General features: G+C 66.7%; 49 protein-coding genes, 1 pseudogene and 1 riboswitch (2 of these 51 cut by a window edge). Of the genes and pseudogenes, 20 read left to right on the forward strand and 30 right to left on the reverse strand.

Translation table 11 applies throughout. The annotated features are described in order from the left end of the window. The 3 genes in view from GN331_RS01285 to GN331_RS01295 are tightly spaced (each overlapping or abutting the next) and all read left to right on the forward strand, a layout consistent with a single transcriptional unit that may run on beyond the window. Positions 1-3,990, forward strand: partial view of a HAMP domain-containing protein gene (locus GN331_RS01285; RefSeq protein WP_156641177.1) — the 3' portion only. 1,422 nt of this gene lie to the left of the window's left edge; 3,990 of the gene's 5,412 nt are visible here — the last part of the coding sequence; its start codon lies off the left edge, out of view; the stop codon is at positions 3,988-3,990. After that, entirely contained in the window at positions 3,975-5,693 is a 1,719-nt protein-coding gene (locus tag GN331_RS01290) for a response regulator (protein WP_156639589.1), read from the forward strand. The genes GN331_RS01285 and GN331_RS01290 overlap by 16 nt, the downstream gene beginning before the upstream one ends. Next, complete coding sequence (locus tag GN331_RS01295; RefSeq protein WP_156639591.1) at positions 5,693-6,355, forward strand: sensor histidine kinase; 663 nt, start codon at positions 5,693-5,695, stop codon at positions 6,353-6,355. Before GN331_RS01290 ends, GN331_RS01295 begins: the two co-directional genes overlap by 1 nt. On the opposite strand, the gene ligD is transcribed toward GN331_RS01295, so the two are convergent. Further along, on the reverse strand, positions 6,352-7,221 hold the full coding sequence (ligD, locus tag GN331_RS01300; RefSeq protein WP_331713322.1) for a non-homologous end-joining DNA ligase: 870 nt from the start codon (positions 7,219-7,221) through the stop codon (positions 6,352-6,354). The two genes, GN331_RS01295 and ligD, sit on opposite strands and share 4 nt — an antisense overlap. A gap of 3 nt (positions 7,222-7,224) precedes the next feature. Next, positions 7,225-8,121 carry a non-homologous end joining protein Ku gene (ku, locus tag GN331_RS01305; protein ID WP_156639593.1) on the reverse strand — a complete coding sequence of 299 codons (897 nt, stop codon included), beginning with the start codon at positions 8,119-8,121 and terminating at the stop codon, positions 7,225-7,227. A gap of 215 nt (positions 8,122-8,336) precedes the next feature. Between ku and GN331_RS01310 the strand changes: the two genes are divergently transcribed. The 3 genes from GN331_RS01310 (at position 8,337) to GN331_RS01320 (ending at position 10,109) form a co-directional block, all read left to right on the forward strand. Further along, positions 8,337-8,720 (forward strand): phasin family protein, encoded by a 384-nt coding sequence (locus GN331_RS01310; protein WP_156639595.1) that lies wholly within the window; start codon positions 8,337-8,339, stop codon positions 8,718-8,720. A gap of 133 nt (positions 8,721-8,853) precedes the next feature. Further along, positions 8,854-9,195 carry a PadR family transcriptional regulator gene (locus tag GN331_RS01315; RefSeq protein WP_331713323.1) on the forward strand — a complete coding sequence of 114 codons (342 nt, stop codon included), beginning with the start codon at positions 8,854-8,856 and terminating at the stop codon, positions 9,193-9,195. Beyond that, positions 9,192-10,109 (forward strand): hypothetical protein, encoded by a 918-nt coding sequence (locus tag GN331_RS01320; RefSeq protein WP_156639599.1) that lies wholly within the window; start codon positions 9,192-9,194, stop codon positions 10,107-10,109. Before GN331_RS01315 ends, GN331_RS01320 begins: the two co-directional genes overlap by 4 nt. A gap of 42 nt (positions 10,110-10,151) precedes the next feature. Here GN331_RS01320 and GN331_RS01325 read toward each other — a convergent pair whose 3' ends face one another. The 4 genes from GN331_RS01325 to GN331_RS01340 all read right to left on the reverse strand — a co-directional run bounded on the left by GN331_RS01325 (position 10,152) and on the right by GN331_RS01340 (position 16,050). Beyond that, positions 10,152-13,295, reverse strand: a complete 3,144-nt coding sequence (locus GN331_RS01325; protein ID WP_156639601.1) for a multidrug efflux RND transporter permease subunit — start codon at positions 13,293-13,295, stop codon at positions 10,152-10,154. A 6-nt stretch (positions 13,296-13,301) separates the two neighbouring features. Beyond that, positions 13,302-14,480, reverse strand: a complete 1,179-nt coding sequence (locus tag GN331_RS01330) for an efflux RND transporter periplasmic adaptor subunit (protein WP_156639603.1) — start codon at positions 14,478-14,480, stop codon at positions 13,302-13,304. A 134-nt stretch (positions 14,481-14,614) separates the two neighbouring features. After that, positions 14,615-15,307: a dethiobiotin synthase gene (gene bioD, locus GN331_RS01335; protein ID WP_331713324.1), complete on the reverse strand. Its 693-nt coding sequence runs from the start codon at positions 15,305-15,307 to the stop codon at positions 14,615-14,617. Then, entirely contained in the window at positions 15,304-16,050 is a 747-nt protein-coding gene (locus GN331_RS01340) for a TMEM175 family protein (protein WP_197426959.1), read from the reverse strand. Before GN331_RS01340 ends, bioD begins: the two co-directional genes overlap by 4 nt. A 76-nt stretch (positions 16,051-16,126) precedes the next feature. Here GN331_RS01340 and GN331_RS01345 point away from each other — a divergent pair, with 76 nt between their 5' ends. From GN331_RS01345 to btuB, 3 genes are all read left to right on the forward strand, one after another. After that, complete coding sequence (locus GN331_RS01345; RefSeq protein ID WP_156639607.1) at positions 16,127-16,609, forward strand: GAF domain-containing protein; 483 nt, start codon at positions 16,127-16,129, stop codon at positions 16,607-16,609. Continuing rightward, positions 16,606-16,983, forward strand: coding sequence for a TfoX/Sxy family protein (locus GN331_RS01350; RefSeq protein ID WP_156639608.1), 378 nt, complete (start codon positions 16,606-16,608; stop codon positions 16,981-16,983). The genes GN331_RS01345 and GN331_RS01350 overlap by 4 nt, the downstream gene beginning before the upstream one ends. A 34-nt stretch (positions 16,984-17,017) precedes the next feature. Further along, positions 17,018-17,251: riboswitch (cobalamin riboswitch) on the forward strand. Between the two features lie 124 nt (positions 17,252-17,375). Further along, positions 17,376-19,262: a TonB-dependent vitamin B12 receptor gene (gene btuB, locus GN331_RS01355; protein WP_156639610.1), complete on the forward strand. Its 1,887-nt coding sequence runs from the start codon at positions 17,376-17,378 to the stop codon at positions 19,260-19,262. On the opposite strand, the gene GN331_RS01360 is transcribed toward btuB, so the two are convergent. The 10 genes and pseudogenes from GN331_RS01360 to GN331_RS01400 form a co-directional block, all read right to left on the reverse strand. Continuing rightward, complete coding sequence (locus tag GN331_RS01360) at positions 19,263-20,564, reverse strand: acetate kinase (protein WP_156639612.1); 1,302 nt, start codon at positions 20,562-20,564, stop codon at positions 19,263-19,265. A gap of 18 nt (positions 20,565-20,582) precedes the next feature. Beyond that, a complete protein-coding gene (locus tag GN331_RS01365) occupies positions 20,583-21,089 on the reverse strand; it encodes a hypothetical protein (RefSeq protein ID WP_156639614.1) in 507 nt (168 codons plus the stop codon). Then, positions 21,082-21,777: a C39 family peptidase gene (locus GN331_RS01370; RefSeq protein WP_156639616.1), complete on the reverse strand. Its 696-nt coding sequence runs from the start codon at positions 21,775-21,777 to the stop codon at positions 21,082-21,084. Before GN331_RS01370 ends, GN331_RS01365 begins: the two co-directional genes overlap by 8 nt. Then, positions 21,774-22,163: a hypothetical protein gene (locus tag GN331_RS01375; RefSeq protein WP_156639618.1), complete on the reverse strand. Its 390-nt coding sequence runs from the start codon at positions 22,161-22,163 to the stop codon at positions 21,774-21,776. The genes GN331_RS01370 and GN331_RS01375 overlap by 4 nt, the downstream gene beginning before the upstream one ends. 62 nt (positions 22,164-22,225) lie before the next feature. Beyond that, positions 22,226-23,314: a hypothetical protein gene (locus tag GN331_RS01380; RefSeq protein ID WP_156639620.1), complete on the reverse strand. Its 1,089-nt coding sequence runs from the start codon at positions 23,312-23,314 to the stop codon at positions 22,226-22,228. Positions 23,315-23,845: 531 nt separating this feature from the next. Beyond that, on the reverse strand, positions 23,846-25,576 hold the full coding sequence (locus GN331_RS01385) for a S8 family serine peptidase (RefSeq protein WP_156639622.1): 1,731 nt from the start codon (positions 25,574-25,576) through the stop codon (positions 23,846-23,848). Between the two features lie 12 nt (positions 25,577-25,588). Next, a complete protein-coding gene (locus GN331_RS16865) occupies positions 25,589-26,980 on the reverse strand; it encodes a YadA-like family protein (protein ID WP_425489268.1) in 1,392 nt (463 codons plus the stop codon). 27 nt (positions 26,981-27,007) lie between these two features. Continuing rightward, a pseudogene (locus tag GN331_RS17010) lies at positions 27,008-27,373 on the reverse strand (hypothetical protein); the annotation flags it as partial. A 152-nt stretch (positions 27,374-27,525) separates the two neighbouring features. After that, a complete protein-coding gene (locus tag GN331_RS01395; RefSeq protein WP_197426961.1) occupies positions 27,526-29,340 on the reverse strand; it encodes a S8 family peptidase in 1,815 nt (604 codons plus the stop codon). A gap of 23 nt (positions 29,341-29,363) precedes the next feature. Then, entirely contained in the window at positions 29,364-31,547 is a 2,184-nt protein-coding gene (locus GN331_RS01400; RefSeq protein WP_156639628.1) for a YadA family autotransporter adhesin, read from the reverse strand. Positions 31,548-31,661: 114 nt separating this feature from the next. Between GN331_RS01400 and GN331_RS16930 the strand changes: the two genes are divergently transcribed. Beyond that, positions 31,662-33,014: a sensor histidine kinase gene (locus GN331_RS16930; protein WP_156639630.1), complete on the forward strand. Its 1,353-nt coding sequence runs from the start codon at positions 31,662-31,664 to the stop codon at positions 33,012-33,014. On the opposite strand, the gene GN331_RS01410 is transcribed toward GN331_RS16930, so the two are convergent. Both GN331_RS01410 and glmS read right to left on the reverse strand, forming a co-directional pair. Beyond that, positions 33,011-33,733, reverse strand: coding sequence for a response regulator transcription factor (locus GN331_RS01410; protein WP_156639631.1), 723 nt, complete (start codon positions 33,731-33,733; stop codon positions 33,011-33,013). The two genes, GN331_RS16930 and GN331_RS01410, sit on opposite strands and share 4 nt — an antisense overlap. Before the next feature lie 5 nt (positions 33,734-33,738). Next, positions 33,739-35,577 (reverse strand): glutamine--fructose-6-phosphate transaminase (isomerizing), encoded by a 1,839-nt coding sequence (gene glmS, locus GN331_RS01415; protein WP_156639633.1) that lies wholly within the window; start codon positions 35,575-35,577, stop codon positions 33,739-33,741. Between the two features lie 223 nt (positions 35,578-35,800). Here glmS and GN331_RS01420 point away from each other — a divergent pair, with 223 nt between their 5' ends. The 9 genes from GN331_RS01420 to GN331_RS01460 all read left to right on the forward strand — a co-directional run bounded on the left by GN331_RS01420 (position 35,801) and on the right by GN331_RS01460 (position 45,836). Next, positions 35,801-37,108: an efflux RND transporter periplasmic adaptor subunit gene (locus GN331_RS01420; RefSeq protein ID WP_156639635.1), complete on the forward strand. Its 1,308-nt coding sequence runs from the start codon at positions 35,801-35,803 to the stop codon at positions 37,106-37,108. A 61-nt stretch (positions 37,109-37,169) separates the two neighbouring features. After that, positions 37,170-37,889 carry an ABC transporter ATP-binding protein gene (locus GN331_RS01425; protein WP_156639636.1) on the forward strand — a complete coding sequence of 240 codons (720 nt, stop codon included), beginning with the start codon at positions 37,170-37,172 and terminating at the stop codon, positions 37,887-37,889. 12 nt (positions 37,890-37,901) lie between these two features. Then, complete coding sequence (locus GN331_RS01430; protein ID WP_156639638.1) at positions 37,902-39,218, forward strand: ABC transporter permease; 1,317 nt, start codon at positions 37,902-37,904, stop codon at positions 39,216-39,218. Between the two features lie 8 nt (positions 39,219-39,226). Beyond that, the gene (locus GN331_RS01435) at positions 39,227-40,456 is read left to right on the forward strand and encodes an ABC transporter permease (protein ID WP_156639640.1); all 1,230 of its coding nucleotides are present in this window, start codon (positions 39,227-39,229) and stop codon (positions 40,454-40,456) included. A gap of 89 nt (positions 40,457-40,545) precedes the next feature. Beyond that, the gene (locus tag GN331_RS01440; RefSeq protein ID WP_156639642.1) at positions 40,546-41,889 is read left to right on the forward strand and encodes a sigma-54-dependent transcriptional regulator; all 1,344 of its coding nucleotides are present in this window, start codon (positions 40,546-40,548) and stop codon (positions 41,887-41,889) included. An 8-nt stretch (positions 41,890-41,897) separates the two neighbouring features. After that, positions 41,898-43,208, forward strand: coding sequence for a sensor histidine kinase (locus GN331_RS01445; RefSeq protein ID WP_331713325.1), 1,311 nt, complete (start codon positions 41,898-41,900; stop codon positions 43,206-43,208). A 136-nt stretch (positions 43,209-43,344) separates the two neighbouring features. Further along, on the forward strand, positions 43,345-44,130 hold the full coding sequence (locus GN331_RS01450; RefSeq protein WP_156639644.1) for a hypothetical protein: 786 nt from the start codon (positions 43,345-43,347) through the stop codon (positions 44,128-44,130). After that, positions 44,111-44,770: a hypothetical protein gene (locus tag GN331_RS01455; protein ID WP_156639646.1), complete on the forward strand. Its 660-nt coding sequence runs from the start codon at positions 44,111-44,113 to the stop codon at positions 44,768-44,770. The genes GN331_RS01450 and GN331_RS01455 overlap by 20 nt, the downstream gene beginning before the upstream one ends. Before the next feature lie 10 nt (positions 44,771-44,780). Beyond that, positions 44,781-45,836 carry a hypothetical protein gene (locus tag GN331_RS01460; RefSeq protein WP_156639650.1) on the forward strand — a complete coding sequence of 352 codons (1,056 nt, stop codon included), beginning with the start codon at positions 44,781-44,783 and terminating at the stop codon, positions 45,834-45,836. A gap of 19 nt (positions 45,837-45,855) precedes the next feature. On the opposite strand, the gene glmU is transcribed toward GN331_RS01460, so the two are convergent. Continuing rightward, complete coding sequence (glmU, locus tag GN331_RS01465) at positions 45,856-47,226, reverse strand: bifunctional UDP-N-acetylglucosamine diphosphorylase/glucosamine-1-phosphate N-acetyltransferase GlmU (protein ID WP_156639653.1); 1,371 nt, start codon at positions 47,224-47,226, stop codon at positions 45,856-45,858. 117 nt (positions 47,227-47,343) lie between these two features. Here glmU and GN331_RS01470 point away from each other — a divergent pair, with 117 nt between their 5' ends. Further along, positions 47,344-47,727 (forward strand): GtrA family protein, encoded by a 384-nt coding sequence (locus tag GN331_RS01470; RefSeq protein ID WP_156639656.1) that lies wholly within the window; start codon positions 47,344-47,346, stop codon positions 47,725-47,727. A gap of 61 nt (positions 47,728-47,788) precedes the next feature. Here GN331_RS01470 and GN331_RS01475 read toward each other — a convergent pair whose 3' ends face one another. The 11 genes from GN331_RS01475 to lepB all read right to left on the reverse strand — a co-directional run. Continuing rightward, entirely contained in the window at positions 47,789-48,214 is a 426-nt protein-coding gene (locus GN331_RS01475; RefSeq protein ID WP_156639659.1) for a F0F1 ATP synthase subunit epsilon, read from the reverse strand. A gap of 12 nt (positions 48,215-48,226) precedes the next feature. After that, positions 48,227-49,630: a F0F1 ATP synthase subunit beta gene (atpD, locus tag GN331_RS01480; RefSeq protein ID WP_156639662.1), complete on the reverse strand. Its 1,404-nt coding sequence runs from the start codon at positions 49,628-49,630 to the stop codon at positions 48,227-48,229. Positions 49,631-49,681: 51 nt separating this feature from the next. Next, a complete protein-coding gene (atpG, locus tag GN331_RS01485; protein WP_156639665.1) occupies positions 49,682-50,545 on the reverse strand; it encodes a F0F1 ATP synthase subunit gamma in 864 nt (287 codons plus the stop codon). Positions 50,546-50,558: 13 nt separating this feature from the next. Further along, positions 50,559-52,109, reverse strand: a complete 1,551-nt coding sequence (atpA, locus tag GN331_RS01490; RefSeq protein WP_156639668.1) for a F0F1 ATP synthase subunit alpha — start codon at positions 52,107-52,109, stop codon at positions 50,559-50,561. Between the two features lie 47 nt (positions 52,110-52,156). Beyond that, entirely contained in the window at positions 52,157-52,693 is a 537-nt protein-coding gene (locus GN331_RS01495) for a F0F1 ATP synthase subunit delta (RefSeq protein ID WP_156639671.1), read from the reverse strand. 10 nt (positions 52,694-52,703) lie between these two features. Then, a complete protein-coding gene (locus GN331_RS01500; RefSeq protein WP_156639674.1) occupies positions 52,704-53,174 on the reverse strand; it encodes a F0F1 ATP synthase subunit B in 471 nt (156 codons plus the stop codon). Positions 53,175-53,267: 93 nt separating this feature from the next. Then, entirely contained in the window at positions 53,268-53,543 is a 276-nt protein-coding gene (atpE, locus tag GN331_RS01505) for a F0F1 ATP synthase subunit C (protein ID WP_156639676.1), read from the reverse strand. A 92-nt stretch (positions 53,544-53,635) separates the two neighbouring features. Next, a complete protein-coding gene (gene atpB, locus GN331_RS01510; RefSeq protein ID WP_331713326.1) occupies positions 53,636-54,463 on the reverse strand; it encodes a F0F1 ATP synthase subunit A in 828 nt (275 codons plus the stop codon). A gap of 26 nt (positions 54,464-54,489) precedes the next feature. Beyond that, positions 54,490-54,858, reverse strand: coding sequence for an ATP synthase subunit I (locus tag GN331_RS01515; protein ID WP_156639683.1), 369 nt, complete (start codon positions 54,856-54,858; stop codon positions 54,490-54,492). Between the two features lie 370 nt (positions 54,859-55,228). Then, complete coding sequence (gene lpdA / locus GN331_RS01520) at positions 55,229-57,052, reverse strand: dihydrolipoyl dehydrogenase (RefSeq protein ID WP_156639686.1); 1,824 nt, start codon at positions 57,050-57,052, stop codon at positions 55,229-55,231. A 10-nt stretch (positions 57,053-57,062) separates the two neighbouring features. Then, positions 57,063-57,671, reverse strand: the 3' portion of a protein-coding gene (lepB, locus tag GN331_RS16935; RefSeq protein WP_156639689.1) for a signal peptidase I. It continues 252 nt past the right edge of the window; only the last 609 of its 861 coding nucleotides appear in the window; the start codon falls outside the window, past its right edge; its stop codon occupies positions 57,063-57,065.

A 57,671-nucleotide genomic window follows, 5' to 3' on the forward strand; every position in this document is an offset into this window, starting at 1 on the left:
ACCTCGCAGGTGCGCAACATCGCCGAAGTGACCACGGCGGTCGCGAAGGGCGACCTCTCGCGCAAGATCACCGTGGACGTGCGCGGCGAAATCCTCGAGCTGAAGAACACCATCAACGTCATGGTGGACCAGCTCAACGGCTTCGCGGCGGAAGTCACGCGCGTGGCGCGCGAAGTGGGTACCGAAGGCAAGCTCGGTGGCCAGGCGCAGGTGCCGGGTGTCGCGGGCACGTGGAAAGACTTGACCGACAACGTCAACTCGATGGCGTCCAACCTCACCGCGCAGGTGCGCAACATCGCCGAAGTGACGACCGCGGTGGCGAAGGGCGACCTCTCGCGCAAGATCGCGGTCGACGTGCGCGGCGAAATCCTCCAGCTGAAGGAAACCATCAACACGATGGTCGACCAGCTCAACGGCTTCGCGGCAGAAGTGACGCGCGTGGCGCGCGAAGTGGGTACCGAAGGCAAGCTCGGTGGCCAGGCGCAGGTGCCGGGTGTCGCGGGTACGTGGAAGGATTTGACCGACAACGTGAACTCGATGGCGTCGAACCTCACCACGCAGGTTCGAAACATCGCCGAGGTCGCGACCGCGGTGGCGAAGGGCGACCTCTCGCGCAAGATCGCGGTGGATGCGCAGGGCGAAATCCTGCAGCTGAAATCCACGATCAACGTCATGGTGGACCAGCTCAACGGCTTCGCCGCGGAAGTCACGCGCGTGGCGCGCGAAGTGGGTACCGAAGGCAAACTCGGCGGCCAGGCGCAGGTGCCGGGCGTCGCCGGTACGTGGAAGGACCTCACCGACAACGTCAACTCGATGGGCGCCAACCTCACCACGCAGGTGCGCGGCATCGCGAAGGTGGTGACCGCGGTGGCCAACGGCGACCTGCACCAGAAGCTGACGGTGGAAGCGAAGGGCGAAATCGCCGAACTCGCCGACACCATCAACTCGATGACCGAGACGCTGGAAATCTTCGCCGACCAGGTGACGACGGTGGCGCGCGAAGTGGGCGTCGAAGGGCGCCTCGGCGGCCAGGCCAACGTGCCGGGCACCGCGGGCATCTGGAAGGATCTGACCGCGAACGTGAACCAGCTCGCGGCCAACCTCACCACGCAGGTGCGCGCGATCGCCGAGGTGGCCACCTCGGTGACGCAGGGCGATCTCACGCGTTCGATCCAGGTGGACGTGCGCGGCGAACTCGCCGACCTGAAGGACAACATCAACGCGATGATCGGCACGTTGCGCGCAACGACCGAATCCAACCGCGAGCAGGACTGGCTGAAGACCAACCTCGCCAAGTTCTCGGGAATGATGCAGGGCCAGCGCGACATGATCACGCTCGGCCACATGCTGTTGTCGGAACTCGCGCCGCTGGTCTACGCACAGCAGGGCGTGTTGTACATCGTGGAAATCGACGAACGCCGCGGCCGCAATCGCCTGCGCCAACTCGCCGGTTACGCCGACTCCAGTTACAACGATGAAGAACCGCGTTACGTCGAGTTCGGCCAGGGCCTGATCGGGCAATGCGCCGCGCAGGCCGAGATGATCGTGATCAACGACGTGCCGGCCGGCACGGTGCAGATCGAATCGGGCCTCATCAGCGCCGTTCCGCGCAGCGTCGTCGTGCTGCCGGTGTTGTTCGAAGACCAGATCAAGGCGGTCATCGAACTGGCTTCGCTGACCGAGTTCACGCCCTCGCAGCGCGCGTTCCTCGAACAACTGTCGGGCTCGATCGGCATCGTGCTCAACACCATCGAAGCGACGATGCGCACCGAGCGCCTGCTTTCGCAGTCGCAGCAGCTCGCCGGCGAATTGCAGTCGCAGCAGAAGGAACTGCAGCAGACCAACGAGGACATCGCGCTCAAGGCCACGTTGCTGGCCGAGCAGAAGACCGAGGTGGAACGCAAGAACCAGGAAATCGAACAGGCCCGCCGCGCGCTGGAAGAAAAGGCCGCCGAGCTCGCGCTCACCTCGCGCTACAAGTCCGAGTTCCTCGCGAACATGTCGCACGAGTTGCGCACGCCGCTCAACTCGATCCTGATCCTCGGCCAACAGTTGGCCGAGAACCCGGAAGAGAACCTCAGCGACCGCCAGGTCGAATTCGCCAAGACCATCCACGCCGCGGGTTCGGACTTGTTGCACCTGATCTCCGACATCCTCGACCTGTCGAAGATCGAATCGGGCACGGTCACCGTCGACAGCGAAGAGATCGCGTTCTCGCACCTGCGCGAAAACCTGGAACGCGGCTTCCGCCACGAAGCCGAACGCCGCCGCCTGGATTTCTCCGTCGACTTCCCCGGCGAAATCGGCCGCGTGTTCCATTCCGACCCCAAGCGCCTGCAGCAGATCCTCAAGAACCTGCTGTCCAACGCGTTGAAGTTCACCGATCGCGGCAGCGTGCGCCTCTCCGCGCGCGTGGCCACGCACGGCTGGACCGAAGGGCATCCGGTGCTCGACGGCGCGCCGACGGTCATCGCGTTCGATGTGACCGACACCGGCATCGGCATCTCTTCGGAGAAGCAGCGCATCGTGTTCGAAGCCTTCCAGCAAGCCGACGCGGGCACCTCGCGCAAGTACGGCGGCACGGGCCTGGGCCTTGCGATCTCGCGCGAAATCGCGGGCCTGCTCGGCGGCGAACTGCGCCTGCAATCGGCGCTCGGCAAGGGTTCGACGTTCACGCTGTACCTGCCGCTGGACTACGTCGGCACCGGTGAATCGGTGTCGAACATGCTCAACCAGAAGCACGCGCACGCGGTGGCGGAGAATCCCTTCTCCGAACTGGTCGACGTGCCCGACGATCGCGAACGCCTGGATCCGGACAAACCCATCCTCATGGTGGTGGAAGACGATCCGAACTACGCGGCGATCCTGCGCGATCTCGCGCGCTCGCGCGGATTCCAGGTGCTCACCGCCAACCGCGGCGCCGAAGCGTTGCGGCTGGTGCGCGAATACGCGGTCAACGCGATCACGCTCGACATCTTCCTGCCCGACATGCTCGGCTGGACGGTGCTCGCGCGCCTGAAGCAGGACTCGTCCACGCGCCACATCCCGGTGCAGATCGTCACCATCGAGGAAGAGCGGCACCACTCGATCGAGCGCGGCGCGTTCTCCTACCTCGCCAAGCCGTCGAATCCCGAGTCGATCGAACAGGCGCTCGAACGCATCCGTGAATACACGTTGCCGCGCACCAAGCGACTGCTGATCGTCGAGGACGACGATCGCGAACGGATGAGCATCGAGGAACTGCTGCGGCACGACGACATCTCGATCGATACCGCGCAGACCGGCGCGCAGGCGCTGCAATCGCTGGTGGAGAACGATTACGATTGCGTCGTGCTCGACTTGCGCCTGCCCGACATGAGCGGCCTGGATCTGCTCGACCGCGTGCAGGAACAGCCCAAGCTGCACGAGTTGCCGATCGTCGTGTTCACCGGCAAGGAACTCACCGCCGCCGAAGACGCGTACCTGCGCAAGGCCGCACGCAGCGTGGTGATCAAGGGCGTCGAATCGCCCGAACGCCTGCTCGATGAAACCGCGCTGTTCCTGCATCGCGTGATCGCCGACCTGCCGCCGCAGAAGCAGCGCATGGTGCAGCGCCTGCACGAGACCGACGATGCGCTGAAGTCCAAGCGCGTGCTGGTGGTCGACGACGACGTGCGCAACATCTTCGCGCTGTCCAGCGTGCTCGAACGCCACGGCATGAGCGTCATCACCGCGGGCACGGGCCACGAAGCGATCGAAAAGGTCGCCGAAGATCCCGACATCGACCTGGTGCTGATGGACATCATGATGCCCGGCATGGACGGCTACGACACGATGCGCGCCATTCGCGGCATGCCCGACGCACGCGCGCTGCCCATCGTCGCGCTCACCGCGAAGGCGATGAAGGGCGACCGTGAGAAGTGCCTGGAAGCGGGCGCGTCGGATTACCTCGCCAAACCCGTCGTCACCGATCAGCTGCTCGGAGTACTGCGTCAATGGCTGCACCGCTGACGCCCCAGCCGCTCGGGCCGGGCCATACGCCCGTCAACATCCTGCTGGTCGACGACCAGCCGGGACGCTTGCTGACGTATCGCGCAATCCTCGAACCGCTCGGCGAGCGGCTCGTGGATGCGAGTTCGGGGCCCGAGGCGCTGCAGAAGCTGATGCAGGACGAGTTCGCGGTGATCCTGCTCGACGTCAACATGCCCGGCATGGATGGCTTCGAGACCGCGAGCCTGATCCACCAGCATCCGCGCTTCGAGCGCACGCCGATCATCTTCGTCACCGCCGTCAACGTCTCCGACCTGGACCGCATGCGCGGTTACAAGCTCGGCGCCGTGGACTACGTGATGGTGCCGGTGATCCCGGAGATCCTGCGTTCCAAGGTCGTCGTGCTGGCGGAGTTGTTCCGCAAGCGCCGCGAACTGCAACTGGCCAACGAACGCCTGGCCGCCGCGAACGAAGCGCTGCGCAACGAGAAAGCGCGCGAGCTCGAATTGCTCAACGAATCGCTGCGCCTGGCGAACGTCGAACTCGCGCAGCGCAACGTCGACTTGCAATCGCAGATCGGCGAACGCACGCGCGCCGAAACGCAGTTGCGCGAACTCGACCGCCGGAAGGATGAATTCCTCGCCACGCTCGCGCACGAGTTGCGCAATCCGCTCGCGCCGCTGCGCAACGCAGTCAGCATCCGCAAGCTCACCGGCAGCGACGATCCCTTCCAGGACATGATGGAGCGCCAGCTCGGCCTGCTGGTGCGCTTGATCGACGATCTGCTCGACGTCGCGCGCATCAGCCGCGGCAAGCTCGTGCTCAAGCCAGAGCCCACGACGCTGCAACAGATCCTGCACGCCGCGATCGAAACGGCCTCGCCCGTGCTCGAAGCCGGCGCGCATCCGCTGCAACTGGCGGTGCCGGAAATGCCTTTGCCGATGCTCGCCGATGGCGAGCGCCTGTCGCAGGTGTTTTCGAACCTGCTCAGCAACGCGGCGAAATATTCCGATGCCGGGCGCACGATCGAGGTCGTCGCGCAACGCGACGGCCAGCTCGTTACCGTCAGCGTGCACGATCGCGGCATCGGCTTGACGCAGCAGCAGATCGAGGAAGTGTTCGAACTGTTCGCGCAGGTCGATACGTCGGTCGAGCGCGCACGCGGCGGCCTGGGCATCGGCCTGACGCTGGTGAAGCAGCTGGTCGAGATGCACGGCGGCACGATTCGCTGCGAAAGCCCGGGCCTCGGGCATGGCAGCGTGTTCGTTGTCACCCTCCCCTTGCGCGAAGTCGGGTTCCAGCCCGCGCACGCACCGCCGCCGGCGGCGTTGTCGCGCAGCACCAAATCGCGCTCGCGCCGCATCCTCGTGCTCGACGACAACCGCGACGCCGCCGACACGCTGGCGATGATGCTGGAGATCCTCGGCCACGAAGTGACGCGCCTCTACGATCCGCACGCGGCGGTGGCCGAAGTCGAACGCTTCGATCCCGACCTGGTGTTCCTCGACATCGGCATGCCGAGCCTCAGCGGTTACGAACTCGCGCGGCAACTGCGCGCGCAACCGGATGGCGGACGCCGCGTGCTCGTGGCCGTCACCGGTTGGGGCCAACCCGACGATCGGCGCCGCACCGCCGAGGCCGGCTTCGACCACCATCTGGTCAAGCCGCCGGACCTGGATATCGTGCGCAGCATCTGCGACGAAACCCAACCCAGGACGGTGTGATGGCCAACGACGGCTCCAGCGGCAACAGTCCGTGGTTCAACCGGCTCGCGCACGATCTGCGCAGTCCGCTGTCGTCGCTGCAGACCGCGGCCTATCTGTTGCGGACCGACCCCGGCGGCGAGACGGCGAAGGAGTTGTCGGACATCGTCGTGCGCCAATCGCAGCGCATGGCGCGGATGATCGACGAGCTCGATGATTGGTCTCGCGCGCAACAGGGTCGTCTGGTGGATCGCAGCGAACGCCTGGAACTCGGCGGGATTCTCGACATGGCCGTCGGATCGATCCATGGCGTCAGCGTGGATCCGCATTACGGCACCGGCGCGGCGGATGCCCTGATCCTGGGTGACTCGTCCCGCCTCGCGCAGATGTTCCGCACGTTGCTGGAACAAACCTTGGCGCGCGATGCGCAGGGCGCGCGCGTGGATGTCGCGTTGCACGGCGACAACGTCGAGATCGTCTTCGCGGACAACGGACCGGCGGTGGACGAAGCGGTACGTTCGAAGTTGCTGGAATGTCCGCAAATCCCGCCGCTCGACGAAGGCCTGGGCCTGCGGCTGCTGATCGCCAAGGCGATCATCGATGCGCATGCGGGCATGCTCAGCATCGAAGGGCCGAACGTCGGTGCGATGCAACGCATTCGTGTCGCCCTGCCGGTGGCCTAAAGCTTCGGCAATTTCTGGTCTTTCGCGATCGAAAGGTCCCAGATCGGCGCATCCACCCGCTTCACCGCATCCTTCAACTTGAAGCGATCCGGCGCGCGCACACTCGCGAACTCATCCCACGTCACCGGCATCGCCACGGGCGCACCGGGTCGCGCCCGCAGCGAGAAGCTCGACACCGCCGTCGCGCCGCGCCCGTTGCGCAGCCAGTCGATGAACACCCGCCCTTCGCGCTTGGCCTTGCTCATCGTCGCGACGTACCGCTGCGGCGCGCGTGCTTCCATCGCATGCGCGAAGCGATCGCAGAAGTCGCGCGACTGATCCCACGTGTAGCGCTTTGCGATCGGCACGACGAGGTGCACGCCCTTGCCGCCGCTCAGGCGCGGGAAGGACGTGAGTCCGAGCGCTTGAAGTTCATCGCGCAACTCGCGCGCCGCCGCCTTGATCTTCGGCCAGCCGATGCCGGGATCCGGGTCGAGGTCGAAGATCAGACGGTCGGGTTTTTCGAGCGTCTTGACCTTCGAACCCCACGGGTGGAATTCGATGACGTTCATCTGCGCGAGCGACAACACGCCCGCGAGATCGTCGAGCCACGCGTATTCGGCCAGCTTGCCGTCGTTCTCGGCGATCTCGACGCGATGCACGGCCTTGCCGAACGCAGGCCCGAGGTGTTTCTGGAAGAAGCGCTCGCCCTGGATGCCGTCGGGGCAACGCACGACGGACATCAGGCGCTCGCCGGAATCCTCCAGCAAGCGCTCGGCGACGGCGGCGTAGTAGTCGAACACCTGCTTCTTGGTGATGCCGACATCGGGATATACGACGCGGTCCGGCGAGGACAGCGTCGGCAACGCCGGCTTCGCCGCGGCCACGCGTCAGGCGCTCTTCTTGCTCTTGCTCGTGGCCTTCGCCGGCGCCTTCTTGGTGGCGGGTTTCTTCGAGGCCTTGCGCGCGGTCGCCTTGGCCGGCGCCTCGCCCTTCTTCTCCAGGCTCTTCTTGAGCAGGGACATGAAGTCGACGACGTTGGTCGTCGCCTCCGGCGCGGCCGCCTCTTCCTCGACGGTCGTCGTCGCGCCCTTCTGCTTCAGGCGCTTCTTGATCGCCGCGGTCAGGCGTTCCTTGAACTCGTCCTTGTAGTCTTCCGGATTGAAATCGCTCGCCATCGATTCGAGCAGCGTCGTCGCCATTTCCATTTCCTTCGGCGTGACTTTCCACTTCGCGGCGTCGCCTTCGGGGATGTTGTATTCCTCGAGCGAGACGACCTCTTCCGGGAAGCGCAGCAGCATCAGCAGCAAGGCGTCTTCCTGCGGAAGCACCATCGACAGGTACTCCTTGGTGCGGATCACCACGCGCCCGATGCCGACCTTGCCGGTTTTCTTCAGCACTTCGCGCAGCAGCACGTAACCCTTCTCGGCTTTCTTGCCGGGCACGAGGACGTAGGGTTTCTCGATGTAGGCCGGCGTGATCTGTTCGCGGTCGACGAAGGCTTCGATGTCGATCACCTCGCGGTTTTCGCTCGCGGCGTTCGCGAGGTCCTCGGGTTCGAGCACCACGTAGTTGCCCTTGGAGTATTCGAACGCCTTGACGATTTCCTTCCAGGGCACCTCCTCGCCCGTCTCGGCATTCACGCGCTCGTACTTCACCGGCGCCTTGTTGCGCGCATCCATCATCCGGAAGTGCAGCTCGGTGCGTTTTTCGCCCGTCATCAGCTGGATCGGGATGTTGAGGAGGCCGAACGAGAGGGTGCCGTTCCAGATCGGGCGGGCTGCCATGACCGCGAACTCCAGCGGGAGGGCCCTGCAGCGTCGCGCTGCTCAGGTGGGCGCCGCGTGAACGGGGCGTGGACGTAACACGCTGATTTCACGCAGATTACGGTTTACCGAACGAGGCGACGAGCGGTTGTTGCACTGCACCATGGAGGCGACTATGCTGCACCGCACCATCCAGCACTTCCGCCGGGTGGACCCACCGTGGAGTTCCCCCTGCCATGTACCAGCAGATCAACGAACAGTTCGCCGCCGCCTCGCGCCAGTTCGCGGACACCGCGGCCCAGATCAACCGCCTCGCCCTCGACAACGCCACCCAGGTCTTCGGCCTGCAGATGGCCGCCCTCGAAGCCGGCGCCAACGCGACGTTCGCGTTCTTCGGCGAAGTCGCCGAAGCCCGCAACCCGGAGCAGTTCAAGGCCGTTTTCCCGAAGGGCCTGCAGGTTGCCCGTGAGAACGTCGAGCGTTCGATCGCCACCGGCCAGGACGTCATCGGCCGCACCGTGAAGACCCAGGAAGCCATCGGCCAGATCGCCAAGTCGCAGTTCGAAGCGCAGGCGAAGCAGGCGACGGACCAGGTCGCGCAGGCCACCAAGGCCAAGTAAGACTCGGTCTTCTCTCCGCGAAAGCGGGGATTTGAGACCAACGAAAGCCTCCCCCGAAACGGGGAGGCTTTTTTCTGTTGACATACTGTGTGCCGCAATGTACCGTGCGCCGCAAGTCACAAGGCGAAGCACCGTGGACATCCGAGAGAACCCCGGACCGAAGCTGGAAGGCGAACTCCGCCGCGGCGCGCTCGTGCTCGCAGTCCTCTCGCAACTGCGCGAGGTGCAGTACGGCTATTCGCTGCGGCAGGCATTGGCCCAGCGGGGCATGCCGATCGAGGAAGGCACGCTCTACCCGTTGCTGCGCAGGCTCGAGGCGCAGGGCGTGCTCGCGTCGGAATGGCGGATCGAGGACGGCCCGCCCCGCCGCTACTACCGTTTGAACGACGCAGGCGAGGCGTTGCTCGCCGAACTGACCGGCACCTGGAACGCCCTGGTGCACACCATGGCCGGCCTGATTGGGAGCGGGAAATGAACCCGAACGACGTCATCGAATCCTACGTGGCCGACGTCATCCGCCGCGTGCCGCTCAAGGAACGCAACGACATCGGCGTCGAGCTGCGCACGTTGCTCTCGGAAATGCTGGACGAGCGCGCGGAAGCGGCCGGCCGCGCGCCCGACGATGCGATGGTGCTCGCGATGCTGCGCGAATTCGGCGCGCCCGCCGACATCGCCGCGCGCTATCGCGCACCGGGCTTCGTCATCCTGCCGCCCGAGCAGACGCGCACCTTCGCATGGTTGTCGCTCGGCGGCATCGCGCTGCAATGGGCGCTCACCCTGCCCCGCGTCGCGGAAGGCCAGTCGATCACCGCGTGGTGGCTGACGTGGGGCCTGGGCGCGTTCTGGTGGCCGGGCTTCCTGTCGATGATGGCCTTGTTCGGCGCATGGATCCGCCAGTGGCGCACGACGCCGCCGGCGTTCTCGCCGCGCGACGTCGATCCCGATCGCGTGCATCGCGGCGCGATGGCCTTCGGTTTGACGTGGTACGCCATCGGCGTCGCGCTGATGGTCTGCCTGCCGTGGATCGCCGCGCAGTTGCCCGAGCCCTTTCCGCGCCTGTTCGTCTACGACCCCGACTTCCTGCGCACGCGCGCCTGGCTGATCGTCGTCCTGTGGGTCGCGGGCTTCGCAGTGATGGTGAACGTGCTGGCGAAGGGCCGATGGACGCATGCAACGCGTCGCCTCGAATTCGCCTTCAGCATCGCGTGGCTTGCGCTGATCGGCTGGCTCATCGCGGACGGCCCGATCTTCGTGTCGCAGGCGACCACCGACGGCGCGCGCTTCGGGCTCGGCATCCTGTTCCTGATCCTGCTGATCGACCTGGGCGTCAGGCTGGTCCGCGGGGCACGGCCGCGATTGCACGAACCCAAGATCGCCACGCGTCATTGACCCCAAGAAAAACCCCGGCATCTGCCGGGGTTTTTCGTTGCATCAGACGTCGTCGAGGTGCTGGGTGATCTTCGGCGGTTCGTCCAGCTTGTCGCCGAGTGCGCGCCGCACGATCGCGTAGAACACCGGGATGAAGAGCAGGCCGAGGAACGTGGCCGCGAGCATGCCGCCGATGACGCCGGTACCGATCGCGTGGCGTGCATTCGCGCCTGCGCCGGTCGAGATCGCCAGCGGCAACACGCCCATGATGAAGGCCAGCGACGTCATCAGGATCGGCCGCAGTCGCAGCTTCGCCGCTTCCACGACGGCCTGGCCGAGCGGCTTGCCTTCGTTGCGCTCCTGGATCGCGAACTCGACGATCAGGATCGCGTTCTTCGCCGCAAGACCAATGACCGTGATCAGGCCGATCTTGAAATAGATGTCGTTGGGCAGGCCGCGCAGCATCGACAGCGCCACCGCGCCGAGCACGCCGACGGGCACCACCAGCAACACCGCCACCGGCACCGACCAGCTTTCGTACAACGCGGCCAGGCACAGGAACACCACGACGATCGACAGGACCATCAACATCGTGGTCTGGTTGCCGGAGAGGATTTCCTGGTGCGACTGGCCCGCCCAGTCGTAACCGAAGCCCGGCGGCAACTGCGTGTCGACGATTTTCTGCATCACGCTCATCGCTTCGCCGGAGCTGTGGCCCGCCGACTGCGAACCGACGATCTCCACCGCCGCGAAGCCGTTGTAACGCGTGAGCGTGGGCTCGGCGACTTCCCACGTCGACTTCACCACGTTGTTGAGCGGGATCATCGTCGGCAAGCCGTTCGCCTGTTTCTCCGGCGAGGGCGTGTAGAAGTGCGAGAGCGAGTCCGCGCCCGTGCGATACGCCGCATCGGCCTGCATGTGCACGCGCTTGACGCGGCCGCCCTGCACGAAGTCGTTGACGTACACCGGCGCCAGCATCAGCTGGATCGCGCTGTAGATATCGCCGACCGACAAGCCCATCGCTTCGGCCTGCACGCGATCCACGTCCAGCTTCAACTGCGGCGAAGGCGCCAGCGCATTCGGACGCACGCCCATCAACGCCTTGTCCTCGCCGGCCTTCTGCAACAGCGTGCCCATCGCCGCGTTGAGGGCATCGCGGCCCTGGCCCGCGCGATCCTGCAGGTACATGTCGAAGCCGCCGAACTGGCCCAGGCCCTGCACCGTCGGCAGGTTGATCACGAAGATCTGCGCGTCGCGGATCGGATACAGCGCGCCGTTGGCCTGTTCGATGAACTTCGTCGCATTGATCTTGCGTTCGTCCCACGGCTTGAGCTTGATGAACGCCATGCCGACGTTCTCGCCCTGGCCGATGAAGCTGAAGCCCGACACCTGCATCATGCCGTCGAAGCCTTCCAGCTTCGAGATCGCCGGCCGCATCTGGTCGAACACTTCATTCGTGCGACGCAGCGTGGAGCCCGGCGGCAACTGCACGACCGCCAGCGCGTAACCCTGGTCTTCTTCCGGCAGGAAGCTGCCCGGCATCCGCCAGAACAGGAAGGCGCACAGGCCCGCAAGCACGAGGAACACCACCATCCACCGCGACGCATGGCGCACCGCGCTGCCGATGTGGCCGACGTAGGTGTTCGCCATCTTCCCGTAGTACTTGTTGAAGATGCGGAAGATCGGATTGCGGGCTTCGTGTTCCGCGCTCGGCTTGAGCAGGCTCGCGCACAACGCCGGCGTGAAGCCCAGCGCGAGGAACGCGGAGAACAACATCGCCATCGCGATGGTCAGCGCAAACTGCTTGTACACCGCGCCGGCCGAACCGGCCTGCAGCGCACTGGGAATGAACACCGCCGCCAGCACGATGGTGATCGCGATGACCGCGCCGGTGATCTGTTGCATCGCCTTGCGCGTGGCCATCTTCGGCGACAGGCCTTCCTCGGTCATGATGCGTTCGACGTTCTCGATCACCACGATCGCGTCGTCGACCACGATGCCGATCGCCAGCACCATGCCGAACAGACTCAACTGGTTGATCGTGAAGCCGAGCACGTACATGCCCAGGAACGTGCCGAGCAGCGCGACGGGAATGACGAGCGTCGGGATGAGCGTGGCGCGGAAGTTCTGGAGGAACAGCAGCATCACCAGGAACACCAGCACCATCGCTTCGGCGAGCGTCTTGACGACCTCCTCGACCGAGATGCGCACGAAGTCGGACGTGTCGTAGGGCGTGAACCACTCCACGCCCTTCGGGAAGCTCGGCTGCAACTGCGCCATGCGGTCCTTGACCAAGGCCGCGACCGAGAGCGCGTTCTCGCCCGGGCCCAGCAGCACGGCGAAACCGGCGGCGGGCTGGTCGTTCCACTTCAGGTCGAAGCTATGCGCTTCACCGGACACCTCGACGCGCGCGACATCCTTCAGGCGCACGGCCGCGCCATCTGGCGTGGTGCGCAACAGGATCCGTTCGAACTCTTCCGGTTGCGAGAAGCGGCCTTCGGCCGACACCGGCGCGGTGAACATCTGCGTGTCCGGCGAGGGCTCGCCGCCGATCTGGCCGGCGGAGAACTGCACGTTCTGCCCACGCACCGCGGCCAGGACGTCGGTCGCCGACAAGCCGTAGGCATGCAGCTTGTCCGGGTTGAGCCAGATGTTCATCGCGTACTGGCCGCCGAACAACTGCGTGCTGCCCACGCCCGGCACGCGCGCGATCTGGTCGAGCACGTTGGACGCGATGAGATCGGACAGCTCGTCGCGGCCGATCGCCGGATCGCTGGACTTCAATGCGATGACGAGCAGGAAGCCGCTGTTGGACTTCGACACCGTGATGCCTTGCTGCACGACGTCTTCCGGCAAACGCGGCTGCGCCTGCGAGACCTTGTTCTGCACCTGCATCTGCGCGGTGTCGGGATCGGTGCCCGGCTTGAACGTCAGGTTGATCGACGCACTGCCGTCGGAACCCGACGAGGCACTGAAGTAGTCGAGGTTGTCGATGCCGGTGAGCTGTTGCTCGATGATCTGCGTGACCGCGCGCTCGACGGTTTCGGCGTTGGCGCCCGGGTAGAACGCGTTGACGCCGACTTGCGGCGGCGCGATGTTCGGATACGACTCGACACCGAGGCCGCGAATCGCGAGCACGCCGGAGATCACGATCATGATCGCGATCACCCAGGCGAAGACCGGATGGTTGATGAAATAACGGGACATGGTCGGTCAGCCCTGCGGTTGCGCGGCGGGGGCGGCGTTGTCGGCGGCCTTCTTTTCCGGCGTCCACGGCACGGCCTTCGCGGGCGCGCCGGGCTGCACGCGTTGCAGGCCCGAGACGATCACCTGGTCCCCCGGCGCAACGCCGGAACCGACGACCCAATCCGCGCCTTCCTGGCGTTGCGTCGCGACGTTCTTGCGCGCGACCTTGCCGTCCTTGCCGACGACCATCACGTAAGAACCCTGCACGTCGCGCTGCACGGCGAGCGCCGGCACGCGGAAGGCGTTGTTCTGCATGCCGAGCGTGGCGCGCACGGTGACGAACGTGCCCGGCAACAGCAGGTGTTCGGGATTCGGCACGATGGCGCGCAGAGCGACCGCACCGGTCAAGGGATCGACGGTATCGGCGCTGAAATCCAGCGAACCGTCGTGCTTGTACGGCGAGCCGTCGGGCAGCAGCACCTGCACCCTGCGCTTGCCCGACGTGTTGGCCTGGCGCACCTGCGTGAGCTCGTCGACGCTCATCGAGAAATTGACGTACATCTCGTCGATCTGGTCGACGGTGGTGAGCAAGGTGGCATCCCCCTGGCCGACGAGCGCGCCTTCGGTCACCTGCTGCTTGCCCGCGCGGCCGTTGATCGGCGAGCGCACCGAGGCATAGCCCAGGTTGATGCGTGCGGCATCGACGGCCGCCTTCGCCGCCTGCAACGCGGCCGCGGCCGAGCGTTCGGTCGCCAGTGCGTTGTCGAGATCGGACTGCGAGATGAATTTCTGCGGCGCGAGATTACGCGCGCGTTCGGCGGCGGTGCGCGCGTTCACGTAGTTGGCCTGCGCGGAGGCCTGCGACGCCATGGCCTGCCCGAGCGCGGCCTGGAGCGGCGCCGGATCGATGACGAACAGCAGCTGGCCTTCCTTCACGTCGCTGCCTTCTTCGTACACGCGACGCTGCAACACGCCCGGCACGCGCGCGCGCACGTCGGCGCTGCGATACGCGGCGAGGCGGCCGACGAGCTCCTTCACCAGTGGCACCGTGGTCGGGCGCACCGTGACCACGCCGACTTCCGGCGGCGGCATCTGCCCACCCGCTGCATTCGCGTCGTCCTTTCCGCATGCCGCGACCATGATCGCGACCGCGAACACCGTTGCGATGCGAGCGTTCGTGCCGTTGCTTCCAAGCTTGCGGGCCATGCGCGATGCCTCTTCTTCCGTTTTCTGTACGCGGGAGTTTACCTTGCGCACCGGGGCGCGGAACCCCTGTCGTTGGTCACGCGTCTGCTCGTCGCACGGGAATTGGTTGCGAATGCAACGGGATTGCGAACGCTTCAGGGCACCAGCGGCGGCCATTGAAGGTGCCGCGCCATGCGTGAAGGCACCGGCACCGTCACATGCGGCAGCACGCCCCAGCACGGTGCCGGCAGGCGCGCGGTGAGCAAGGCGAGGTTGTCGTCGGCGCGCAGCATGTCGGGATCGATCGCCGTGCCGATCCAACCGGCAAGGCGGCAGCCATCGGCCGCGATCGCGCGCGCGGTGAGGTACGCATGGTTCAGGCACCCCAGGCGCAGGCCGACGACGAGCACGACGGGAATCTCGAGCGCACGCACCAGATCGGCCTGCATCAGATCGGTCGCGAGCGGCGCCATCCAGCCGCCGACGCCTTCGACGACGACGCAATCGGCCTGGGCGCGCAAGCGTTCGTGTGCATCGAGGATCGGCTGCAGCGTGACCTCGATGCCCGCATCGCGTGCGGCGAGCTCGGGCGCGAGCGGATGTTCGAGCGCGAATGGATTGACGTCTTCGTAAGGCACGTCGATGCCGCCGGCCCGCTGCAACGCCAGCGCATCTTCGTTGCGCCACCGACCGTCGATGCGTTCGCAACCGCTGGCCAACGGCTTCATTCCAAGCGCGCGCGTGCCGACATCGCGCATCGCATGCAACAGCGTGGTGCTCGCGAGCGTCTTGCCGACGCCCGTGTCGGTGCCGGTGACGAACAGTCCCGTCCACGCCGCAACGTTCACGCCGTCGCCCCCTTGGGTCCCACGCGCTCGCGCCGCGCGCGATACGCCCACAACAGCATGCCCATCGCCGAATACAGCCACATCGGCAGGCCGACGGTGAAGTTGTTCAACCACGCGACGGGCGCTGCGAGCATGACGAAACTCACCATCACGCTGCCGAACGCGGACGCCGTCATCAACGCATAGACGCCGGATTCACTCTGTGTGTTGAAGCGCTCGGTCGCATCGAGCGCGAGCACGTCGGCGCGTCGCAAGGCATGCACGTTCATCCGCCACAACAGCCACGACAGCGCGCCGAACCCCAGGCCGTAGACGATGAACGCGGTCTGCAAATCGAGCATCCATTGCGAGCGATCCATGCCGAGTTCGCTCGGAACGAAGCCACCGGTGAGCAACGACAGTCCGCTCGAAGTCACCATGCGCAGCGGATAGACGTACACGAGCACGACGAGCACGAAGGCCAGGCTCAGCACCGTCGACTTCGCATCCTCCATTCCGAAGCGCCGGCTCCAGCGGTTGTGCGAGGCCCAGAACATGCTCAGCAACACGAAGCACACCGCGAAGGTCGGCACGCGCCGCAAGGCGTCGCGCAATTCGGCCACCGTGTCGGGCAATTCGTTGTAGAAGATCACCAGCAGCGTCAGCGAGAAGGCGAATGCCGCGTCGACGAACGTCTCCACGCGCGTGACCTGCTGCCCGCGCATGCGAAAGCCTTGCTCGACCGGCAATTGCGACAGATCCATGACGGGCCCCTTCGTCGCGACGCAGCGTCGCGGCCACGGGACCATGGTAACGCCGGCGCGCTGGTAGACTCCGGGGATGTTCACCGCCTCCACGCTGTCCGGCAGCAAGCCGGAGCAATACGCCCAGCTCGTTGAACAGGCGCGCGCCCTGCTCCACGGCGAGCCCGACCGCATCGCGAACGCGGCCAACCTTTCGGCGCTGGTCTACAACGCGTTGCCGCAGCTGAACTGGGCGGGCTTCTACTTCTTCGACGGCACCGAACTCGTGGTCGGCCCCTTCCAGGGCCTGCCCGCGTGCGTGCGCATCCCGCTCGACAAGGGCGTGTGCGGCGCGGCCGCGAGCACGCGCAAGACGCAGCTGGTCGAGGACGTGCATGCGTTCCCGGGCCACATCGCGTGCGATGCGGCGTCGCGTTCGGAAATCGTCGTGCCCCTGGTGCGCAACGGCGCGCTCGTCGGCGTTCTCGACCTCGATAGTCCGGTTCCCGCGCGCTTCGACGTTGAAGATCAGATGGGGATCGAAGCGATTGCCCGCCTGTTCGAGGAGTCCTTGGCTTGAGCACCGTCAAGCTGCGCAACATCGGCCCGAAATCCGCCGCCTGGCTGCGCCAGGTGGGCTTGCGCTCGCGCGAGGATCTCGAAGCCGTGGGCGCCGTCGACGCGTTCATGCGCGTGAAGCGCGCGGGCTTCCGGCCCAGCCTCAACCTGCTCTACGCGCTGGAAGGCGCGTTGCTCGATTGCCATTGGCAGGAAGTGCCCGAGGCGCGCCGCAGCGAACTGGTGAATGCAGCAGAAGCTGCCACGGCCCTGCTTCCGCCGCCGCGCAACCGCCCCGCCGCCTCGCCCGTCACCACCACGCAAGTGGCCGACACCGAGGACGCCGCGCCGGCGTTCAACCTGTTCGACGAGCCCGCCGGGCACGATGCGGACTGACGCGCGGTCCTTCCGCGCCCGTGGCACCCCAGTTACACTCCCCGCCGCTTGAGGTGACCCGCGGACTCTCGTCCAAGGGTTGAAACGGGAAGCCGGTGACCGATCGCCTACGTGCGACGCATTCCGGCGCTGCCCCCGCAACGGTAAGCACGCAAGGCCAACGCATCCGCCACTGTGCGCAAGCACGGGAAGGCGCCGCGGCCGGGATCGCCTCTTCGAAGACGACCAGCGCGCAAGCCCGGAGACCGGCCTTGATGCAGACCTGGTTGCGATGCGGAGGGCATCGTGGCGGCAGCGCCGTCGCAAGCGCCTCCGCTGTGCGTTTCCTCCGTCTTCCGCGACTTCCTTGCTGACCCAAGGCGCGCGGGCGTGCGCGCCGGAGAGCTGAATCCATGTCGCGCAATACCCTGTCCGCCGCCGTCGCGGTGGCGCTGAGCTTTACGTCCTCGTTCGCGCTTGCGCAATCGCGGGACGCCGAACAACTCGACGAAGTCCTCGTCACCGGCACGCGCACCGCGGTGACCGTCGATGACTCGCTGTCTGCGGTCGAAGTCATCGACCGCGCCGAAATCGAACGCACGCAAGCGCAATCCGTGCAGGACGTGCTGCGCGGCCGCGCGGGCATCAACCTCGTCAACCAGGGCGGCGCGGGCAAGCTCACCACCTTGTTCCTGCGCGGCACCGAATCGGATCAAACGCTGATCCTCATCGACGGCGTGCGCGTGGGCTCGTCCACCTCGGGCCTCACCGCGCTGCAGGATTTGCCGGTGGAATTGATCGAACGCATCGAGATCGTGCGCGGCCCGCGTTCGAGCCTCTACGGCTCCGACGCGATCGGCGGCGTCATCCAGATCTTCACCCGCCAGCCGAGAACCGGCGGCGTGCGTCCGCGATTCAAGCTCGGCGCCGGCAGCAACGATTCGCGCGAATTGAGCGCGGGCGTCGACTTCGGATTCGATCGCGCGTGGTTCGGGGCCGATTACAGCCATCAGTCGACGGAAGGGTACAACTCGTGCACGGGCGCGACGACGCCGGAATTCGCGGGCTGCTTCATGGACAACCCGGATCCGGATGACGACGGTTACGAAAGCAACGCGGTGTCGGTGCGCGGTGGCGTGCGACCGGTCGATGGGCTGACCATCGACCTGCATGCGCTGCGCAACGAAGGGCGCAACGAATTCGATGCCGATCCGATGTTCGGGCTGGGCGATGTGTCGGATACGACGCAGCAAGTGGTCGGCGGCAAGGCGCGTTGGGAACTCGGCCGCACGACGTTGACGCTCTCGGGCGGCAGCAACCTGGATCGTTCGCTGCAGACGCGCGACGGCGCGTTCGCCGATTTCTTCGAGAGCCATCGCGACAGTGCGTCGCTGCAGGCGGACTTCAAGGTCGCCGACAAGCAACTCGCGACAGTCGGTTACGACTGGTCGCGCGACAAGGCGTTCGCGGAAGACAACTTCGGCACGCTGGTGTCGCCGGAAGCCGGCGCGCTGCGACAGAATCGTGCGGTGTTCGCGCAGTACCAGGGCGCGTTCGGCGCGCATGACGTTCAGGCGAGCGTTCGCCGTGACGACAACGAACAGTTCGGCGGCCACACGACGGGCAGCCTCGCATGGGGCATGGACCTCGGCGCGGGCTTCCGCATCACCGCGAACGCGGGTTCCGCGTTCAAGGCGCCGACGTTCAACGAGTTGTACTTCCCGTTCTACGGCAATCCGGACCTGATGCCCGAAGAGTCGGACACGTTCGAACTCGGCATCGGCCAGCGCCGCGAAACGTGGCACTGGGACGTGCACGCCTACCAGACGCGCGTCGACGATCTGATCGTGTACGACTCCAACATTTTCACGGCGAACAACCTGGAAGAAGCCCGCATCCGCGGCGGTGAATTGACCGGCGGATTCTCGCTCGATGGTTGGAACGTCACGGGCGCTGCGAGCTACGTCGATCCGCGCAACCGCAGCAACGGCACCAACTTCGACAAGGTGTTGCCGCGTCGCGCGCGTTCGAGCGGGCGCGTGGAGGTCGATCGCGCGTTCGGCGATTTCTCGGTCGGTGCAACGTGGGTGGCGGAAGGCCGTCGCTTCGAGAACGTGGCCAATTCGCTGGAGCTCGGCGGGTATTCGACGTTCGATCTGCGCGCGCAGTGGTCGATCACCGACACCTGGACCGTGCAGGCGCGGGCGAGCAACGTGTTCGACCACGCCTACGAAACCGCGGCGTACTACCCGCAGCCGGGGCGCGAGTTCGGCGTCACGGTGCGCTATTCGGCGAAGTGATCAACGCACGGAGAACGGCGTCCGCACGGTGAGCGTGACGTCGGGCGTGTCGCGCGTGGTCCCCACACCGAGCGACACGTTCAACATGCGCGCATCGCTGAAGCGATAGCTCGCACCGAGCAGCAGTGTGCCTGTCACCAGGCGCACTGCCCCCGGCAGATCCTGGCCGTTCTGCTGCGTCTTGCCGATGAAGTTCTGTTCGTAGCCCAGGCTGATCGAGGCTTTCTCGTTCAACGCCAGGCCGATGCCGACGTTGAGGCCGAAGACATCGCCAACGTCGATTTCCCCGAGGTTTTCCTTCGCGCCGCCCAGCACCTGCCGCTGCACGTTGTCGCGCGGGAAGTTGTGCAGATAGCTGAGATTGCCGAAGAACACCGCCGGGTCCGACGCGTAGAGCCAGGTCACGCCGGCCTGCAATGCGTTGAAGCCCGTGCCGGTCGGCAGTTCGAGTGGCAGGCCTGTCCCGGTCGCATTGCCCAGGCATCGCGTCACGCAATCGGCGGGCACTTCGAAAGGATCCTTGCCGGTGCGGCTCTTGTAGCGCAGCCAGCCGACGTAGAAGGGTTTGTCGGGACCGGAATGGGAAAACTGATAGCGCGCGGTGAGTTCGACATCGCCGATGCCCTTGCCGTCGGCGTTGAACACGCGGTCGACCGCGGTACCGGTGAAGATCTCGCGACTGACGGTGTCGGTGTTCGTGTAGACGTAGGGCACGCGCGCTTCGAGTTCGAAGCCTTTCGTCACGCCCCAGCGCGCGGCGATGGCGGCGGTGGCGCTGGTGATCTTCACTTGGCGCACGTCGATCAGGCCGATGAGTAACGCGGGAATCACCGAGTAGCCGACGAGCGCGACGCGGTCGTTCGCCCAATAGCCGACCTGCAGCGACGGTTCGAACACGAACGAGCCGGCAGGCGTCAGCACGCTCGGCTGGTCGAAGATTTGCGCGACTTGCGGTGGTGTTTCGGGTTCCGGCGGTGCCTGGCCGACCGGGGTTTGCCGCTGCTGCGTTTGCGCTTGTTGCGGTGTGGGTTGCGCAGCCGGGCGCGCCGCGGGATTGGCGACCACGCCGCGCGCGCGCATGTCATCCAGTCCGACTGCCTGCTTGAGTTCGGCGATCTCGAACTCGCGCTCGGTCAACGTCTTTTCGAGTGTGTCGAGCCGCTGCGATTGCGACTGCACCTGCGCTTCGAGACGCTTGATGCGGGCCTCGGTACTTTCGGTTTGTGCATACGCCACGTTCGCGACGATCGCTGCTGCAACGGCGAGCGCCAGCCGCCCAAGCTTCCGTGCGCACCGGTCCATGCGGCCTCCCTGTCGTGATCAGCGGGTGGAGGAAAGTTGCAGCAACGCGTCCTGCAACGCGCCGTTCGCATTGAGCGTCTGGTATTCGCCGAGCGAGCGGACGCCGACCGACAGCGCCGTCATGCCCGTGATGTGCTGGTTGTCCAGCGAGTTCTGCACGATGGTCAGCGTGCCGGCCGCACCGGGCGACACCACTGCCGTGTTGCCCGCCCCATTGCGGACGACCAGGGGCGCGATCGCTTTCGACAGCGCGTGCGCCTGGTCGGTGGTGATGCGTGCGAAGTCCGGCACGTAGGCGCGTGTTTCCACGACGAGTGCGCCGTTGATGTAGACGGCGCGTTCGATGCCGAAGGAAATGTTCGCGCCGCCGGGAATGTCGAAGCCGCCGCGCAACGCTGCCAGGCGCGCCGGCGCCACGGCCTGCCATTCGGTCGGAAGATTGCGCACATCGGGTGCGACGTCCTGCGCGATCGCCGGTGCGGCCGCGCAAGCGAGCATGGCGGCGAGTGTCAGGCGCTTACACATCGCCCGGCCCTCGGCGCGGCATGACCACGTGCTGCAAGCCGTCGCGTTGGATGGAGAGTTCGAGCGGGCCGGCCGGCGCGATGCGCCAGTCGCGCGGATTGTTGAACTGCGCCAGTTCGCGATGGTTGTGCACGACGAACAACACGCGCGATTCCCACAACGTCTCGAAGCGGTCGCGCCGGATCGTGCGCAGCCCGGCCGCGGGATCGCCGACGAGCACGCGATTGCCGCGCATGCCCTTCACCACGACGAAATGCCGATAGCCGCGATCGTTGAGCAACACGATCGCCGGCACGCCTTCTTCCGCGAGCTTGTCGATCGGCAGCGAAAAGCCATCCGCGCGGAAGCCGTGCGACTGGAGGTAACGCCGCATGTCGAGCAGCGAGAACCCCAGCTTGCGGATGCGCGCCTGGTCGCCGTGCGCGTACATCTCGGCGAAGACATCTTCTTCGCGCACGGGGCGTCCGAAGTGGTGCGTCAGCAGCGTCGCGACCGCGGCCGATCCGCAACTGAAGTCGTAGCGTTGCCGCACGACGGTGGCGAAACGCGCTTCCTTCAGGCTGGTCACGCGCACCTTGTAGTCGCCGCTGCCGTCGTTCAACGCCAGCGAGCCCGCATGCGCGCAGCCGACGCCGAGCGCGAGCGCAAGCGCCGCGATTTCGTGCCAGCGCGCGCGCCGCGTTGTCATGGCGGCGAGGCGCTGGTCATGTCGATGAACTGCACGCTGACCGCCATGCCGTTCTGGATGAGCACGTTCGAGCCGGAGTTCTGGATCACCGTGGCGATGCCCGCGTTGTTCGCGAAGCTGCCGCCGTCGATCAGGTTCTGGCCCGAGACCAGGTTGTTCGCGGTGTTGTCGCTGACCTCGCCGTCGAGATCGATGTCGATGTCCACCGTGTTGACGAGCGTGCCGTCGCCGCCGCGTTGGGCGTCGAGCGCCGCGGCTTCGACGGGATGCGCGAATGTCGATTGCGCATCGACGGGCGCCTGTTGCGCGAACGCCGTCGGTGCGATCAGGGCGAACACCACCGCCGCGCGCGGCAGGCGTGTTCGCGCCTTGCGTTGAGTGTGCATGGCGACTCCTTCGACCTGGCGCGCGCCTCCCTGCGCGCGCCTGGACAGATCGACGCTTTGCGTTACGGTGCGCCGACTTCGAGGTTGGCCTGCACGGTCATGCCCTGCTGGATCAGCGAGGCAGGTCCGCTGTTCTGCGCGGCCATCATCACGCCCGCGGCCGACTGGCCGACGCTGTCCATCGAGTTCGACGAATCGAAGGTGCCGGCATCGACCGTGATCGATCCGCCTGCACCACCGTCGCCACCCGCGGCTGCGTTGCCGTCGCCGCCGGCGCCGTCGCCACCGGTGCCGTCACCACCGGAACCACCGGCGCCGCCGGTCGCGGCGACATCGCCGCTATTGCCGCCGGTTGCGCTGGAGTCGCCCGTGGTCGCGGTCGCCGAGGAATCGGCGTTGCCGCCGGTGCCCGAGCCGTCGCCGCCGGTTGCATCGGCTGTTCCGCTTCCGCCGGTGCCCGTGCCCGAAGCTTCGCCGCCCGTGCCCGTGCCGGTGCCGTCGCCACCGGTATCGGTGGTGTCGCCATCGCCGTTGGTGCTGGCGACCGAGCCGCCCGCGCCTGTGCCGGTGCCCGCGGCAACGCCGCCCGCACCCGTGCCCGGTGCACCCGCGCCTGTTGCTGCGCCGGTCCCGCCGGCGCCTGTGCCAGCGCCACCCGCCGCAGTGGATGTGCCGGTGGCACCACTGCTGTCGGCGACGCCATCGCCGCCCGGGCCACTTGTCGCGGCCGCACTGCCACCGGCCGCACCTGCGCCACCGACGCCCGCGCCACCGACGCCTGCGCCGCCTGTTGCCGAACCACCGGCACCACCGGCGCCGGAGTTGTTGTTGCCCGCGTTGCTCGCGTTGTTGCCCCACGGCCCGATCGCGTTGCCGGTCACCGTGCCGTTGAGAGTCGTGTTCGCCACGACGCTGCTGGTGTTGAAAGAGTTGGAGAAGGTTGCGGTGGAGGTGCCGCCGTTGGTCGCGGCGGAGCTGCCGGGCGCGCCGGCCGTCGCATCACCGACGTTGTTGCGGTTGTCTCCTGTCGAGTTGTTGGCGTTGTTGTCGCTTGTGTTGTTGTCGCCTGTCACGTTGACGTCCTGTGCGTACGCCTGGCCGGCAAGGCCGCAGGCGAGCAACAGGAACGAGGCGAGGACTGTCTTGCGCATGGGGATCTCCCGTTTGTTGCTTTTATTGCCGATCGCGCAACTGTTCCCCCGATGCAGCGGCCGGTGCCTGATCGAGCGCACGATCAGTGCCAGACATGCGGTCCGTGATGTCTTGTGTTCACCGGTGAACGGGCCTCACGACGAACGGCGCGGCGGTCGCTTGACCAGCCATTGCTGCGGCCGCTGGCAACGTTCCCGGCGCCGTGGATTCGCATGCATCGGCGATGCCACGCGCACGCCTCGCGCGCGGGTTCCCCCGGAATTGCGTTCCGGATGCGTTCTGCATTCCGGCGCACGTCGATTCGAAGAACCTGTCCGCTATGCGCACGAACGCGCGTTGCTCCCGCCGCATCGCGCGACGGCGCAGACATGTGACCGAATGGGGGAATGCGCGGCGCTACGCGCATTGCATCTTGCAGGCGTCACCCGGAATTCCGTACCGCGATGAGTCGCACGGCTCGGCAGTGGCGGCATCTCGCGCGTAGTGCGCGACTCGGCATTCGAGCCGCGCACTTGGGATGTTACGCCGATTCATTCCACCGTCGCGCGCAACTGCACGCCGGAGAACGCCTTCGCACCATGCACGGCGACGTGGAGTTCGCCCGCCGCCGGCGCATCGATCACGACGATGCCGTTGTTGCCCGGGCGCACCGAACTGACATCGTGCGATGCGGGCGATGCATGGCCGCCACGACGCACATACAGATCCGCATCTCCCGTGCCGCCGTAGCTGCGCAGTGTCAGGCGCGTCGCGCCATCCGGCACGTCGACGACGTAATGGCGTGACTGCGCCTGCTTCGCATAGATGTGCATCGCTGGCCCGTACAGGCCCAGCACCATCGGGACAGGCAGCGGCACGTGCCCGAGAATGGCAGCCTCGACCGCCACGCCCGCATCGACGATGCCCGTGCCGATGGGCTTGTCGATGGCCACCGGGAACATGCGCGTCGTCTCGGCGAGCATCGTTGCGATCGTCGCTGGCGCATGGGGAACGGGCGCGGCGCCCTGCATCATCGCCACGACCGCGGCGACGTGCGGCGCGGCCATCGACGTGCCGATATTCGCCGCGAACGCCGGCGCTTCGGGCCCTTCCATGCCGAAGTTGAACGTCGACCAGATGAAGCCGTGCGGCATCCATTCCGACCCGGTGGACTTGTCGTCGCGATAGAGGCCGCCGCCGGGCGCGGACACGGTGACACCGGCGCCATGGTTCGAATAGAACACGCGCTTGCCCGTGAATCCGTTCGCGCCGACGACGATGACGTTGCTGCAATTGGCGGGCGCGAAGTCCATCACGTCCTGGTTGCTGTTGCCGGCTGCAACGACAACGGTCGTGCCGCGCGACACCGCGCCATCGATCGCGTCCTGCATGTACGGTTCGCACACCGACCGCGCGCCGAGACTGATGTTGAGGACTTCCGCGGGCGTTGCGTTGTCCGGCACGCCGGCGACGGTGCCACCCGACGCCCACGTGACCGCATCGGCGACGTCCGACATGTACCCGCCGCAGTGGCCGAGCACGCGCACGGGCAACAACTTCGCGCGATACGCCATGCCGGCCATGCCGAGTCCGTTGTTGGTGACCGCGGCGATCGTCCCCGCGACATGCGTGCCGTGCCAACTGCTGGGACCGGCGGGACACTGGCCCAGGTAGGGCGGCACGTGTGTCCAGTCGCCCGTATCCCAACCGCCCGGGCTTCGCGTGTCGTCTTCGCGCCCGGAGATGAAGGCATCGGTGATGAAATCGTAGCCCGCGCCTGCGACGACGTTCGCATCGAGATCCGGATGCGCGGTGATGCCGGTGTCCAGCACGCCCACGACGATGCCCTCGCCCATCGCGCCCTGCGCCCAGGCGCCTGGCGCGTTCACGCCGCCGAGCGGATCGTACAGATCGGCCTGGACGCGGTTGTGCCACTGGCCGCCGACGTCGACGTAGTCCTCGTACCACGGATCGTCGACGACGGTGGTGTGCCGTACCAACGGATCCCGGCGCGCGTATTGCACGTCCGGATGCGCGGCCAGGCGCGCGATCACTGCGTCGGCATCACCGCCCTCGACACGCAAGACCTGCGCGCCGTTGGCGAGCGTAGACACGGCGCGCGATTCGGGCGCGAGCGTGCGCAGTGCGATCGCAGGTTGCACGCGTGCCTGCGTGTGTTCGTGGAATTTCACGACGACGCGGCCTGCGGGATCGAAGGCGAGTGCGGTGCCGCTGATGCAGAAGCAGGCCAGCGCGATCGCGAGGCGAAGTTGTGTTTGCATGTGTCGTCTCCTTTAGAGGTCGATGCCGAAACCGACGCCCGCCGAGCGTTCGTCGCTGCTGAATGCACCGCCGAGGCTGAGCGAGATGCGATCGGAAACATTGCGTGCGTAGCCGAAGGACAACGCGCTCTCTCCGTTCTGCCAGCCCGCGCCCGCGGCGAGCCGCCCGCGATCGCTGCGGCCCTGCGCGGCGTTGATCGCCATGCTGCTCATCGCGGCGGACATCGCGCCGATGCGGTCGATGCGGTCGTCCTGCCGATTCACGCGATCGCGGAGATCGACGAACTGATCGGACAAGGCCTGCACGCGATGGTCGGTGTAGGCGCGCGCTTCGTTGAGCGTGGAGGCTTGCGCGGCCTGCATCTGCCGCAGGTTCACCGCGTCGGTTGCGGCGACCGCATCGTCGACGTGCACGACGCGACGTTCCGATCCCGCCGACCCCACGGAAACCGTGCCCGCCTCGTGTGCGACCGAGCCCTGGCCCAATGCGGCCGCATCATTCACCGCGCTGCTGCCCGAACCCAATGCCGTGCCTTCGCCCGTGCCCATGCCGGGGACCGTGGGCGCGGCCGTGGGCAGTTGGCCGAATGCCGCTTCCAACGCATCCATGCGCGAGTGCAATCCGCCGAGGCCCGAACCGATCGAGCCATCCAGTCCCGCGATCGCCTCGTCGAGTTGCGCCTTGATCACGACATCGTTGGCTTCGGTGCCCGCCGCGACGTTGACGATCTGCCGGAAGTTCGGGCCGTGCTCGCCACCGTCTTCGTCCCACCATGTCGTCGACGAACCCATCGACACGGTGTTCGCGCGCAACGATGCCGATCCATGGCCGATCGCGACGCTGCCGTCCGCGCGCGCATCGGAGAACGCCCCCAACGCCGTGCTGCGCGCGTTGACCGCGCGCGCATACGCGCCGAACGCCGACGCATCCACATCCCAACCGAGCGCGTGATTGCCGAAGGCCGATGCGTGATCCGCGATGGACCATGCCTCGGCGCCGACCGCGGTGGCCTTGTAGGCCGCGAGCGCGTTGGCACCGATGGCGATCGCCGCGATGTCGGCGCTGCTGCGGACACCGAGCGCGACGGAGAGAGAGCTGGCCTGCGCAAACGTGCCCACCGCCGTGCCTTCGTGCGTGGCGTAAGCGGCATACCCGACCGCCGTCGTGTTGAAGCCGTCCGCGAAGCTTGCCGCGCCGAAGGCGGTTGCGCCGCCGCCAGTGACCTTGCTCGAGGTCCCGACCGCCGTGACGTACATGCCGTCCGCCTCGATGCCCGTGCCGATGGCGATGCTCGCAAAGGCCTCGTTGAGAACATCGGCGCCGATCGCGATGCTGTCCTGATGCAGCGCGAGCGCGTGATGGCCGATCGCCACGCCCGACTCGCCGTGCGCTTCGGCGTGCATGCCAAGCGCGATCGCCGCATTGCCCAGCGCGACGCTGCTCTGGCCGAAGGCCATCGCATACAGGCCCAACGCAGCACTGTCGGTGCCGAAGGCGAGACTGCCTTCCAGGTCCGCCATCGCGTTGTAGCCCAGCGCGATGCTGCCGGCGCCGCCCGCGCGGCTCCATTCGCCGATGGCGACGCCGTGATCGCCGGAGGCTTCGCTGTCGTCTCCGATTTCGACCGCGCCGATCCCGGGATTGGCCGACTGCGCGACGATGTCATGCACGTCTACGTCTTCAGCGACGACTTCTGCTGCGACCTCGCGCCTCTCATCAGGCGTCGTCGCCCCCGCGGTTCCCGCCCCCAACAGCGCGCATATCGCGCCGATCCCTACGGCCCACTTCGCTTGCATGGCAGCCCCTTCCGCGGCGCCGGATGCCGACGATCAGCATCGCGAACAACGCTCGCTCAGGGCCATGCTGGATCCTGCGTTGCGCGCGCCGTAAGCAGCGCGCAACGCAGTTGCGGGGCAGAAATGGCTCGCTACCCCACCAGACGCGGCTGTCAGTAAACGCCCATCACCGACACATTGCCGAACGCGACCTCGCCCACCACAAGCAGGTAATACGTGCCCGCCGGCGGATTGGCGATCAACACCGTTTCGCTGTTGCCAGGCTTGACCGAACTGCGGTCGAAGCTCGCCGTGGTCGGCACGCGATCGCGCGCGACATACAACGACACGTTGCCGGTGCCGCCGAAGGTGCGCAGGTTCACGCTTGCCTTGCCTGCGGGCACGACGATCTTGAACAACTTCGCATCGCCCGCGGCGCCGCTGGTCGCCGTCGCGATGCGATTGGCGATCACGGTGCCGCTGTCGGCGGGAATCGGCAGCGTCGACGCGAGCACGGCCGCCGCGGCATTCGCGATGCCCGGGCCCTGCGACTGGTTGAACGGCGGCACGACGGTGAACGGCGTGGCCGTCATCTGCAGCACCTGCTTCACCTGCATCGGCGTCAACGGCGAACGACCCGCGCCGACTGCCGCGCTCTGCATCAACGCGACGATGCCCGCGACGTGCGGACTCGCCATCGACGTGCCGATCATGCCGATCAGGCGATCGCCGCCCGGGCTCGGATCCGGCGCCTGCATGCCGCTGTTGCCGAGCGACCAGATCCAGCGATCGTCGGGATCGCTTCCGCTCGACGCGTTGCCACCGGGCGCGGAGATCGCGACGGTCGGTCCGAAGTTCGAGTAATACGAACGCGCGCCATCGATGCCGGTCGCGCCCACGGTGATCACGCCCTTGCAGCTCGCCGGCGAATGATTGGCTGCATCGAGGTTGCTGTTGCCCGCGGCGACGACGACGGTGACACCGCGCGAGAGCGCGCCATCGACCGCGGCCTGCGTGGCGGGATCCTCGCTGCACATCCCGTAGCCACCGAGGCTGAGGTTGAGCACTTCGGCGGGCGTCGCATTCGCGGGTACGCCCGCGACGGTCCCGCCCGATGCCCACGTGATCGCATCGGCGATGTCCGACGTGTAACCGCCGCCATGCCCGAGCACGCGCACCGGTTGCACGCGCGCATTGAACGCGACGCCGGCGATACCGAGCGCATTGTTGCCCACCGCGGCGACCGTGCCCGCGACGTGCGTGCCATGGAACGAACTCGGATCACCGCCGATCCAGTCGCCCGGATCATGCGCGTCGGCATCGCGTCCATCACCGTCGCCCGCGACCTGCGGATCGGCGATGAAGTCGTAGCCCGGCACGATGTTCGCGTTGAGATCCGAATGGTCGAGATAGCCCGTGTCGAGCACCGCGACGACGACGCCCGCGCCGCGCGCGATGTCCCACGCCGTCGGTGCGTGGATGCCCGTGGTCGGGTGCGTGTAATCCCACTGCAGGTTGAACCGCGTGTCGTTGGGCGTGAAGTCCAGGCGCTGCTTGCGATAGTCGGGCTGCGCGTATTGCACCGTCGCATCGATGCGCAACTGTGCGAGCACCGCGTCGGCCTCCACTCGCGTGAGCTTGCGGGAGAAGCGGAACACGTCGGCGCCGACCGCCATCCTGCGCACGCGTTCGACCTTCAGCACCGCGCCGTTGTTGGCCGCGAGGGTGATGCCGCCGACCCCGGCGCGCGCAATGGCCGCGTTGACCGCATCGAGCGAAGGCGATGCACTGCGCGAGGCGATGCCATCGCGCGTCTTGACGATGAAGCGATCGAAGGACGCCTCCGCCGCGGGCTTGGGCAGGGTGAACTTGCGCATCGGGGGCGCAACGCCGGTGCCCGCGGCGGAGACGGAAGTGGAGACGGAAAGCGCCGCCAGGAGCGCGGCGCCGAGCGCGCAAGCGAGGACGGTGCGGGTAGTGTTGTGCATGTGCGTGGTCATCCGGTCTGTGCTCAAAGGTCGATGCCGAAGCCGGCGCCGACGGACTGGTCGTCGCTGGTGAAGGCGCCACCGAGGCTGAAGGTGGCGCGTCCGAACGCCTTGGAGTAGCCGACGGACAGCGCGTTCTCGCCGTTCTGCCAACCGGCGCCGACGGCCACGCGGCCGCGATCGGAGCGGGCACCGGCGGCGTTGATCGCCATGTTCATCATCGCCGCGCCCATCGCACCGTTGCGGTCGATGCGCTGGTCCTGCTCGCCCAGGCGGTTCCAGACATCCGACTGCAACTGCGACATCTGCGAGTCGAGCGTGTGCAGGCGCGTGTCGGTGTAGGTGTTCGCGGCCTGCAAGGTGGCTGCATCGCCGGCCTGCATCTGCGAAACATTCGCGGCGTCGGTGGCGTGCGTGCCCGCGGCGACGTTGGTGACGCGGCGTTCGTTGCCCGCGCTGCCGACCGACACGGTGTTCGCTTCATTCGCGACGGAGCCCGCGCCGAGCGCCACCGAGTTGTCCGCGGAAACCGTGGCGCCCGTGCCGATGGCCGTGTCGGTCGCATCTTCGGCATGGCTGCCGGCGCCGATGGCCAGGCCGTTGCCGGTGCCCGTCGGAATCGTGCTGCCGCCGCCGCTGCTGCCTTCGAGCTGCGTGATGCGCGAGTCGTAGCTGCCGAGCAGCGCATCGATCGCGCTGATCGAATCGCCGACGCTGGAATACGTGCCGCCGCGAATCGTGAAGCTCGGCGCGGTCATGTTGCCGCTCGCATCGAACGCCGCGCCGCCGCCGATCGCCGCCGCGACCGAGTCCAGCTTCGCCGTGACCACGCCCGACACATCGCCGATCTGCGTTTCGAGCGTGTCCACGCGCCCTTCGACATTCGTCACGCGCGTATCCACCGCGTCGAGCTGCTGCTTGTTCACCGCGTCGTTCGCCTCGGTGCCGTCGGCGACGTTGACGATCTGGCGCGTCACGCCCCAGCTGGCGCCGACCGACACCGTGTTCTCGCGATCGGCGTACGAGTCGGCACCGATGGCGACGGCGTTGTTCGCCCACACCATCGAGCGCGCACCGAGCGCCACCGCGTTGTCGGCGTTCGCATAAGCGAACTGACCGAGCGAGGCCGAGGTCACGCCGCCGGCCTGCGAACCACTGCCCACCGACGTCGCACCGGCGTTGTAGGCCGCGGCACCTGCGCCGAGCGCGGTGCTGTTGATGCCCCACGCGCCGGTGTTGGTCTCGATGCACATGAAGCCTTCGCAGGCCATCGTGCCGCCGATCGCCGTCGCGCCGTCCGCGCCGGCCGTCGTCCACAGACCGCCGATGGCGATCGAGTTCTTGCCCATCGCGAAGCTCAGGCTGCCGATCGAAATACCGTGGTCCGCGGCGATGTCGACGTAAGAGTCGGTGCCGATCGCGATGCCGCCGATGCCCAGCGACGCCGACTTCGCACCAAGCGCCAGCGCGAAATCGCTTTCGGCATACGCGCCGTCACCGAACGCGCTCGCGCCCCAACCGCCCGCGTAGCTCAGCGTGCCCACGGCCGTGCCGAAGTCGCTCGCCTGGCTGCCCGCGCCCAAACTCATGCTGTCCGTTCCCAGCGCCATGCTCTGCGCGCCGAGCGCGATCGACGCATCGCCGAGCGCCAAACTGTCTTTGCCCTGCGCGATCGCGTAGTTGCCCGCGGCATTCGCCGCGCTGCCGTTCGCAACCGAGAACTCACCACTGGCAACACTGCCGTAACCGGTGGCGGTGGCTTCGGTGCCCAGCGCATTCGAACCGGAGCCGACGGCCGTCGATCCGACGCCCAATGCCAGGCTGCTGCTGCCCAGCGCCGTCGCGTAGTCGCCCTCGGCGTCGCTCTGGTAACCCACCGCGCTGCTGTCGGCGCCGTTGGCGATCGCATTCGCGCCCGCGGCCACGGAATTCACGCCCGCGGCCACCGCGTCGTCGCTGCCATCGCCCACGCCGTCGGACTTGAAGTGCCCGCTGCCCGTCATCGCCTGCACGCCGATGCTGGCCTGGTCGAACAACGCGCAATCGATCGGCGCGCTTGCCGCACCATCCGCCGCACGCACCACGCAGGTGTTGCCCGTGCGTTCGATCGTCAGTTGCTGCGCCTGCGCGGCCATCGGCGCAAGCGCCGCGAAGCCCAGCGTGAGTACGGCCGCGCCCGTTGTCCCCTTGTCGAAAACCCTGCTCATCAAACCCGTCCCCAAGCCCGAAAGAGCTGCGAACCTAAGGGGCGGGCGCCGGGCCTGTCACGCACACTCGGTTCACTGAATAATCACCATGTTTTCACCGCAGGGCCGCATTCCGTGAACCCCTTCCAGACCTTCGGCCAATGGCTGCGCAGCGCGCCGATCGACGATCCGATCGATCGCCGCAATGCGCCCGTGATGCAGTTGCTCCTGCTCTTCTACGGCCTGTTGTTGCCCGTGAACTGGGCGTGGCGCCTGGCCAGCGGCGGCGAGATCAACGAGATGCGCATGGTGATCTTCGCCATCGACATGTTGGTCGCGCTGCTGGCGCTGGTGAGCATCGTGATGATCCGGCGCGGGCGCTTCCGTCCGGCCATCGTGCTGTTCCTCGCGATGCAGCTGATCTCGCTGGAGATCACCTTCGCGACCGCGGGCGTGTTGTCGCAGGTGATCGATCCTGCGCCGACGATCCTGACGCTCGTCATCAGCGGGCTCGTGCTTGGGCGCCGTGCGTTGTGGATCGCATTCGGTCTGCTGATGCTCGTGTTCGCCACGGGCTTCGCCGCCGAAGTGCAGCAGGCGAAGGCAGAAGGTGTGCCGGTCATCGCCGCGCTGGTGAATGTTCCGGCCGTCCTGATCAGCTACGGCATCATCACCATCATCCTCGACCGGTCGATCCAGGCGCTGCGCGAAAGCCTCGCCGAATCCAACGCACGCGGGCTGGACCTGCAACGCGAGATGGCGCAGCGCGAACGCGCGCAGGCGCAACTGCTCCACGCGCAGAAACTCGAAGCCACCGGGCGCCTGGCCAGCGGCATTGCGCACGACTTCAACAACATCCTGCAGGTGATCCTGGGGTTCTCGGTACAGCGCGACAAGATCCTCGACACCGCGGATGCGCAGTCACGGTCCGCGGCGGTCGACAAAGCCATGAGCGGGATCGAAGCCGCCGCGCTGCGCGGCTCGGACCTCGTGCGCAAGTTGCTCGACTTCAGCCGGCACGACCATGCGCGCGTGCGCACGTTCGATGCCGCGCAAGCGATCGCCGGCATGCAGCCGATGTTGCGGCAGTTGTTCCCGCGCGAAGTCGAACTCGCGTTGCCCGACGCGGCCTCGCCGGTCCTCGTGCAGATGGACCGGGGCGAGTTCGAACTGATGATCCTCAACGTCGCGGCGAACGCACGCGATGCGATGCCCGATGGCGGGCGTTTTTCGATTCGCCTGTCGCCGCACCCGGAGGGTGGCGTCGCGATCGAACTCTCCGACACAGGCCACGGCATGGACGACACGGTGCGCGAGCGCATCTTCGAGCCGTTCTTCAGCATGAAATCCGATACCGGCGGCACGGGCCTGGGACTGTCGGTGATCCACGACATGATCCTTGCCTCGGGCGGCACCATCGATGTCACGAGCGCGCCCGGAGAAGGCAGCACCTTCCATGTGCGCGTACCGGTGCCGACGACGCCTTAATCCGCGGTGTGGCGCGTGTCCTCGAGCACGTAACCCTTGCCGTGGATCGCCTTAAGCGGCAGCGGCTCGCCACAGCGCGCGAGGACCTTGCGGCGCAGGCGATGGATCAGCGATTCGATGCGGTGCGGATCGAAGTCGTGCACGTCGTCGGCGACCGCGGCGACGAGGTGTTCGCGCGTGACGAGCTGGCCGAGCGTCGACGACATGCGCGCCAGGACGCGCTGCTCGGTTTTCGTCAGCGGAATCGTGGCGCCGTTCGGCGCGATGAGGCACCAGTCGCTCGCGTCGAAGTGCCACTTCTGATCGTTGTTCGCGGCGGGCGCAGGCGTCGCGCCGCGCAGGCGGCGGGCGAGGCTGTGCACGGTGGCCGCGAGCAAGTCGAGTTGCGCGGGCTTCACCAGGTACGCGTCGGCGCCCTGGCTCAGGCCGCGCACTTGTTCGGAGGTCGTGCCATGCCCCGTGAGCATGATGATGCCGATGCGCGGCAACAGCGCACGCACGGCCTGCGCGACGCTGAAGCCATCGGCATCGGGCAGACCGACGTCGAGCACGACGATATCGGGCTCACGCACGCGCAGGTTTTCGTACAACGCCGCCGCGGTCGCGACACCGGTGACCGCGAAGCCGTAGTCCGCCAAGCCGGGCAGCAGGATCTCCTCGCGCAGCGCGGCATCGTCCTCCAGCAACAGCAGGCGCAGGGCGTTGGGCGGCGACGCCATCGGATTTATTCGACGGTGACCGACTTCGCGAGATTGCGCGGCTTGTCCACGTCCGTGCCGCGCGCCAATGCCGCGTGGTACGCCAGCAGCTGCACCGGGATCGCGTGCACGATCGGCGACAACACGCCGACATGGCGCGGCGTGCGGATCACGTGCACGGCTTCGGATTCACCGAACTGGCTGTCCGCGTCGGCGAAGACGAACATCTCGCCGCCGCGCGCACGCACTTCCTGAATGTTCGACTTCACCTTTTCCAGCAGGCTGTCGTTCGGCGCGATCACAACGACGGGCATCGCGCTGTCGACCAGCGCGAGCGGACCGTGCTTGAGTTCGCCCGCCGGATACGCCTCGGCGTGGATGTACGAGATTTCCTTGAGCTTGAGCGCGCCTTCGAGCGCGATCGGATAGTGCATGCCGCGGCCGAGGAACAACGCGTGCTGCTTGCACGCGAACTTCTCCGCCCACGCCACGATCTGCGGCTCCAGGTTCAGCGCGTGCTGCACGCTGCCCGGCAACTGGCGCAGGCCGTCCAGGTGCGCCTGTTCGCGTTCGGGATCGAGCTTGCCGCGCAACTTGGCGAGCGTGCAGGTCAGCGTGAACAACGCAACGAGCTGCGTGGTGAATGCCTTCGTCGAAGCCACGCCGATTTCCGCACCGGCGCGCGTGTAATAAACGAGCTTGCTGGCGCGCGGGATCGCGCTCTCGGGCACGTTGCAGATCGACAGCGTGCGCTCGTGGCCGAGGTTCTTGGCGTACTTCAGCGCTTCCATCGTGTCGAGCGTTTCGCCCGACTGCGAGATGGTGACGACCAGCTGCTTGGGATTGGCGACGACTTCGCGATAGCGGTATTCGCTGGCGATGTCGACCGCGCACGGGATGCCGACGATCGATTCGATCCAGTAACGCGCGACCAGGCCGGCGTAATAGCTGGTGCCGCACGCGAGGATCTGCACGGCTTCCACGTCGCGCATGACGTCGTCGGCCTTGTCGCCGAACAGCGATGCGGAGAAGCCGTTGTTGTCGATCACCGCTTCGATGGTGTCGGCCACGGCGCGCGGCTGCTCGTGGATTTCCTTCTGCATGAAGTGGCGGTACGGGCCGAGTTCCAGCGACGCCAGCGACACGTCGGAGACGTGCACGTCGCGTTCGATCGGCGCGCCGTTGGCGTCGAAGACCTTCACGCTGTCGCGCGTGAGTTCGGCGGTGTCGCCTTCTTCCAGGAAGATCACGCGGCGCGTCGAAGACACGATGGCCGAGACGTCGGACGCGACGAAGTTTTCGCCTTCGCCCAGGCCGACCAGCAGCGGGCAACCCATGCGCGCGGCGACCATGCGGTCGGGATCGCGCTTGTCGATCACGGCGATCGCGTACGCGCCGTGCAGTTCCTTCACCGCCTTCTGCAGCGCGTGCAACAGGCTCTCGCCCTGCGCGCGGTAGTGGTGGACCAGGTGCGCGATGACTTCGGTGTCGGTCTGCGATTCGAACTGGTAGCCGAGCTTGCTCAGGCGTTCGCGCTGCTGTTCGTGGTTTTCGATGATGCCGTTGTGCACCAGCGCGAGTTCGCCGTGGCTCACGTGCGGATGCGCGTTGCCTTCGGTGACGCCGCCATGCGTGGCCCAGCGCGTATGGCCGATCCCCAAGCGCGATTCGAAATGTTCGGCCTGCGCGGCCGCTTCCATTTCGGACACGCGGCCGGTGCGGCGCACGCGGCGCACGTCGCCGGCGTTCGCGTCGACGACCGCGATGCCCGCGGAGTCGTAACCGCGATATTCCAGTCGCTTGAGGCCTTCGATGAGGACCGGAACCACATCGCGATCCGCGATCGCGCCGACAATGCCGCACATAGAGGGGTTCGACTCCTGCAGAGAGTCCACAGTTTAGTGGACGCGTGAAATTGGCGGACGGCCCGGACGCAACCGATGAGCTGCGGACACTGTCCGCCGGACGGCGTGGTGTCCGCGTGGACACCCGGACAGTGGGGATCGCGCCCTTTTAAATCAATGGCTTGGCGTTGGCATGTTTCGTGCTGCTCAGCACTTAGTCACCTTGCGAGCCCAACCCGCCACCATGGCCATCCGCGACACCTCCGGACAGGATCGTCCGCTCTCTCCTCCCCCCACCCGCGCTGCCGGCGCTTCCACGTCGCGCCGCCTGCCGAAGATCAAGCGGTCCTGGCTCATCGCCGGCGGCGCGGGGCTCGGGTTGTTGCTGCTCGCCGGTTGGGTCGCCTCGGGCTGGAGCGCGGGCAATCGCTCGGTCGATGTCTCGCGCGTGCGCATCGCGGAAGTCACGCGCGGCGACCTGGTGCGCGACATCTCCGCCGACGGCCGCGTCATCGCCGCCAACAGCCCGGTGCTGTACGCGATCGCCGGCGGCACGGTCACGCTCAAGGTGGTCGCGGGCGACGTGGTCAAGAAGGGCCAGGCGCTCGCCGAGATCGACAGCCCCGAGTTGCGCAGCAAGCTCGCGCAGGAAGAGTCCACGCTCGCCAGCCTAGAAGCCGAAGCCAGCCGCGCCGCGCTCGATGCGCAATTGGCGCGCGCCAATGCGCGCAAGTCGCTCGACGAAGCGGAGATCGTCCGCCAGGCCGCGGTGCGTGACCTTGAGCGTTACCAGCGCGCGTTCGAAGGCGGCGCGGTGGCGCAGGTCGACGTGGCGAAGGCGCAGGACTCGCTGAAGAGCGCCGACATCGGCCTGGTGCACGCCAAGGGCGACGTCGGCCTGTCGGGCCAGGGCGCCACGCTCGACACGCGCAACAAGCGCCTGCTCGCCGATCGCCAGCGCGCGGTCGTCACCGAAATCCAGCGCCAGGTCGCCGCGCTCACGCTGCGCGCGCCTTTCGATGGCCAGGTCGGCCAGGTGCAGATCGCGCAGCGCGCGAACGTCGCGCAGAACGCGCCGGTGCTCAGCGTGGTCGACCTCACCGAATTCGAAGTCGAGATCCGCATCCCCGAAAGCTTCGCGCGCGACCTCGGCATCGGCATGCCGGCGGAAATCCGCAGCTCGGGCGGCGCGCCGTATGAAGCGCACGTCGCCGCGGTCTCGCCGGAAGTGGTGAACGGCGAAGTCACCAGCCGCCTGCGTTTCTCCGGCAAGCAACCGCCGGGCCTGCGCCAGAACCAGCGCCTGTCCGCGCGCATCGTGATGGACACGCGCAAGAACGTGCTCCAGGTCGAGCGCGGCCCGTTCGTCGACGAAGGCGGCGGCAACAGCGCGTGGGTCATGGATGGCGACACCGCCGTCAAGAAGCCCGTGCGCCTGGGCGTCAGCAGCATCAGCGCGGTCGAGATCCTCGACGGCGTGAAGGAAGGCGACCGCATCGTGGTCTCCGGCGCCGACCAGTTCGGCGACGGCGAAAGCATCGCCATCAACTGATTCGCAACCTTTTCACCTCCTCCCGCATCCACGCTCGAACCCAAGAAGAAGGAACACCGTCATGCTCGACATGCGCCAGGTCACCAAGGTCTACCGCACCGAACTCGTCGAAACCCACGCGCTGCGTTCGCTGGACCTGCATGTGCGCGAAGGTGAATTCGTCGCCGTCACCGGGCCGTCGGGCTCGGGCAAGACGACCTTCCTCAACATCGCGGGCCTGCTGGAAACCTTCACCGGCGGCGAGTACCACCTCGACGGCCTCGACGTGCGCGGCATGTCGGACGACCAGCGCAGCAAGCTGCGCAACCAGAAGATCGGCTTCATCTTCCAGAGCTTCAACCTGATTCCCGACCTGAACCTGTTCGACAACGTCGACGTGCCGCTGCGCTATCGCGGCATGAGCGCCGCCGAGCGCAAGTCGCGCATCGAAGATGCGCTCAGCCGCGTCGGTCTTGGCTCGCGCATGAAGCATTACCCGGCCGAACTTTCGGGCGGCCAGCAGCAGCGCGCCGCCATCGCGCGTGCGCTCGCCGGCTCGCCGCGCCTGCTGCTCGCCGACGAACCGACGGGCAACCTGGATTCGCAGATGGCGCGCGGCGTGCTGGAGCTGCTGGAGGAAATCAACGCCGCCGGCACGACCATCGTGATGGTCACGCACGATCCCGAACTGGCCGCGCGCGCGCAGCGCAACGTGCACATCGTCGACGGCATGGCGACGGACCTGTCCGTCGAGCCGAGCCTGACCCGCGTCGCCGCCGCCTCGCTCGCCGAAACGCCGTAAGAGGACGCCCCCATGTTCGCCTACTACTTCGACCTCGCATTGCGCAGTTTCCGGCGCAATCGCGTCCTCACCGCACTGATGGTGCTGGCGATCGCGCTCGGCATCGGCGCGAGCATGACCACGCTCACCGTCTTCCACGTGCTCTCCGGCGATCCGATCCCGCACAAGAGCGCCAAGCTCTTCACCCCGCAGCTCGACCCGCAGAGCATGGACGGCTACACGCCGGGCGAAGAGCCCGACGACCAGGTCACGCGCTTCGACGCCGAGCAACTCCTGCGCGAAGCCAAGGGCGACAAACAGGCGCTGATGACCGGCGGCGGCGTGGCCGTGCAGCCGGACAAGCAGGGCCTTGCGCCGTTCGGCCTGGATGCGCGTTACACGTCGGCGGATTTCTTCCCGATGTTCGAGCCGACCTTCATCGCCGGCAACGGTTGGTCGAAGGCACAGGACGATGCGCACGACCGCGTCGCCGTGATCACGCGCAAGCTCGCCGAAAAGCTGTACGGCGGCGTGCAGGCCGTCGGCAAGACGTTGCGCATGGACGGCACCGACTTTCGCGTCGTCGGCGTGATGGAGGACTTCCGGCCCAAGCCGAAGTTCTACGACCTCAACTCCGACCGCTACGGCGAGGCCGAACAGATCTACCTGCCCTTCAGCACCGCGATCGACCTCAAGATGGGTCGCAACGGCTCGATGAACTGCTGGGACGACGGCAAGGAAGAGGACGATCCGGACGGCGAAACCGGCGTCAACGCGCCGTGCACCTGGATGCAGTACTGGGTGCAGCTCGACACGCCGGAGAAGGCCGAGGCCTACAAGCGTTACCTGGTGAACTACTCCGACCAGCAGCGTGCGTCGGGCCGCTTCCAGCGTCCGACCAACGTGCGCCTGCGCAGCGTCATGGAGTGGCTCGACTATCGCCGCGTGGTGCCGGGCGACGTGCGCCTGCAACTGTGGCTGGCGTTCGGATTCCTCGCGGTGTGCCTGCTCAACACGGTCGGCCTGCTGCTCGCGAAGTTCCTGCGTCGTTCCGGCGAGATCGGCGTGCGCCGTGCGCTGGGTGCGTCGCGCCGCGCGATCTTCGCGCAGTGCCTGGTGGAAGCCGGCACGGTCGGCCTGGCCGGCGGCGTGCTGGGCCTTGGCCTGTCGATGCTCGGCCTGTGGGCCGTGCGGCAACAGCCCGTCGGCTACGCGGACCTCGCGCACCTGGATCCGGCGATGTTCATCACGACGTTCGCGCTCGCCATCCTGGCCAGCGTGCTCGCAGGCCTCGTGCCCGCGTGGCATGCCTGCCAGGTGACGCCCGCCGTCCAACTCAAGTCGCAGTGAGGCCCACCATGGAACTCCGCCCCATTCTTTCGACGCTTCGCCGGCACAAGACCGCCGCATCGCTGATCGTCCTCGAGATCGCGCTGAGCTGCGCGATCATCTGCAACGCCTTGTTCCTGATCAGCGAGCGACTGGAAGCGATCAACCGCACCAGCGGCTTCGACGAGCAGCACATCGTGCGCGTGCAGGTCGGCGGCATCGGCACAGACGAGAACGCCGGTGCGCTCACGCAGTCCGACCTGGTTGCGCTGCGTTCGCTGCCCGGCGTCAAGAACGCCACGACCACCAACCAGGTGCCCTTCAACAACAGTTCCTGGAACAGCAGCATCAACCTGACCAAGGAACAGACGCACCAGAACCTCAACGCCACCGTCTACATGGGCGACGTGCAGTTCCTCGACACGATGGGCCTCAAGCTCGTCGCCGGCCGCAACTTCACGGCCGACGACATCGTGGCTTGGGAAGAACTCGACAAGCCGAACAGCAAGGTGCAGCCGCACGTGGCGATCCTGTCGAAGGCCACCGCCGACAAGCTGTGGCCCGGCGAGAACCCGATCGGCAAGCAGTACTACAGCTGGGGCGACGATCCCACGCGCGTGGTCGGCATCGTCGAGCACATGATCCGCCCGAACAACAACGGTGGCTTCGGCGCGTTCGAGTACTCGCAGCTGCTTCCGGTGCGCACGCCGTACACCATCGGCGGCAACTACCAGATCCGCATCGCCGATGCCTCGCAACGGCAGGCGACGCTCGATGCGGCGGAGAAGGTGCTGCTGGGCAACGCCAACAACCGACTGATCGTCGAAAAGCAGACGATGGAAGAGATGCGCTCGGAGTTCTTCCGGGGCGATCGTTCGATGGCGTGGATGCTGGTGGCGGTGTGCGTCGCGCTGCTGGTCGTCACCGCGCTCGGCATCGTCGGCCTGGCGAGCTTCTGGGTGCAGCAGCGCACGCGCCAGATCGGCGTGCGGCGTGCGCTCGGTGCGACCAAGGGCCAGATCCTGCGCTACTTCCAGACCGAGAACTTCCTGCTGGCCACGCTCGGCATCTTCCTGGGCATGGTGCTCGCCTTCGGCATCAACCAGTTGCTGATGGGCAAGTACGAGTTGCCGCGCCTGCCCTTGATGTACCTGCCGGTCGGCGCGCTCGTGCTCTGGCTGCTCGGACAGATCTCGGTGTTCGGCCCCGCGCGCAAGGCCGCCGCGGTGCCGCCGGCGGTGGCCACCCGCTCGGTCTGATCTTCACAACCTGAGGTTCCCGGCCTCCCACGGGCCATGGGGGCCGCGCCGGATGCGGCGCGGCCCCCTTCTTTCGGTACGCTTGCGCCATGCCCACGATCCTGGTCATCGACGACAACCCCGCCGTCGCCACGGCGCTGGAAACGCTGTTCTCGCTGCACGACATCGATACGCGCTCGGTCACCTCGCCCGACGATGGCCTGGCGTTGCTCGCGCGCGAGCCGATCGACCTGGTCGTGCAGGACATGAACTTCCACGCCGACACGACCTCGGGCGAGGAAGGCGTGGCCTTGTTCGGCGCGATCCGCGAACGCCACCCCGACCTGCCCGTCATCCTGCTCACCGCGTGGACGCACCTGGAATCGGCTGTCGACCTGGTAAAGGCCGGCGCCGCCGATTACCTCGCCAAGCCGTGGGACGACCGCAAGCTGCTCGCGACGGTCAACAACCTGCTCGAACTGGCGGCCACGCGCGACGAACTACAACGCCATCGCAGCGGTGAACGCCGTCGTCGCGATGCACTGCTGCGCGAACATGATCTCAGAGGCCTGGTGTTCGCCGATGCGGCGAGCGAAGCGACGCTGATGCTCGCCTGCCAGGTCGCGCGTTCGGATCTTCCCGTGTTGATCACCGGCCCCAACGGCACCGGCAAGGAAAAGTACGCCGAGATCATCCACGCGAATTCCAGCGTGCGGAACGGCCCGTTCGTCGCCGTGAATTGCGGCGCGTTGCCGGGCGACTTGATCGAAGCTGAGTTGTTCGGCGCCGACGCCGGTGCCTACACGGGTGCGAACAAAGCGCGCGAAGGCAAGTTCGAAGCCGCGGACGGCGGCACCTTGTTCCTCGACGAAATCGGCACGCTGCCGCTCGCCGGGCAGGTGAAGTTGTTGCGCGTGCTCGAAACGGGTCGCTTCCAACGCCTGGGCAGCAATCGCGAGCGCGAAGTCAAAGTGCGCGTGATCAGCGCGACCAACGCCGACCTCGCCTCGCTCATCGCGGCGGCGCAATTTCGCGAAGACCTCTTCTACCGGCTCAATGCGATCGAACTGAAGTTGTTGCCGCTCGCGCAACGGCCCGACGACATCCTTCCGCTCGCACGCCACTTCCTGCCCGAGGGCCGGCGCATCGGCGCCGCGGCCGAACGTGCGCTGCGCGCGCACGCGTGGCCCGGCAACGTGCGTGAGTTGCGCAACACGCTGCAGCGCGCGGGATTGCTCGCGCGCGCCGACGAACTGACGCCCGAAGACCTCGGCCTGCAGGCGCCACCCGTGGCCGTGCAAGCGAGCGCGTCGAACGACGAACCCGATCGTGCCGCGATCGAATCCGCACTCGACCGCGCAGGCGGCGTGCTCGCGCAGGCGGCGAGCGAACTGGGCATGTCGCGCCAGGCGTTGTATCGCCGGCTCGACCGCCTCGGCATCAAGCGCGACTAGGCGCCATCGTGTTCAATCGCCGACTGACGCTCAGCGTGACCTTCACGATCCTGGCCGCGGCCTATCTCGTGCTGACCTCCGTCGTCGCGGTGCTGCTGGCGGCGGTGCTCGAAGAACCGTGGTGGGCGATCCTGATCGCGCCGGCGATGCTGCTGCCCCTGCTGTACTACCACGTGCGGCGCGCATTCGCGCCGATGCGCTCGTTGTTCCGCGCGTTGGCGGGCACGGTGGCGAGCTATCGCGACGGCGATTTCGGCTTCGGCCTGTCGTGGCATGCGAAGAACGAACTCGGCGACCTGGTCGATGCGCACAACGCGCTGGGCGATGCGTTGCGCGACCAACGCCTGGCGCTGGTGCAGCGCGAGTTGTTGCTCGACACGATGGTGCAGCACACGCCGGTGGCGATGGTGCTGATCGATCCGCATCATCGCGTCGTGCACGGCAATCTCGCCGCGCGCAAGTTGCTCGGCGACGGCAAGCGCGTGGAAGGACGCTCGTTCGACGAGATCCTCGAGCGAGCCCCGGAGGCGCTGAGCGAAGCGCTGCATCGCGGTGGCGACGGCATGTTCACCGTCGGCGACGAGGAACACGAAGAGATCTACCACCTCTCGCGCCGCACCTTCCGCCTCAACGGCCGCAAGCACGAGTTGATCCTGCTGCGCCAGCTCACCGCGGAGCTGCGCCGCCAGGAAGTGCAGACGTGGAAGAAAGTGATCCGCGTGATCAGCCACGAGTTGAACAACTCGCTGGCGCCGATCGCGTCGCTCGCGCATTCGGGTGCGGAGCTCGTTCGGCGCGGGCAGTACGAACGACTGCCGAACGCGCTGGCGACGATCGAGGATCGTGCGCGACATCTCGAAGGCTTCATCCGCGATTACGCGCGCTTCGCCAAGTTGCCGGCGCCGCGCGTGGAAGCGGTGGATTGGAAGCGCTTCGTCGCGCAGCTGCGCTCGCAGGTGGAGTTCGTCTACGACGGCGCGGAAGAACCCGGCGTGGGGCGCTTCGACGCCGCGCAGTTGTCGCAATGCCTGCTCAACCTGTTGAAGAACGCGCACGAGTCCGGTTCGCCTGCGGGCGACGTTGCGCTGGCGTTGAAGCGTTTGCCCGATAGCTGGCGCATCGAAGTGCTCGACCGCGGCAGCGGCATGAACGAAGCGGTGCTCGCCAATGCCTTGCTGCCGTTCTATTCGACCAAGCGCCACGGCACGGGTTTGGGCCTGGCGCTCGCGCGCGAAATCGCGGAAGCGCACGGCGGGCGCATCGCGTTGCTCAACCGCCAAGGTGGCGGACTCTGCGTGGCGATGACGTTGCCGGCCTGAATACGCGCATCGCGCCGCCGAACAAAAAGCAGGCGTGAATTTGACGTAAGCATTCCGCAATCCCCTCCTCGGGTGTCCGGTCGCCACGCGGGCGCGCGTTGCACGGGGTGACGTTCGCTGGACGGAGGAGACGCGCATGCGTTCCTCGACGATGTGCTTGCTGTTGTTGTTGCTCCCCGCGTGCACGCCACCGGCGGGCACCGGCCCGGTGACCAAGACGATCACGGTCGCCCCCATGTGCGCATTGCTCGCCACCGATTCGATGGTCGCGCCGGTGAGCAACACGCCGGTCACCTCCGAACGCACCGACGCCGCAACGGCGCATGGCTTCGTCCGCCTGCACGGAACGACGGGGCAGCGCGGCAATACGACACCACCGGGCTCGCGCAACGACGTGTTCGCCTTCTCCGAGGGTTGGCTGCGCCACCCGGTGATGCCGGTCGTGTTCCGCGCGCAGGTGCATCCGGCGCCGCGGCCTGCGCCCTTCAACGATTTCGCGGCGAGCGCGTGGACGATCAGCACGCAGGATGCGACCGGGCGCTGGTCGGGGCCGTTGTTCACCGGTTCGGCGAATCGCGGCTTTACGGAAGTCGACGATCGCGCCGCCGCCATTCGCACCGCGCCGCAGTTGATGCCGGTGGGCGTGGCGAGCCCGCAGATGTTCGCATGCGCAGGGACGCGGTCGGACGACAGCACCATCCGCACGACCTCGTTGTTCGAACTGCGCGTGCCCGTGCCTGCGTCCAACATCCGCGCCGCGACCTTCGTCCAGGATCTATTGAACGGCGACGATCGCTTCGTGCCGAATGCGCCCGGCCCGCTGATCGGGCCCTCGGCGCCGCCGACCCCGCGTGAGCGCGCCCGCGGGCAATCACGCGCAGAACGGATCGGTGAAATGCGCGATGACGCAGTTCGAAGATGATGTCGCCACGCGCGAGCTGCACATGCTCACCATCGACAACGGTGTGCTGTACCACGCCATGGCGAGCGACTTCGGCACGACGACCACCGAATCGGGCAGCACGTTCAACCGATTCCGCGCGGTTTCCCCGTGGGGCGACGTGCAGCAGGCGCTCGGCAGCAGCCTCGGACCGGTCGTCGCCGTCACCGCGGTGGCGCGTCCGCGCATGATTTCGGTCTTCTTCGTAACGCAGGGCACCGACAGTCGGTTCCGACTGTTCCACACGGTGCGCCAGTCGCAGGGCAGAACGTGGCGGCCCGTCGACGATGTGCTCGCGCTCACCGGTGGTACGCCGAGCACCATGCAGTTCGATGTCGCCGCGGGCACATGTCCGCTGTTCGGCGAAGAGGCCACGGGCGCGACCGGGAGCGTGGACGAACTGGTCTACGTCATGTTCCAGCCGGATCGCAAGATGCTCCTCGGCCGCGTCGTGTCGACGCCGCGCCAATGGAACAACAGCGCGTTGAACGGCATCTGGTCGCCGCTGAGCGATGTCACGACGCTGATGGCGACCACGAGCGACACGACGCGCAACCACCGGCTCGAAACGTTGTGGATTTCCACGCGCCCGTTCACCGACAACGCGATGCCGCCGCCCTGAGGAGGACACCATGCGTACCGTGCTGAAGGCCGCCCTGGTCGCCGTCGTCGCTTCGCTCGCGCTGTTCGCTGCCTGCGACAACAACCAGACACGCAGCGGTCCGTTGCCGTCGCCCGCCTTCGTCGACCTCGAAACACCGGGGCCGAACAACAGTTGGGACACGATCACCAGCCTCACGCCTGCGCCGGCGATCCTGCCCACGCGCAATCGCGGCGTGCGCGTCGGCGTGACCGCGCCGGTCGGCAGCACCTTCGCCGTGTCGTTGCGTTCGGGCACCGCCGCGCCGATCGTGTTGCCGCAGGACAGCGGCACGAACCCGGGGCCGAACGCGGGCTATTTCCAGATCATCACGACGACCGCGTCGTCGCCGCCGTTGTACCGTCTCTACGTGCGCGCGCCGTCGACGATCGCCGATCCGTCGAACTTCACCATCGACATCGTCAACAAGAGCATGCGCACCGATGTCACCGACAGTCCGCCGCTCTCGATTCCGTTGTCCAAGCGCATGGTGTTCACCATCACCGTGTCGATCCTGGGCAGCGGCCGCGTGGTCAGCAATCCGGCCGGCATCACGTGCGGCACGTCGCCGAGCGGCGCGCCGTTGACCGCATGCAGCGCCACGTTCGCCGAATCGCAGACCGTGACGCTCGCGCCCAATTCCAACGGCGGCGGCTTCAAGGGATGGAGCGGCAACTGCCCGGCGATGGACCAGGTGTGCACGTTGACCTTGAACGGCACGTCGGGATTCGGTGCGACGGCGCGCTTCGGTGCGACGACGCCGGCCGCGGGCGGAACGTGCCCGACGGCGCCGGTGGTCGCAGGCTGGCGTTGGATCGCCATCCCCGATTGCGCGACCGGCGTGATCGATGCGCATCCGGGCATCTCGCATCCGGCCTTGTGCGACGCGAACGGGTTCTTCTGCTGCGAACCGGGACCGGCGGGTTCGGATTCGCCGCGCTGCGGTGGCATCGGCAAAATCGAATCGGCGCCCGACTGTCGCGGCGAAGGCATCAAGGCGATGCTGCGCCAGCCCGGCGGATGCTACGAGATCGACGAGCCCTGGTAATCGACCACGCGGCGCGCGATTACTTCGGCTTCTTCACCGGCCGATGCCAGGCTTCGATCGTCTGCTGCTTTCCGCGCGCGATCGTGAGTTTGGCTTCGGGCGTGTCCTTGGTGATCACCGAGCCTGCGCCGATCGTCGCGTCCTTGCCGATCGTCACCGGCGCCACGAGCGAGGAATTCGAACCGATGAACGCGCCATCGTGGATCGTCGTCGTCGACTTGTTGGCGCCGTCGTAGTTGCACGTGATCGTGCCGGCGCCGATGTTGACGCCCGCGCCGACGACCGCATCGCCGAGATAGGTGAGGTGGTTCGCCTTGCTGCCGACGCCCAGCTTCGCGTTCTTGGTTTCGACGAAGTTGCCGACGTGCACGCCGTCGGCGAGCACGGTGCCGGGGCGCAGTCGCGCGAATGGGCCGATCATCACCGCGCCTTCCGTGCGCGCGCCTTCGAGGTCGCAATGCGCGCGCACTTCGGTGCCCGCGGCGAGCGAGACGTCCTTCAGGCGACAGAACGGGCCGATGCGCACGCCATCGCCGAGCACGACGGTGCCTTCGAACACAACGTCCACGTCGATTTCGATGTCGTGGCCGACTTGCACTTCGCCGCGGATGTCCACGCGCGCGGGATCGGCGAAGCGCACGCCTTCGCCGCACAGCGCGCGCGCGGTGCGCAGCTGGAACGCGCGTTCGAGTTGCGAGAGCTGCCAGGGATCGTTGGCGCCTTCGGTTTCGAGCGGATCGGGCGCGACGACGATTTCGGCGGCGCTGAATTCGGACGCGGCTTCGCGGAAGACGTCGGTGAGGTAGTACTCGCCCTGCGCGTTGTCGTTGGACACGCGTTCGAGCCAGCGCTTGAGCGCGGTGGATTCGACCGCGATCACGCCGGTGTTGACCAGACGGATCTGGCGTTCGTCGTTGGTCGCGTCCTTGTGTTCGACGATGGAGGCGACGCGGCCTTCGGCGTCGCGCACGATGCGGCCGTAGCCTGTCGGATCGGGCAGTTCGGCCGCGAGCACGGCGAGACGGCCCGGCGTGTCGAGCAGGCGACGCAGGGTCTGCGGCGTGATCAGCGGGACATCGCCGTACAACACGAGTACTTGCGCGCCGTCGGGCACGTTCGGCATCGCTTGCTGCACCGCGTGCGCGGTGCCCAGTTGCTTGGCCTGTTCGGCCCACTGCAGGTCGGGCTGCGATGCGAACGCGGCCTGCACCTGCTCGCCACCGTGGCCATACACGACGTGGATGCCTTCGGGCGACAGCGCGCGCGCGGCGGCGATCACCTGCGCCAGCATCGGCTTGCCCGCGATGCGGTGGAGCACCTTCGGCAACGAGGAACGCATGCGCTTGCCTTCGCCGGCGGCGAGGATGACGACGTGCAGGGGTGCGGGCATCTGGTCCGATCCGGGGAAACGTTTCGACGGATTCTAGCGGTGGCCGCTGCTAGGATGCGTTCGACTTTCCTTCACGGGTCCAGGGATGACCGAAGTTCGCGACGCGAGGACCGCCGCATGACGCTGGGCCGACACGCGCGCGGCTACCTGATCATCGGCTTCGTGCAATGGCTGGTGGACTGGGGCGTCATGGTCCTTTTCAGCCACTGGGGCATGGCGATCGAAGCGGCCAACGTGCTGGGCCGCGTCGCGGGCGCGACGCTCGGATACTGGCTCAATGGCAAGCTCACCTTCCGCGGCGACGACACCGTCGTGGGCGGACGACAGCTCACGCGCTTCATCTTGATGTGGCTCGGGACCACCGCGATCAGCACATGGTCGATGGGCGCGATCGACGACCACCTGGGCCTGAAGTGGGCGTGGCTGGCCAAGCCGGGCGTCGAGGGCGTGCTGGGGGTGACGGGGTTCTTCCTGTCGCGGCATTGGGTTTACAAGAAGTAATCGCGCAAACAAAAAACGCCGGCACTGGGCCGGCGTTTTTCGTATCGCGTTTGCGCGAACCTCAGTGCTTGAGGTTCTTGCGCAGGCGCTCCAGCGCCTGCATCTGCGCGGTGACTTCGGCCAGCTTGGCCTGGGCTTCGGCGATTTCCATCGCTTCGCCACGGCGCGCGAGGATGCGCTCTGCTTCTTCCTTCGCGGCGCGGACCGCGGCTTCGTCGATGTCCTGCGCACGCACGGCGGTGTCGGCGAGGACGGTGACGACCTGCGGCTGCACCTCGAGGATGCCGCCGGAGATGGCGAAGTCGAGCTTTTCACCACCAGGCAGGGTCACGACGACCTTGCCCGGCTTCAGACGCGTGATGAGCGGGGCGTGCTTCGGCGCAATGCCGAGCTCGCCCAACTCGCCGGTGGCGACGATCAGTTCGGCTTCGCCGCGGAAGATCTCGGCTTCGGCGCTGACGATGTCGCAGCGGATGGTGGATGCCATGCCAGGTGCTCCTTAGGCGGCGATCTTCTTGGCCTTCTCGATCGCTTCGTCGATGCTGCCGACCATGTAGAACGCCTGCTCGGGCAGGTGGTCGAGTTCACCGTCGACGATCATCTTGAAGCCGCGGATCGTGTCCTTCAGCGACACGTACTTGCCCGGCGAACCGGTGAACACTTCGGCCACGTGGAAGGGCTGCGAGAAGAAGCGTTCGATCTTGCGCGCGCGCGAGACCGACTGCTTGTCTTCTTCGGACAGCTCGTCCATGCCGAGGATCGCGATGATGTCCTTGAGCTCCTTGTACTTCTGGAGCGTGGACTGCACGCGACGCGCGGTGTCGTAGTGTTCGTTGCCGATCACGTTCGGGTCGAGCTGGCGCGAGGTGGAGTCGAGCGGGTCGACCGCCGGGTAGATACCCAGCGAGGCGATGTTGCGCGAGAGCACGACGGTGGCGTCGAGATGCGCGAACGTGGTCGCCGGCGACGGGTCGGTCAGGTCGTCCGCGGGCACGTACACGGCCTGGATCGAGGTGATCGAACCGGTCTTGGTCGAGGTGATGCGTTCCTGCAGCACGCCCATTTCCTCGGCGAGCGTGGGCTGGTAGCCCACCGCCGACGGCATGCGGCCGAGCAGCGCCGACACTTCGGTACCGGCCAGCGTGTAGCGGTAGATGTTGTCGACGAACAGCAGCACGTCGCGGCCTTCGTCGCGGAAGTACTCGGCCATCGTCAGGCCCGTGAGCGCGACGCGCAGGCGGTTGCCCGGCGGCTCGTTCATCTGGCCGTACACCATGGCGACCTTGGACTTCTCCGGCTCGGCGACGTTGACGACGCCCGATTCCTGCATCTCGTGATAGAAGTCGTTGCCTTCGCGGGTGCGCTCACCCACGCCGGCGAACACCGACAGGCCCGAGTGCTCGGTCGCGATGTTGTTGATCAGTTCCATCATGTTGACGGTCTTGCCCACGCCGGCGCCGCCGAACAGGCCGACCTTGCCGCCCTTGGCGAACGGGCACATCAGGTCGATGACCTTGATGCCGGTTTCGAGCAGTTCGTTACCCGCCGACTGTTCTTCGTACGACGGCGCCGCGCGGTGGATTTCCCACTGCGTGTCGGCCTTGACCGGGCCGGCTTCGTCGATCGGCGTGCCGAGCACGTCCATGATGCGACCCAGGGTGCCCTTGCCGACCGGCACGGAGATGCCGCGGCCGGTGTTGTCGGCGATCAGGTTGCGCTTCAGGCCGTCGGTCGAACCGAGGGCGATGCAGCGCACGATGCCGTCGCCGAGCTGCTGCTGGACTTCCAGCGTGATGTCGGTGTTCTGCACCTTCAGCGCGTCGTACACCTTCGGCACGTTCTCGCGCGGGAATTCGACGTCGACGACCGCGCCGATGATCTGAACGATCTTGCCCTGGTTCATTGCCATAGCCTCAGTAGTAACTCTTGATTGCTTCCGGTTGGCGCGCGCGGTTTAAACCGCGGCGGCGCCACCGACGATTTCGGAGATTTCTTGCGTGATCGCCGCCTGGCGGGCCTTGTTGTAGACCAGGTTCAGCGTGCCGATCAGCTTGGTGGCGTTGTCGGACGCGGACTTCATCGCGACCATGCGCGCGGCATGTTCGGACGCCACGTTCTCGAGCACCGCCTGGTACACCAGCGATTCGATGTAACGCGTCAGCACGTGCTCCAGCACGGCCTGCGCGTCGGGTTCGTACAGGTAGTCCCAGTCGTGCTTGGCGACCTGCGTTTCCGACGCGGGCAGCGGCAGCAACTGGTCGAACGTCGCCTTCTGCGTCATCGTGTTGACGAAGTCGTTGTAGGCGAGGAACACCTTGTCGACCGTACCGGCCTGGTAGGCATCCAGCATCACCTTGATGACGCCCACCAGCTGCTCGACGTGCGGCGTGTCGCCCAGGTGCGTGACCGAGGCGAGCATGCCGACCTTGATGCGGCGGAAGAACACCGAGGCCTTCTGGCCGATGGTGACCACGTCGACCTCGATCCCCTGCTGCTGGAACTGGCGGAACTCGGCCAGCATCTTGCGGAACAGGTTGTTGTTGAGGCCGCCCGCGAGACCGCGGTCCGACGAAACGACGATGTAACCCACGCGCTTCACGTCCGCGCGCTGCACCAGGTAGGGATGGCGGTATTCGGAGTTCGCCTGGGCGAGATGGCCGATCACCTGCTTCATCGCACGCGCATACGGGCGCGAGCCCTTCATGCGGTCCTGCGCCTTGCGGATCTTGGACGCCGAGACCATCTCGAGCGCGCGCGTCACCTTGCGGGTGTTCTGCACGCTCTTGATCTTGGTTTTGATTTCGCGACCACCAGCCATCGTACGTCTCCGATTACCAGGTGCCGGTCGAACGGAACTCTTCGATGCCCTTCTTGAACGAAGCCTCGAGCTCGTCGTTCCAGTCGCCGGATTCGTTGATCTTCGAAACGACGTTACCCATCGTGTTGGCGAAGTGGGCCTGCAGGGCGGCTTCGAACGCGCCGATCTTGGCCACCGGCACGTCGTCCATGTAGCCCTTGTCGACGGCGTAGATCGAGAGCGACTGCTCGGCGACCGACATCGGCGCGTACTGCTTCTGCTTCATCAGTTCGGTCACGCGCTGGCCGCGCTCGAGCTGCTTGCGCGTGGCGTCGTCGAGGTCCGAAGCGAACTGCGCGAACGCCGCCAGCTCACGGTACTGCGCGAGCGCGATGCGGATGCCGCCCGAGAGCTTCTTCATGATCTTGGTCTGCGCAGCGCCACCGACGCGCGAGACCGAGATGCCGGCGTTCACGGCCGGGCGGATGCCGGCGTTGAACAGGTCGGTTTCGAGGAAGATCTGGCCGTCGGTGATCGAGATCACGTTGGTCGGCACGAACGCCGAGACGTCGCCGGCCTGCGTTTCGATGATCGGCAGCGCGGTGAGCGAGCCGGTCTTGCCCTTGACGGCGCCGTTGGTGAACTTCTCCACGTACTCCTCGGACACGCGCGCGGCGCGCTCGAGCAGGCGGGAGTGCAGATAGAAGACGTCGCCCGGGTAGGCTTCGCGGCCCGGCGGGCGGCGCAGCAGCAGCGAGATCTGGCGGTAGGCGACGGCCTGCTTGGACAGATCGTCGTACACGATCAGCGCGTCTTCGCCGCGGTCGCGGAAGTATTCGCCCATCGTGCAGCCCGAGTAGGCGGCGATGTACTGCATCGCGGCCGATTCGGACGCCGAGGCGGCGACGACCGTCGTGTACGCCATCGCGCCGAACTCTTCGAGCTTGCGCACGATGTTGGCGATCGTGGAGTTCTTCTGGCCGATCGCGACGTAGATGCACTTAACGCCGGAATTCTTCTGGTTGATGATCGCGTCGATCGCCACCGCGGTCTTGCCGGTCTGGCGGTCGCCGATGATCAGCTCGCGCTGGCCGCGGCCGATCGGGATCATCGAGTCGATGGACTTGTAACCGGTCTGCACCGGCTGGGAGACCGACTTGCGCCAGATCACGCCCGGGGCGATGGTTTCCACCGGCGCGGAGGTCTTGGCTTCGATCGGGCCCTTGCCGTCGATCGGCTCGCCCAGCGCGTTGACGACGCGGCCGAGCATTTCCGGACCGGTCGGCACTTCGAGGATGCGGCCGGTGGTCTTGGCGGTGTCGCCTTCGCGCAGGTGTTCGTAGTCACCGAGCACCACGGCGCCGACCGAGTCGCGCTCCAGGTTCAGCGCCAGCGCGTAGGTCGCGTTCGGCAGCTCGATCATTTCGCCCTGCATCGCGTCGGCCAGGCCGTGGATGCGCACGATGCCGTCCGACACCGAGGTCACGGTGCCTTCGTTGCGCGCTTCGGCAGCGAGCTTGACCTTCTCGATGCGGGTCTTGATCAGTTCGCTGATTTCGGACGGGTTGAGCTGCGTGGTAGCCATGTGTTTTTCCCGATTTGCCGACGTTGCCGCCGACGATTAGCAAAGAATTAGTTGGACAGCGCGGCCTGGAGGCGACCGAGCTTTCCGCGCAACGAGCCATCGATGACCACGTCGCCTGCGTCGATCACCGCGCCGCCGATCAGCGATTCGTCCACCGCGGTCTCGACTTCCACCTCGCGGCCGAAGCGCTTGACCAGCGCGGCCTTGATCGTGGCGAGCTCGGCGGCCGGCAGCGGCGTGGCGGAGGTGACGCGCGCCTTGACGACGCGTTCGGCTTCGAAGCGCAGTTCGTCGAACAGGCCCGCGATTTCCGGCAGCGCCGGCAGGCGGCGGTTGTCGGCGAGCAGCGCGAGGAAGCGCGCGTACGTTTCACCGTCGATCGACACCTGCGGCGGCGTCAGCAACGCCACCGCGTCGGCCACCGTCAGCGCCGGGTTGCCCAGGAGCGAGGCGACCTGCGGATCGGCGGCGACGCGCGCGGAGAAACCGAGCGCGTCGGACCAGCCGGCGAGCGCGTTGCCGTCCTGCGCCAGCGAAAACGCGGCGCGGGCGTAGGGACGGGCGAGGGTCAGGGCCTTGCTCATCGATGCGTCCTCAGAGCTGCGCGGCCAGGTCGTCGATCAACGCCTTGTGGGCGTTGGCGTCGATCTCGCGCTTGAGCAGCTTTTCGGCACCGGTCACCGCGAGCATGGACACCTGCTTGCGCAGGTCTTCCTTCGCACGGTTGGCGGCGGCGGTGATTTCCGCTTCGGCCAGCGCCTTCTGGCGGTTGGCTTCGGCGATCGCGTCGTTCTTGGCCTGGTCGATCATCTGGTTCGCGCGGGCGTGGGCCTGCTCGATGATCTCGTTGGCCTTGACGCGCGCGCCCTTGAGTTCTTCGTTGACCTTGTCCTGCGCCTGGGCCAGGTTCTTCTGGCTCTGGTCGGCGGCGGCGAGACCTTCGGCGATCTTCTGCTGACGGTCTTCGATCGCCTTCATCAGCGGCGGCCAGATGAACTTCACAGTGAACCAGATGAGGATCGCGAACGAGATCATCTGGCCAAGCAAGGTGATATTCGGATTCATGTCATGCCCTGCGAATCGAAGACGCTGCGGCCGGATGCCGCAACGCCGGGTCCAACGACGCGCACGCCGTCATGGCGTGCGCGCGGATGCTGCTTAGGCGGCTGCGTTCTGCAGCGCGGCGAGCAGCGGGTTGGCGAACGCGAACATCATCGCCACGCCGACGCCGATCAGGAACGCCGCGTCGATCAGGCCGGCGAGCAGGAACATGCGGCCCTGGAGCATCGGGACGAGCTCCGGCTGGCGGGCGGCGGATTCGAGGAACTTCGAACCCATGATGCCGATGCCGAGGGCGGCGCCGAGCGCACCCAGGCCGACGATGATGCCGATGGCGACGGCGGTGAGGCCCTGGACGTTGGCGATGAATTCCATGGTGGATCTCCGGATGACTTAAGCAGTTGGTTTGAAGGGTGAAGCGGAATATTGATTTGAAGCAGGTGGTGTTGCGTGCCGCGAAAAAACTTTTAGTGATGCTCGTGCGCCATCGCGAGGTACACGACGGTCAGCACCATGAAGATGAAGGCCTGCAGCAGGATGATCAGGATGTGGAAGATCGCCCAGATCGAGTTGAAGGCCACGCCGAACGGGAAGGTCACCCACGAGGCGAACAGGCCCGCGATCAGCATGAAGACGAGCTCGCCGGCGTACATGTTGCCGAAAAGTCGCATGCCCAGACTCACCGGCTTGGACAGGTACTCGACGAGGTTGAGGAAGAGGTTCGGGAGCGCGAGGATGATCTTCGCGAACGTGCCGTGCGCATGGAACGGCGCGGTGAACAGCTCCTTCGTGAAGCCCCAGCCGCCCTTGGCCTTGATCGAGTAGAAGATGATCAGGAAGAACACGGTGATCGACATCGCGAACGTCGTGTTGACGTCGGCGGTGGGCACCGGGCGCAGGAAGGTGTGGTGCATCGCTTCGGCGCCGCCCACGTTGTAGACCGCGGCGTTGACGATATCCAGCGGCAACAGGTCGATGGCGTTCATGAAGAACACCCAGACGAAGATCGTCAGCGCGAGCGGCGCGATGAAGCGGCGGTCGCCATGGAAGGTGTCCTTGACCTGGCTGTCGACGAACTCGACGACCATTTCGACGAAGGCCTGCGGCTTGGACGGAACGCCCGACGTCGCCTTGCGCGCCTGGGTCCACAGCAGGAAGCAGCCCAGCAGGCCGACGCCCAGCGCGACCATCCACGAATCCAGATGGAAATCGTGGCCCAGCACCTGCACTTTCCAGTGCGTCAGGTGGTGGACGATGTATTCGGTCAGGCCACCGCTGCTCTTTTCAGGACTCACGCCAGATCCTCGATTCCAAAAGCCACTCACGCCCAAAATTTCGTCGCGACCAACATGGCGACCGCGGCCATCGCCGCGCCGCCGAGCACCGCCACCGGGGGCAGGTGCCACACCGCGATGGCCAGGAAGATCCCGACGATCACGACCAACCACTTCGCGGCCAGCCCGAGCAACAGGCGCCCAAGCGCCATGCCCGCTCCCTGCACGCCGCCTCCGAAGGCGCTCCATGCGGCCACGAGGCCACCGAGCGTCATCGCACCACCGCCCACCAGCGCACCGAGCGCGGCTTCACGGCCGGACATCAGGCAGGCCAGGGCTGTCGCCAGCGTCACGAGCGCCTGCGTGGCGGCCGTACGCTGCGCCAGCCTCCGGCCGGCGGCGACGGTGTTCAGCACGCGCGTGATCCGGGGGAGGTGACAGAGGCTGCGGACCGATAAGGGCTCCGCGAAGCCCCGAAAGTATAGAACGGCGCCGGACGGGCGGCAACCGCCGGAAGCACCGGAAATCAGGCATTTAGCCGCGTGAACGCTTCGCCCGCACGGCTCGCGCGAACACGAGGAACCTTTCCGCGGGACGCCGGTCAGTGAGATCCGAGGCTGTCGCTACTTCCTCGTCGGTCCTCGCGGCAGGCTCATCGAAGCCCCGGCGTCTCGTCGCGTCGGGGCTTCGCCTTGTTGAATGCCGTGGTTCGCGCATCGCGCGAATCACACTCTGTCCTCTCCCCCTGCGTGCAGGGGGAGGCAGGGAGGGGGTAACGCTTTTGATCTATTTCTTCTTCGGCGCGTAGATGTCGGTCGCCGTCCCTTCAAACACTTCCGCAGCAAACCCCACCGACTCGCTCAGCGTCGGATGCGGATGAATGGTGGAGCCGATGTCTTCGGCATCCGCGCCCATCTCGATCGCCAACGCGATCTCGCTGATGAGATCGCCCGCGTGCACGCCGACGATGCCGCCGCCGATCACGCGATGCGTGGCTTCATCGAAGATCAGCTTGGTGAAGCCTTCGGTGCGATCGATACCGATCGCACGGCCGCTCGCGGCCCACGGGAACTTGCCGACCCCGACCTTCAATCCCTTCGCCGCCGCTTCGGTCTCCGTCACGCCGACCCACGCGATTTCCGGATCGGTGTACGCGACCGACGGAATCACGCGCGCGACCCACTCGCGCTTCATGCCGCTGGCGACTTCCGCGGCCAGGCGTCCTTCGTGCGAGGCCTTGTGCGCGAGCATCGGGTTACCGATGAGATCGCCGATCGCGAAGATGTGCGGCACGTTGGTGCGCATCTGGCGATCGACGGGAATGAAACCGCGCTCGGTGACGTTGACGCCTGCGCGTGCGGCGTCGAGCTTGCCGCCGTTCGCACTGCGACCCACCGCGACGAGCACGCGATCGAACGTCTTGCGCTCGGGAATGCTTTCGCCTTCGAACGAAACGTCGATGCCGCCCTTCTTCGCCTCGCTGGCGACGACCTTCGTCTTCAGGTGCACCTTGGCGCCCTGCTTCTTCAGGCGCGCGGCGAGCGGCCGGATGAGATCCGCGTCCGCACCGGGCATCAACTGATCGAGCAATTCGACGATCGTCACTTCGCTGCCGAGCGCGCGGAACACGTTCGCCATTTCCAGGCCGATGATGCCGCCGCCGACGACGAGCAAGGTCTTCGGAATCTCCGCCAACTCCAGCGCATCGGTCGAATCCATGACCCGCTTGTCGGTCCAGTCGAAGCTCGGAAGCTTCACCGGCTGCGAGCCGGCCGCGATGATGCAGTACTGGAAATGCAGCAATTGCGTGCCGCCTTCGCCGACGATTTCCAATTCATTCGGCGAAACGAACTTCGCCGTGCCCTGCACCTGCCGCACCTTGCGCTGCTTCGCCATGCCGGCCAGGCCCTTGGTGAGCTGGCCGACGACCTTGTCCTTGTACTTGCGCAGCGCATCGAGTTCGATCTTGGGTGCGCCGAAGGTGATGCCGAAGTCCTTCGCATGCGCGGCTTCATCGACGACGGCCGCCGCATGCAGCAGCGCCTTCGACGGAATGCAACCGACATTGAGGCACACGCCACCCAGTGCGGCGTAGCGTTCGACGATCACCGTGTCCATGCCGAGATCGGCCGCGCGGAACGCGGCGTTGTAGCCGCCGGGACCCGAACCGATCACGACGATCTGGCATTCGATGTCGGCCTTGCGACCGGTCGCGGCGGCGGGTGCGGGGCCACTCGACGGCGTCGCGGGCGACGGCGTGACCGGCGTTGCGTGCGCGGGCGCGGCGGGCTGCGCGGCTTTCGGCGCTTCTGCTTTCGCAGGGGCTTCCGCCTTCGCGGGTGCTTCGGCCTTCGCGGGCGCATCGCTCGCGCCTTCGCTTTCGACGATCGCAACGACGCTGCCTTCCGACAACTTGTCGCCGATCTTCACCTTCAACTCGGCGATCTTGCCGGCCACCGACGACGGGACTTCCATCGTCGCCTTGTCCGATTCGAGCGTGACCAGGCCCTGGTCCTGCTTCACAGTGTCGCCGACTTTGACGAGCAATTCGATCACCGGAACGTCGTCGTAGCCGCCGATGTCGGGAACCTTTACTTCGGTGCGTGCCATGGGGGCGTCCTCAGCGTGCGGGCGGATCGATCGGGCCGATGCGCGATGCGTCGAAGCCTTCCGGCTTCATCCAGTGAAGCCAGATCGTGCGCGCCTTGCCCTGGATGGCGGCGCGTTCGACCGGACCGGTGTAGCGGCTGTCTTCCGAATTGGGGCGGTTGTCGCCCATCAGGAAGTAATCGTCGGGACCGAGCGTGATGCGCTCGTACGTCCCCGGCGAAGCGCCGACGTTGGGCGTCGTGCGCCATGTTTCGCGCAGCGGCACGCCGTCGATCGACACGCGTTCGCCGGAAGCGTCGACGCGCTCACCGGGCAAGCCCACGACACGCTTGATCCAACGCTGGTCCGGATGATGCGGCGGAGCGAAGATCACGATGTCGCCGCGTTCGATCTTCGCCATTGCGCCTGCGCGATAGTCCACGGTGATGAAGTCGCCCGGCGTGAGCGTCGGCTCCATCGCGGTCGATGGGATGCGAAAGGGTTCGGCGCCGAAGATCGCTCCACGATGCTGCGCTACCAGATTCATCGCCACGATGGGCAACGCCGCAAGCCAGACATAGTGGTACCAGCGGTTGTACCAGCGCGGCGGTGCGCCCTCGGGCATGGCGCGTGCAAAGCG

The organism is Noviluteimonas gilva, from assembly GCF_009740395.1.
GTDB lineage: Bacteria > Pseudomonadota > Gammaproteobacteria > Xanthomonadales > Xanthomonadaceae > Noviluteimonas > Noviluteimonas gilva.

Coding starts and splice junctions, on each gene's coding strand:
- GN331_RS01375 (WP_156639618.1), bottom strand. CDS start 22,163: ATGCACACTCAACGCAAGGCGCGAACACGCCTGCCGCGCGCGGCGGTG.
- GN331_RS01420 (WP_156639635.1), top strand. CDS start 35,801: ATGGCCATCCGCGACACCTCCGGACAGGATCGTCCGCTCTCTCCTCCC.
- GN331_RS01475 (WP_156639659.1), bottom strand. CDS start 48,214: ATGGCATCCACCATCCGCTGCGACATCGTCAGCGCCGAAGCCGAGATC.
- GN331_RS01380 (WP_156639620.1), bottom strand. CDS start 23,314: ATGCGCAAGACAGTCCTCGCCTCGTTCCTGTTGCTCGCCTGCGGCCTT.
- glmS (WP_156639633.1), bottom strand. CDS start 35,577: ATGTGCGGCATTGTCGGCGCGATCGCGGATCGCGATGTGGTTCCGGTC.
- GN331_RS01430 (WP_156639638.1), top strand. CDS start 37,902: ATGTTCGCCTACTACTTCGACCTCGCATTGCGCAGTTTCCGGCGCAAT.
- GN331_RS01460 (WP_156639650.1), top strand. CDS start 44,781: ATGCGTACCGTGCTGAAGGCCGCCCTGGTCGCCGTCGTCGCTTCGCTC.
- GN331_RS01385 (WP_156639622.1), bottom strand. CDS start 25,576: ATGCAAACACAACTTCGCCTCGCGATCGCGCTGGCCTGCTTCTGCATC.
- GN331_RS01440 (WP_156639642.1), top strand. CDS start 40,546: ATGCCCACGATCCTGGTCATCGACGACAACCCCGCCGTCGCCACGGCG.
- atpE (WP_156639676.1), bottom strand. CDS start 53,543: ATGGAATTCATCGCCAACGTCCAGGGCCTCACCGCCGTCGCCATCGGC.
- GN331_RS01410 (WP_156639631.1), bottom strand. CDS start 33,733: ATGGCGTCGCCGCCCAACGCCCTGCGCCTGCTGTTGCTGGAGGACGAT.
- GN331_RS01290 (WP_156639589.1), top strand. CDS start 3,975: ATGGCTGCACCGCTGACGCCCCAGCCGCTCGGGCCGGGCCATACGCCC.
- GN331_RS01320 (WP_156639599.1), top strand. CDS start 9,192: ATGAACCCGAACGACGTCATCGAATCCTACGTGGCCGACGTCATCCGC.
- GN331_RS01455 (WP_156639646.1), top strand. CDS start 44,111: ATGACGCAGTTCGAAGATGATGTCGCCACGCGCGAGCTGCACATGCTC.
- GN331_RS01325 (WP_156639601.1), bottom strand. CDS start 13,295: ATGTCCCGTTATTTCATCAACCATCCGGTCTTCGCCTGGGTGATCGCG.
- GN331_RS01310 (WP_156639595.1), top strand. CDS start 8,337: ATGTACCAGCAGATCAACGAACAGTTCGCCGCCGCCTCGCGCCAGTTC.
- GN331_RS01495 (WP_156639671.1), bottom strand. CDS start 52,693: ATGAGCAAGGCCCTGACCCTCGCCCGTCCCTACGCCCGCGCCGCGTTT.
- ku (WP_156639593.1), bottom strand. CDS start 8,121: ATGGCAGCCCGCCCGATCTGGAACGGCACCCTCTCGTTCGGCCTCCTC.
- GN331_RS01470 (WP_156639656.1), top strand. CDS start 47,344: ATGACGCTGGGCCGACACGCGCGCGGCTACCTGATCATCGGCTTCGTG.
- GN331_RS01295 (WP_156639591.1), top strand. CDS start 5,693: ATGGCCAACGACGGCTCCAGCGGCAACAGTCCGTGGTTCAACCGGCTC.
- GN331_RS01500 (WP_156639674.1), bottom strand. CDS start 53,174: ATGAATCCGAATATCACCTTGCTTGGCCAGATGATCTCGTTCGCGATC.
- GN331_RS01365 (WP_156639614.1), bottom strand. CDS start 21,089: ATGTGTAAGCGCCTGACACTCGCCGCCATGCTCGCTTGCGCGGCCGCA.
- glmU (WP_156639653.1), bottom strand. CDS start 47,226: ATGCCCGCACCCCTGCACGTCGTCATCCTCGCCGCCGGCGAAGGCAAG.
- atpA (WP_156639668.1), bottom strand. CDS start 52,109: ATGGCTACCACGCAGCTCAACCCGTCCGAAATCAGCGAACTGATCAAG.
- GN331_RS01345 (WP_156639607.1), top strand. CDS start 16,127: ATGTTCACCGCCTCCACGCTGTCCGGCAGCAAGCCGGAGCAATACGCC.
- GN331_RS01435 (WP_156639640.1), top strand. CDS start 39,227: ATGGAACTCCGCCCCATTCTTTCGACGCTTCGCCGGCACAAGACCGCC.
- GN331_RS01395 (WP_197426961.1), bottom strand. CDS start 29,340: ATGCACAACACTACCCGCACCGTCCTCGCTTGCGCGCTCGGCGCCGCG.
- atpD (WP_156639662.1), bottom strand. CDS start 49,630: ATGAACCAGGGCAAGATCGTTCAGATCATCGGCGCGGTCGTCGACGTC.
- lpdA (WP_156639686.1), bottom strand. CDS start 57,052: ATGGCACGCACCGAAGTAAAGGTTCCCGACATCGGCGGCTACGACGAC.
- btuB (WP_156639610.1), top strand. CDS start 17,376: ATGTCGCGCAATACCCTGTCCGCCGCCGTCGCGGTGGCGCTGAGCTTT.
- GN331_RS16865 (WP_425489268.1), bottom strand. CDS start 26,980: ATGCACGCCGAAGCGCACGGCGAGTCGGGCGTGGCGATCGGCCATCAC.
- GN331_RS01340 (WP_197426959.1), bottom strand. CDS start 16,050: ATGGATCTGTCGCAATTGCCGGTCGAGCAAGGCTTTCGCATGCGCGGG.
- atpG (WP_156639665.1), bottom strand. CDS start 50,545: ATGGCTGGTGGTCGCGAAATCAAAACCAAGATCAAGAGCGTGCAGAAC.
- GN331_RS01370 (WP_156639616.1), bottom strand. CDS start 21,777: ATGACAACGCGGCGCGCGCGCTGGCACGAAATCGCGGCGCTTGCGCTC.
- GN331_RS01425 (WP_156639636.1), top strand. CDS start 37,170: ATGCTCGACATGCGCCAGGTCACCAAGGTCTACCGCACCGAACTCGTC.
- GN331_RS01330 (WP_156639603.1), bottom strand. CDS start 14,480: ATGGCCCGCAAGCTTGGAAGCAACGGCACGAACGCTCGCATCGCAACG.
- GN331_RS01400 (WP_156639628.1), bottom strand. CDS start 31,547: ATGAGCAGGGTTTTCGACAAGGGGACAACGGGCGCGGCCGTACTCACG.
- GN331_RS01450 (WP_156639644.1), top strand. CDS start 43,345: ATGCGTTCCTCGACGATGTGCTTGCTGTTGTTGTTGCTCCCCGCGTGC.
- GN331_RS01360 (WP_156639612.1), bottom strand. CDS start 20,564: ATGGACCGGTGCGCACGGAAGCTTGGGCGGCTGGCGCTCGCCGTTGCA.